49 protein-coding genes, 1 tRNA gene and 1 pseudogene (2 of these 51 only partly in view) are annotated in these 57,671 nt (G+C 62.9%); 15 read left to right on the top strand and 36 right to left on the bottom strand.

All coding sequences use genetic code 11. The annotated features are described in order from the left end of the window. Positions 1-205, bottom strand: partial view of a CvpA family protein gene (locus tag Q4G24_RS06665; RefSeq protein ID WP_303365729.1) — the 5' end (the start) only. 380 nt of this gene lie to the left of the window's left edge; the window shows 205 of its 585 coding nt (coding positions 1-205); the start codon lies at positions 203-205; the stop codon falls past the left edge of the window. A gap of 45 nt (positions 206-250) precedes the next feature. After that, a complete protein-coding gene (gene radA, locus Q4G24_RS06660; protein WP_303365728.1) occupies positions 251-1,618 on the bottom strand; it encodes a DNA repair protein RadA in 1,368 nt (455 codons plus the stop codon). A 110-nt stretch (positions 1,619-1,728) separates the two neighbouring features. Here radA and Q4G24_RS06655 point away from each other — a divergent pair, with 110 nt between their 5' ends. The 3 genes from Q4G24_RS06655 to Q4G24_RS06645 are packed head-to-tail and all read left to right on the top strand — an operon-like array spanning position 1,729 to position 4,123. After that, a complete protein-coding gene (locus tag Q4G24_RS06655) occupies positions 1,729-3,015 on the top strand; it encodes a lipoprotein-releasing ABC transporter permease subunit (protein WP_303365727.1) in 1,287 nt (428 codons plus the stop codon). After that, positions 3,008-3,667, top strand: coding sequence for an ABC transporter ATP-binding protein (locus Q4G24_RS06650; protein ID WP_303365726.1), 660 nt, complete (start codon positions 3,008-3,010; stop codon positions 3,665-3,667). Before Q4G24_RS06655 ends, Q4G24_RS06650 begins: the two co-directional genes overlap by 8 nt. 57 nt (positions 3,668-3,724) lie before the next feature. Next, positions 3,725-4,123 carry a cytochrome c gene (locus tag Q4G24_RS06645; RefSeq protein WP_303365725.1) on the top strand — a complete coding sequence of 133 codons (399 nt, stop codon included), beginning with the start codon at positions 3,725-3,727 and terminating at the stop codon, positions 4,121-4,123. 129 nt (positions 4,124-4,252) lie between these two features. Here Q4G24_RS06645 and parE read toward each other — a convergent pair whose 3' ends face one another. The 3 genes from parE to Q4G24_RS06630 all read right to left on the bottom strand — a co-directional run bounded on the left by parE (position 4,253) and on the right by Q4G24_RS06630 (position 7,259). Beyond that, complete coding sequence (gene parE, locus Q4G24_RS06640) at positions 4,253-6,211, bottom strand: DNA topoisomerase IV subunit B (RefSeq protein ID WP_303365724.1); 1,959 nt, start codon at positions 6,209-6,211, stop codon at positions 4,253-4,255. Positions 6,212-6,279: 68 nt separating this feature from the next. Then, positions 6,280-6,603, bottom strand: a complete 324-nt coding sequence (locus Q4G24_RS06635) for a type II toxin-antitoxin system death-on-curing family toxin (protein WP_303365723.1) — start codon at positions 6,601-6,603, stop codon at positions 6,280-6,282. Further along, complete coding sequence (locus Q4G24_RS06630; protein ID WP_303365722.1) at positions 6,600-7,259, bottom strand: glutathione S-transferase family protein; 660 nt, start codon at positions 7,257-7,259, stop codon at positions 6,600-6,602. Before Q4G24_RS06630 ends, Q4G24_RS06635 begins: the two co-directional genes overlap by 4 nt. A 139-nt stretch (positions 7,260-7,398) precedes the next feature. Here Q4G24_RS06630 and ppk2 point away from each other — a divergent pair, with 139 nt between their 5' ends. Further along, positions 7,399-8,400, top strand: a complete 1,002-nt coding sequence (gene ppk2 / locus Q4G24_RS06625; RefSeq protein WP_303365743.1) for a polyphosphate kinase 2 — start codon at positions 7,399-7,401, stop codon at positions 8,398-8,400. A 26-nt stretch (positions 8,401-8,426) separates the two neighbouring features. Here ppk2 and Q4G24_RS06620 read toward each other — a convergent pair whose 3' ends face one another. The 3 genes from Q4G24_RS06620 to gltX form a co-directional block, all read right to left on the bottom strand. Further along, a complete protein-coding gene (locus Q4G24_RS06620) occupies positions 8,427-9,089 on the bottom strand; it encodes an SDR family oxidoreductase (RefSeq protein WP_303365721.1) in 663 nt (220 codons plus the stop codon). A 99-nt stretch (positions 9,090-9,188) separates the two neighbouring features. Next, a complete protein-coding gene (gltA, locus tag Q4G24_RS06615) occupies positions 9,189-10,484 on the bottom strand; it encodes a citrate synthase (protein ID WP_303365742.1) in 1,296 nt (431 codons plus the stop codon). A 52-nt stretch (positions 10,485-10,536) separates the two neighbouring features. Further along, positions 10,537-11,922 carry a glutamate--tRNA ligase gene (gene gltX / locus Q4G24_RS06610; protein ID WP_303365720.1) on the bottom strand — a complete coding sequence of 462 codons (1,386 nt, stop codon included), beginning with the start codon at positions 11,920-11,922 and terminating at the stop codon, positions 10,537-10,539. A 116-nt stretch (positions 11,923-12,038) separates the two neighbouring features. Here gltX and Q4G24_RS06605 point away from each other — a divergent pair, with 116 nt between their 5' ends. Then, positions 12,039-14,156: a ComEC/Rec2 family competence protein gene (locus Q4G24_RS06605; protein WP_303365719.1), complete on the top strand. Its 2,118-nt coding sequence runs from the start codon at positions 12,039-12,041 to the stop codon at positions 14,154-14,156. An 11-nt stretch (positions 14,157-14,167) separates the two neighbouring features. Here the strand turns inward: Q4G24_RS06605 and wecB are convergent, their stop codons facing one another. The 5 genes from wecB to Q4G24_RS06580 form a co-directional block, all read right to left on the bottom strand. After that, on the bottom strand, positions 14,168-15,271 hold the full coding sequence (gene wecB / locus Q4G24_RS06600; protein ID WP_303365718.1) for a non-hydrolyzing UDP-N-acetylglucosamine 2-epimerase: 1,104 nt from the start codon (positions 15,269-15,271) through the stop codon (positions 14,168-14,170). Further along, entirely contained in the window at positions 15,268-16,047 is a 780-nt protein-coding gene (locus tag Q4G24_RS06595) for a sulfotransferase family 2 domain-containing protein (RefSeq protein ID WP_303365717.1), read from the bottom strand. The genes wecB and Q4G24_RS06595 overlap by 4 nt, the downstream gene beginning before the upstream one ends. An 8-nt stretch (positions 16,048-16,055) precedes the next feature. Beyond that, entirely contained in the window at positions 16,056-19,493 is a 3,438-nt protein-coding gene (locus Q4G24_RS06590) for a glycosyltransferase (RefSeq protein ID WP_303365716.1), read from the bottom strand. Between the two features lie 78 nt (positions 19,494-19,571). Further along, positions 19,572-20,933 (bottom strand): aminotransferase, encoded by a 1,362-nt coding sequence (locus Q4G24_RS06585; RefSeq protein WP_303365715.1) that lies wholly within the window; start codon positions 20,931-20,933, stop codon positions 19,572-19,574. Between the two features lie 51 nt (positions 20,934-20,984). Further along, positions 20,985-21,320 carry a TfoX/Sxy family protein gene (locus tag Q4G24_RS06580; protein ID WP_303365714.1) on the bottom strand — a complete coding sequence of 112 codons (336 nt, stop codon included), beginning with the start codon at positions 21,318-21,320 and terminating at the stop codon, positions 20,985-20,987. 64 nt (positions 21,321-21,384) lie between these two features. On the opposite strand from Q4G24_RS06580, the gene miaB reads away from it, so the two are divergent. Next, positions 21,385-22,692 carry a tRNA (N6-isopentenyl adenosine(37)-C2)-methylthiotransferase MiaB gene (gene miaB, locus Q4G24_RS06575; RefSeq protein WP_303365713.1) on the top strand — a complete coding sequence of 436 codons (1,308 nt, stop codon included), beginning with the start codon at positions 21,385-21,387 and terminating at the stop codon, positions 22,690-22,692. A 55-nt stretch (positions 22,693-22,747) separates the two neighbouring features. On the opposite strand, the gene Q4G24_RS06570 is transcribed toward miaB, so the two are convergent. The 3 genes from Q4G24_RS06570 to Q4G24_RS06560 all read right to left on the bottom strand — a co-directional run bounded on the left by Q4G24_RS06570 (position 22,748) and on the right by Q4G24_RS06560 (position 25,815). Beyond that, entirely contained in the window at positions 22,748-23,926 is a 1,179-nt protein-coding gene (locus Q4G24_RS06570) for a peptidoglycan -binding protein (RefSeq protein ID WP_303365712.1), read from the bottom strand. Next, on the bottom strand, positions 23,916-25,205 hold the full coding sequence (locus tag Q4G24_RS06565; protein WP_303365711.1) for a biopolymer transporter ExbB: 1,290 nt from the start codon (positions 25,203-25,205) through the stop codon (positions 23,916-23,918). Before Q4G24_RS06565 ends, Q4G24_RS06570 begins: the two co-directional genes overlap by 11 nt. Positions 25,206-25,266: 61 nt before the next feature. Then, on the bottom strand, positions 25,267-25,815 hold the full coding sequence (locus Q4G24_RS06560) for a gamma-glutamylcyclotransferase (protein WP_303365710.1): 549 nt from the start codon (positions 25,813-25,815) through the stop codon (positions 25,267-25,269). 81 nt (positions 25,816-25,896) lie between these two features. On the opposite strand from Q4G24_RS06560, the gene Q4G24_RS06555 reads away from it, so the two are divergent. Beyond that, positions 25,897-26,910 carry a DUF2125 domain-containing protein gene (locus Q4G24_RS06555; protein WP_303365709.1) on the top strand — a complete coding sequence of 338 codons (1,014 nt, stop codon included), beginning with the start codon at positions 25,897-25,899 and terminating at the stop codon, positions 26,908-26,910. Here Q4G24_RS06555 and Q4G24_RS06550 read toward each other — a convergent pair. From Q4G24_RS06550 to Q4G24_RS06505, 10 genes and pseudogenes are all read right to left on the bottom strand, one after another. Continuing rightward, on the bottom strand, positions 26,907-27,836 hold the full coding sequence (locus Q4G24_RS06550) for a prephenate/arogenate dehydrogenase family protein (protein ID WP_303365708.1): 930 nt from the start codon (positions 27,834-27,836) through the stop codon (positions 26,907-26,909). The two genes, Q4G24_RS06555 and Q4G24_RS06550, sit on opposite strands and share 4 nt — an antisense overlap. Then, positions 27,833-28,930 carry a histidinol-phosphate transaminase gene (gene hisC, locus Q4G24_RS06545; RefSeq protein WP_303365707.1) on the bottom strand — a complete coding sequence of 366 codons (1,098 nt, stop codon included), beginning with the start codon at positions 28,928-28,930 and terminating at the stop codon, positions 27,833-27,835. The genes Q4G24_RS06550 and hisC overlap by 4 nt, the downstream gene beginning before the upstream one ends. Before the next feature lie 173 nt (positions 28,931-29,103). After that, positions 29,104-29,724, bottom strand: coding sequence for a 30S ribosomal protein S4 (gene rpsD / locus Q4G24_RS06540; protein WP_303365706.1), 621 nt, complete (start codon positions 29,722-29,724; stop codon positions 29,104-29,106). 397 nt (positions 29,725-30,121) lie between these two features. Then, on the bottom strand, positions 30,122-31,384 hold the full coding sequence (locus Q4G24_RS06535; RefSeq protein WP_303365705.1) for a multidrug effflux MFS transporter: 1,263 nt from the start codon (positions 31,382-31,384) through the stop codon (positions 30,122-30,124). 95 nt (positions 31,385-31,479) lie between these two features. Continuing rightward, the gene (locus Q4G24_RS06530; protein WP_303365704.1) at positions 31,480-32,121 is read right to left on the bottom strand and encodes a DsbA family oxidoreductase; all 642 of its coding nucleotides are present in this window, start codon (positions 32,119-32,121) and stop codon (positions 31,480-31,482) included. Positions 32,122-32,125: 4 nt separating this feature from the next. Next, entirely contained in the window at positions 32,126-33,601 is a 1,476-nt protein-coding gene (locus Q4G24_RS06525; protein WP_303365703.1) for a class I adenylate-forming enzyme family protein, read from the bottom strand. A 117-nt stretch (positions 33,602-33,718) separates the two neighbouring features. Continuing rightward, on the bottom strand, positions 33,719-33,925 hold the full coding sequence (locus Q4G24_RS06520) for a cold-shock protein (protein WP_303365702.1): 207 nt from the start codon (positions 33,923-33,925) through the stop codon (positions 33,719-33,721). A 215-nt stretch (positions 33,926-34,140) separates the two neighbouring features. Further along, positions 34,141-36,090 carry a threonine--tRNA ligase gene (thrS, locus tag Q4G24_RS06515; RefSeq protein ID WP_303365701.1) on the bottom strand — a complete coding sequence of 650 codons (1,950 nt, stop codon included), beginning with the start codon at positions 36,088-36,090 and terminating at the stop codon, positions 34,141-34,143. 141 nt (positions 36,091-36,231) lie between these two features. Next, positions 36,232-37,728 carry an apolipoprotein N-acyltransferase gene (lnt, locus tag Q4G24_RS06510; RefSeq protein ID WP_303365700.1) on the bottom strand — a complete coding sequence of 499 codons (1,497 nt, stop codon included), beginning with the start codon at positions 37,726-37,728 and terminating at the stop codon, positions 36,232-36,234. Between the two features lie 631 nt (positions 37,729-38,359). After that, positions 38,360-39,847 (bottom strand): annotated as a pseudogene (locus Q4G24_RS06505) (DEAD/DEAH box helicase); the annotation flags it as partial. 236 nt (positions 39,848-40,083) lie between these two features. On the opposite strand from Q4G24_RS06505, the gene Q4G24_RS06500 reads away from it, so the two are divergent. The 8 genes from Q4G24_RS06500 to Q4G24_RS06465 all read left to right on the top strand — a co-directional run bounded on the left by Q4G24_RS06500 (position 40,084) and on the right by Q4G24_RS06465 (position 47,905). Then, a complete protein-coding gene (locus Q4G24_RS06500; RefSeq protein ID WP_303365699.1) occupies positions 40,084-41,985 on the top strand; it encodes a sodium:proton antiporter in 1,902 nt (633 codons plus the stop codon). A 79-nt stretch (positions 41,986-42,064) separates the two neighbouring features. Beyond that, positions 42,065-43,804 carry an arginine--tRNA ligase gene (gene argS, locus Q4G24_RS06495; protein WP_303365698.1) on the top strand — a complete coding sequence of 580 codons (1,740 nt, stop codon included), beginning with the start codon at positions 42,065-42,067 and terminating at the stop codon, positions 43,802-43,804. 67 nt (positions 43,805-43,871) lie between these two features. Beyond that, on the top strand, positions 43,872-44,948 hold the full coding sequence (locus Q4G24_RS06490; RefSeq protein ID WP_303365697.1) for an SPOR domain-containing protein: 1,077 nt from the start codon (positions 43,872-43,874) through the stop codon (positions 44,946-44,948). Next, complete coding sequence (locus tag Q4G24_RS06485; protein ID WP_303365696.1) at positions 44,948-45,928, top strand: glycoside hydrolase family 3 N-terminal domain-containing protein; 981 nt, start codon at positions 44,948-44,950, stop codon at positions 45,926-45,928. Before Q4G24_RS06490 ends, Q4G24_RS06485 begins: the two co-directional genes overlap by 1 nt. Next, positions 45,928-46,209: a hypothetical protein gene (locus tag Q4G24_RS06480; protein WP_303365695.1), complete on the top strand. Its 282-nt coding sequence runs from the start codon at positions 45,928-45,930 to the stop codon at positions 46,207-46,209. Before Q4G24_RS06485 ends, Q4G24_RS06480 begins: the two co-directional genes overlap by 1 nt. A 41-nt stretch (positions 46,210-46,250) precedes the next feature. After that, the gene (locus tag Q4G24_RS06475; RefSeq protein WP_303365694.1) at positions 46,251-47,033 is read left to right on the top strand and encodes a ScpA family protein; all 783 of its coding nucleotides are present in this window, start codon (positions 46,251-46,253) and stop codon (positions 47,031-47,033) included. After that, complete coding sequence (scpB, locus tag Q4G24_RS06470) at positions 47,030-47,665, top strand: SMC-Scp complex subunit ScpB (RefSeq protein WP_303365693.1); 636 nt, start codon at positions 47,030-47,032, stop codon at positions 47,663-47,665. The genes Q4G24_RS06475 and scpB overlap by 4 nt, the downstream gene beginning before the upstream one ends. A gap of 9 nt (positions 47,666-47,674) precedes the next feature. After that, positions 47,675-47,905 (top strand): hypothetical protein, encoded by a 231-nt coding sequence (locus Q4G24_RS06465; protein WP_303365692.1) that lies wholly within the window; start codon positions 47,675-47,677, stop codon positions 47,903-47,905. Here the strand turns inward: Q4G24_RS06465 and Q4G24_RS06460 are convergent. From Q4G24_RS06460 to Q4G24_RS06415, 10 genes are all read right to left on the bottom strand, one after another. Beyond that, on the bottom strand, positions 47,902-48,972 hold the full coding sequence (locus Q4G24_RS06460) for a 2'-deoxycytidine 5'-triphosphate deaminase (RefSeq protein WP_303365691.1): 1,071 nt from the start codon (positions 48,970-48,972) through the stop codon (positions 47,902-47,904). The two genes, Q4G24_RS06465 and Q4G24_RS06460, sit on opposite strands and share 4 nt — an antisense overlap. Positions 48,973-49,029: 57 nt before the next feature. Then, positions 49,030-49,107: transfer RNA gene (locus tag Q4G24_RS06455), tRNA-Pro, on the bottom strand. A gap of 117 nt (positions 49,108-49,224) precedes the next feature. Beyond that, positions 49,225-49,794, bottom strand: a complete 570-nt coding sequence (locus tag Q4G24_RS06450) for a MerR family transcriptional regulator (RefSeq protein WP_303365690.1) — start codon at positions 49,792-49,794, stop codon at positions 49,225-49,227. Between the two features lie 6 nt (positions 49,795-49,800). Further along, positions 49,801-50,106 carry an integration host factor subunit alpha gene (gene ihfA, locus Q4G24_RS06445; RefSeq protein ID WP_303365689.1) on the bottom strand — a complete coding sequence of 102 codons (306 nt, stop codon included), beginning with the start codon at positions 50,104-50,106 and terminating at the stop codon, positions 49,801-49,803. Positions 50,107-50,342: 236 nt separating this feature from the next. Beyond that, the gene (locus Q4G24_RS06440; protein ID WP_303365688.1) at positions 50,343-51,278 is read right to left on the bottom strand and encodes a carbohydrate kinase; all 936 of its coding nucleotides are present in this window, start codon (positions 51,276-51,278) and stop codon (positions 50,343-50,345) included. A gap of 47 nt (positions 51,279-51,325) precedes the next feature. Further along, positions 51,326-52,603: a zinc ribbon domain-containing protein gene (locus Q4G24_RS06435; RefSeq protein ID WP_303365687.1), complete on the bottom strand. Its 1,278-nt coding sequence runs from the start codon at positions 52,601-52,603 to the stop codon at positions 51,326-51,328. A 9-nt stretch (positions 52,604-52,612) separates the two neighbouring features. Continuing rightward, on the bottom strand, positions 52,613-53,764 hold the full coding sequence (locus tag Q4G24_RS06430) for an SPFH domain-containing protein (RefSeq protein ID WP_303365686.1): 1,152 nt from the start codon (positions 53,762-53,764) through the stop codon (positions 52,613-52,615). A gap of 24 nt (positions 53,765-53,788) precedes the next feature. Then, the gene (locus Q4G24_RS06425) at positions 53,789-54,838 is read right to left on the bottom strand and encodes a DUF2927 domain-containing protein (protein WP_303365685.1); all 1,050 of its coding nucleotides are present in this window, start codon (positions 54,836-54,838) and stop codon (positions 53,789-53,791) included. Positions 54,839-54,840: 2 nt separating this feature from the next. Further along, a complete protein-coding gene (locus tag Q4G24_RS06420) occupies positions 54,841-56,016 on the bottom strand; it encodes a toxic anion resistance protein (protein ID WP_303365684.1) in 1,176 nt (391 codons plus the stop codon). A gap of 172 nt (positions 56,017-56,188) precedes the next feature. Then, positions 56,189-57,671 carry the 3' portion of a 3-hydroxyacyl-CoA dehydrogenase NAD-binding domain-containing protein gene (locus Q4G24_RS06415; protein ID WP_303365683.1) on the bottom strand. Its footprint extends 713 nt past the window's final position, so only the last 1,483 of its 2,196 coding nucleotides appear in the window; its start codon lies off the right edge, out of view — the gene reads right to left on this strand; its stop codon occupies positions 56,189-56,191.

The following is a 57,671-nucleotide window of genomic DNA, read 5'->3' as shown; positions in this document are numbered from 1 at the left end:
AATTGTCGTTCAGAAAACGATCCAGCATTGGCAGTTGCGCGACCATCGGTCGGACCGTGGGGGCGAAAAGAAAGGCGATAACCGCCGCGCCGATCCAGCCGAGAATCGCCAGTGATTCGCGCACGAAGCCCCGCGCATAGGCCAAGATGGCTGACAGGATGATAACAGCGGCAACAACGCCGTCGATAATGGTAAATCCGTCCATAGAACTGTCCCGTATGTCCCTGTTTCTACGCGCTTCTGGGGTGCTTTACCCGGCGCCGAATGTCTCGCCCACGAAACGCGTCAGATCGCCCATTCGATCCAGCCGCATCCCTTCGTTGCCCTCGACTTTCTGCGCGTCAGGCATGATTGCGCGTGAAAAACCAAGTTTTTGCGCCTCTTTCAACCTGTTTTCCGCCTGAGCGACCGGGCGCAATGCCGCCGAGAGCGAGATTTCACCGAAAAGCACCGCTTCGGCGGGCAGGGCGGTGTCCTCGCGGGCGGATAACAGCGCCCCGGCGATGGCCAGATCAGCGGCGGGTTCGCTGACCCGCATCCCGCCAGCGACGTTCAGGAACACGTCCAGCCCGGCAAAGGGGATGCCGCAGCGGCTTTCCAGCACTGCCAGAATGGTGCTGACCCGGCCCGAATCAAGGCCGACCACGGTGCGCCGGGGGCTTGCCAGTGTCGAAGGCGCGACCAGCGCCTGAATCTCGGTCAGGACCGGGCGGGTGCCTTCGATGCCCGCGAAAACCGCCGATCCGGGGACGGGCTGGCCGCGTTCGGACAGGAACAGCGCCGAGGGGTTGGCGACTTCGGCCAGACCGGCGCCGGTCATCTCGAACACGCCGATCTCATCTGCGGGGCCAAAGCGGTTCTTGACGCTGCGCAGCAGGCGGAACTGATGGCCGCGCTCGCCCTCGAAATACAGGACGGTATCGACCATATGTTCCACAACGCGCGGCCCGGCGATCTGCCCGTCCTTGGTGACATGGCCGACCAGCACCACGGCCACGCCGCTGCGCTTGGCAAAGGTCGTCAGCTCATGTGCGGCCGAGCGCACCTGCGCGACGCTGCCCGGCGCAGCCTCGACCGTATCGGCCCAAAGCGTCTGGATCGAATCAATAATGGCGATGTCAGGGCGCTCACGCTCCAGCGTGGTCAGGATGTCACGCAGGGCGGTGGCCGCGCCAAGCTGCACGGGGGCATCCGACAGCCCCAACCGCTGCGCCCGCATCTTGACCTGTGCCGTGGCCTCCTCGCCGCTGATATAGATGGCGGACATGCCGCGGCGGGCAAAAGCGGCGGCACCTTGCAGCAGCAGCGTGGATTTGCCGATGCCCGGATCGCCGCCGACCAGAATCGCGCTGCCCGGCACCAGCCCGCCGCCAAGCACGCGGTCCAGCTCGTCCATGCCCGAGCGGCTGCGCGGTGGTGGTGGCTCGCTGGTCGAAAGCCCCGACAGTGGCACGGCCTTGCCCTTGGCTGCCCCCAGCGTTTTGCCCGCCGGGCCGTGGGACAGGGGGGCTTCTTCGATGATGGTATTCCATTCACCGCAGGCATCGCAGCGCCCCGCCCATTTGCGATGGCTGGCACCGCAGGCGGTGCAGGTAAAGGCGGTAACGGGCTTGGCCATGGTATCCTTTCACGTTTTGCCCCTGATAACAGGCCCGTCAGAGCGGTGCCAGCGGGCTTGCGCTTTTGTCCCGCAGCGGTCAGTTTGCCGCGACCGCAAGAGGCCCCCAAATGTCCACACCCGCGCCCTTTTCCCGATATGAGTTCCTGATCGCATGGCGATACCTGCGCGCCCGCCGGGCCGAAGGGGGTGTCAGCGTGATGACATGGATCAGCCTGATTGGCATTGCGCTTGGCGTCATGGCGCTGATCGCCACGCTGGCGGTGCGGGCAGGGTTTCGGGCCGAGTTCGTGGATACGATCCTTGGCGCCAACGCTCATGCGACCGTCTATCTGCCGCCGCAAGAGATCGCGCCCGGCGTCGTCGTGCCTGGGCGGATCAGCGATTATGACCAGATGGCCGCGCGGCTGGCCGCCGTTCCGGGCGTGACCCATGCCACGCCGGTGGTGCGCGGGCAGGTAATGGCAACGAACGGTGATGCTTCTGGTGTGGCCGAGATTTTCGGCCTGACGCGGGAATCGTTGTCGGATCTGCCGCGTATCGTTGATCCGGCGACCGGGCAGGGCAGTCTTGACGATTTCGACAGCGGCATTGCCATGGGGGCCGGTCTGGCCCGCACGCTTGGGGTGGGCGTGGGCGACCCGGTGCGGTTGATCTCGCCCAATGGGGCGCGCACGCCGATGGGAGTGACACCGCGGGTCAATGCCTATCCGGTGACTTATATTTTCAGCGCCGGGCGTTACGATATTGACCAGACAAGGGTTTATATGCCGCTGGCCGAGGCGCAATCCTATCTGAACCGCGAAGGTGTCGCGGATGAGGTGCAGGTTTTTGTCACCGACCCCGAGAATGTCCAGCGCCTGATCCTGCCCCTGATGCAGACGGCGGGGGAAGGTGCGATGGTCTGGACATGGCGCGACGGTGCCGGGTCGTTCCTTGCTGCGCTGGATATGGAGGATGACGTGATGTTCGTGATCCTGTCGGTGCTGGTGCTGATCGCCTCGATGAATATCGTCTCGGGGCTGGTGATGCTGGTCAAGAACAAGGGGCGCGACATTGGCATTTTGCGGACCATGGGCCTGACCGAAGGCGCGGTCATGCGGGTATTTTTCCTGTGCGGCGCCTTTACCGGGGTGATCGGAACCATCGCCGGGGTGGTGCTTGGCGTGGCGCTGGCGCTGAATGTCGATAATATCATGGCGGCGCTGAATGCGCTGACCAACGGCGGCGCGTGGCAACCTGAGGTGCGCGGCATCTATCGCCTGTCGGCCGAGTTGCGGGCGTGGGATATTTTCCGCGCTGTCAGTCTGTCGCTGGGGCTGGCCTTTATTATCACCCTGTTTCCGGCCCGTCGCGCGGCGCGGATGAACCCGGTTGAGGCCCTGCGCTATGAGTGACACGCTGATCCTTGAGGCCATCTCAAAGACCTATGGCCGCGATACGGCTGCCCCGGTCGAGGTGCTGCGCGATTTGTCCCTGACTGTCGCGCGGGGTGAAGTGGTGGCGCTGGTCGCGCCTTCGGGGGCCGGAAAATCGACGCTGCTGCATATCGCCGGGCTGCTGGACACGCCGGATTCGGGCCGGATCGTGGTAAATGGCCGCGACATGACCGGGCAGAGCGACCGCGCCCGGACTGAGGCGCGGCGGCAGGATTTGGGCTTTATATATCAGTTCCACCACCTGTTGCCCGAGTTCTCGGCGGCCGAGAACATTATCCTGCCGCAGCTTGCGAATGGCGTGGCGCAAACTGCTGCCCGTGACCGGGCCTTGATGCTGCTGGACCGGGTGGGGCTGTCGGCCCGCGCCGATCATCGCCCCGCCGCGCTGTCGGGGGGCGAGCAACAGCGGGTGGCTTTCTGCCGGGCTTTGGCGAACCAGCCCGCGCTGTTGCTGGCGGATGAGCCGACCGGCAATCTGGACCCCGAGACATCCGACCGGGTGTTCGCGGTGCTGATGGATCTGGTACGTGAAACCGGGCTTTCGGCGCTGATTGCCACCCACAACCACGACCTTGCTGCCCGGATGGACCGGGTGATCGGGCTTGGCTGACTTGCCTGTTGGGCGGATCGCAGGCAGAAACAGACAAACGCAATGGAGGGATTTGCGATGAAACCGACGATCTGGCTGGGCGCTGCTGCCGCGGCAAGTCTTCTGGCCGCCTGCACGCCCGAGCCACAGCCTTCGGCGCGGAACGATTTTCTGCAATATTGCGCAAGCTGTCACGGCGATAGCGGCAAGGGCAACGGCCCTGCGGCGGCTGCCATGAACCCGCAACCCAGCGACCTGACCCGGATCGCCGCGCGGCATCAGGGCCATTTCCCGAAATTGCAGATGTTCGAGCGCGTGAACGGCTATACCATGGGCGCGACGGACAGCCATATGCCGGCCTTCGGCGACCTGCTGGACGGTCCCACGATCAGCTATGATCCGGGTGACGGCAATCCGACCCCAATGCCCGCCCGCATGGTGGCGCTGGTGGAATATCTGCAAACGATCCAGCAGTAAGCGCAACAGGTGCAGCACGGCCCAAAGCCGTGCTGTCATTGCACCTGTATCCAGCCATCGAATCATCGCAACCCCGCGTCTTTCCAGCAGGGTAGCGCGAAGGATTTAAGATCCGGTTAAGAGCGTTGCCTAAACATCCAGCTCCTCAACGAATTGGGCGTTTTCGCTGATATACTGAAAGCGCAGCTCGGGCTTTTTGCCCATCAGGCGTTCGACCAGATCGGCGGTTTCTCCGCCTGAATCCTCGTCGATGCCAATGCGGATCAGCTTGCGGCTGGCAGGGTCCATGGTGGTATCTTTCAGGTCTTTTGCGTCCATTTCGCCCAAGCCCTTGAACCGTTGCACGTCGATTTTACCGCGCCCGCCGAGACCTTTTTCCAGCATCAGGTCTTTTTCGGCGTCATCGGCAACGTAAATCCGATGCGCACCCTGCGTCAGCCGGTAAAGCGGCGGGCAGGCCAGATACAGGTGGCCCTTGTCGATCAGCGGGCGCATCTGGGTAAAGAAAAACGTCATCAGCAGGCTGGCGATATGGGCGCCGTCTACATCGGCGTCGGTCATAATGATCACTTTGTCATAGCGCAGGTCGTCGATGTTGAAACGTGTCCCCATGCTGACGCCAAGAGCCTGACAAAGATCGTTGATTTCCTGATTCTGTCCCATTTTCGAGCTGGCCGCGCCAAGCACGTTCAGGATTTTCCCTTTCAGCGGCAAGAGCGCCTGTGTCCGGCGGTCGCGGGCCTGTTTGGCGCTGCCACCGGCCGAGTCGCCCTCGACAATGAACAGCTCCGTGCCGTCGCGGTTGGTCGCGCTGCAATCGACCAGCTTGCCGGGCAGGCGCAGTTTCTTGGTTGCGGTTTTGCGGGCGGTTTCCTTTTCCTGACGGCGGCGCAGGCGTTCCTCGGCGCGCAGCACCAGAAAGTCCAGAATGGCCCCGGCCGATTTCGTATCCGCCGCCAGCCAGTTGTCGAAATGATCGCGCACGGCGCCTTCGACCAGCCGTTGCGCCTCGACCGTGGCCAGCCGGTCCTTGGTCTGGCCGACGAACTCGGGTTCGCGGATAAAGCAGGACACCAAGGCGCAACCGCCGGTCAGCAGGTCGTCGCGGGTGATATTGGCGGCTTTTTTGTTGTTCACCAGTTCGCCATAGGCGCGAATGCCTTTCAGGATTGCCGACCAGAAGCCCGCCTCATGGGTTCCGCCTTCGGGGGTCGGCACGGTATTGCAATAGGACTGGATGAAGCCGTCACGCGAAGGCGTCCAGTTGATCGCCCATTCGACCTTGCCGGGGCGGTCAAACTTTTCCTGAAAGCTGACCAGACCGGCAAAGGGGCGGTCAGCATAGGTGCTGGCGCCTTCCAGTGTCTCGGTCAGGTAATCCGACAGGCCGCCGGGGAAATGGAAGGTCGCCTCTTGCGGGGTGTCGCCGTCCTCCAGCGCAGATTTCCAGCGAATTTCCACGCCGCTGAACAGGTAAGCCTTGGATTTCACCATTTTCAGCAGCCGCGAGGGGCGGAAACGGTGATGGCCGAAGATTTGCTCATCGGCGTGAAAAAATACACTTGTGCCGCGCCGGTTCGGGGCCGGGCCGACCTTTTCTACCGGACCAAGCGGCACGCCACGGCTAAAGGACTGACGCCACAATTCGCGGTTCCGCGCCACCTCGACCACCATCGAATCGGACAGCGCGTTCACCACTGAAGCCCCCACGCCATGCAGCCCGCCCGAGGTCTCATAGGCATCGCCCGAGAACTTGCCCCCCGCGTGCAGGGTGCAGAGGATAACCTCCAGCGCGGATTTGCCAGGAAACTTGGGATGCGGGTCGATGGGAATACCACGGCCGTTGTCGCGGATGGTCACGGACTGGCCGTCGTGCAATTCGACCTCGATCCGTGTGGCGTGACCGGCGACGGCCTCGTCCATGGCGTTGTCGAGGATTTCCGCTACCATATGATGCAACGCCCGTTCGTCGGTGCCGCCGATATACATGCCGGGGCGCTTGCGGACAGGCTCCAGCCCCTCCAGCACCTCGATGGAAGCGGCGGAATAATCGCCCGACTCGGCGGCGGAAAGAAGGTCGTCGGCCATGAAACTGCTCTCTGTTTGGTTGGGGGCTTATCGCATGAGCGGGCAGGGGCGGGCAAGCGCCCGAGCGTTCAGGCGCGATCCCGCAGCCAGTCAGACAGGACGCCGTCGTCGATCACGCCTTGCGCGAGAGCGATGATTTTCTGGCCGGTTTCTTCAACGGGCCATGAAAGTTCTACGCCATTCAGGGCCAACACCATATCCATGGACTGATGTGCAGTGCGCTTGTTGGTATCATCAAGGCAATGTCCGCGTGCAATCGCCATCGCATATAATGCGGCAAGGTCGAAAACATCGTTTACCATGCCATAGGCGATATGGTTGCCCACTCGGGCCAAGGACGGGACATGGCGGCATCCTTTCTTGGTGCCACCATGTTGTGTGTTCAATGTCATTCTGGCTCGACCAGCCGTGCGACCCACATCTTCTGAAACGCCGGGCGGGCCTGACAATCGGCCAGCCAGCTTTGCAGGGCCGGGAATTGCGCCATCAGCGGGCCATAGCCCTGCGCATAGCGGATCACCTCGGCCATGTTGATGTCGGCCACGGTAAAGCGGCCGCCGACCAGATGGCCGTGGCGGGACAGGTGATCTTCGACCACCTGCAAGGGGCGGATCAGCCGCTCGGCGGCATTGGCGACCAGTGCCTGATCCTCGCCCTTTTGCACCTGTCCGTGCTTGTGCAGAAACAGGATGGTCAGGGCATCGGGTTCAATCGCGGTGACGGCATAGAAGGACCACTGATCCATCAGCGCTTGTTCGGCCATATCGGCGGGGCCAAAGGGCAGCCCGTGTTTGCGGGCCAGATGCAGGGTGCAGGCCATGCTTTCCGACAGCACCAGCCCGTCATCCTCGATAACCGGCACCGCACCGGCAGGCGATAGCCGCAGGAATGAGGCAGAGCGCGTGTTCAGTGCTGCCCCCGGCGCATCGGGGTCAGCCAGCCGGTAAGCCTGAATCACCGGGATCTGCTCGAACGGCAGGCCGATTTCGTGACACAGCCAGATAATGCGCGAGGCGCGGGATCGGGTGACACCATGAATTTTCAGCATGAGGGGCCTTTCTGCCGGTTTCTTCAGCAGGTTACGCGCGGATTTTGGAAAGGAAAAGTGCCGGGTTTGATCCTGCGCAATGCGGATCATGCAGGCATTTGATACATTTAACCATATTCAGATGAAAGGAACGCGCATGATGAATGAACTGCCCTCTGCCGCTTCGGAAACGCCGGTTGATGACACGGTCGCGGCTGAAACCTCTGCTGTGCCGGTAACGGATGCCGCACCTGCTCCGGCCAAGGCCGTTTCGGATACAGCAGCCGTCGGGCCGCGTGTTTTCCCGACGCCGACCCCGGATCAGGTCCGGGCGGCCTTTGAATCCGGGAAATATCCCTATCCGCGTAAAATGGCGCGTCGTCCCTATGAGGTTGAAAAGGCGCAGCTTCAGGCCGAGTTGCTGAAGGTCCAGAAATGGGCGCAGGACACCGGCCAGCGGTTCGTGATTCTGTTCGAAGGCCGCGATGCGGCGGGCAAGGGCGGCACGATCAAGCGTTATACAGAACACCTGAACCCGCGTTTCGCCCGTGTCGTGGCGCTGAACAAGCCCACCGACGAGGAACGTGGCCAGTGGTATTTTCAACGCTATATCAACCACCTGCCGACCAGCGGCGAGATGACCTTTTTCGACCGCTCATGGTATAACCGTGCCGGGGTCGAGCGGGTGATGAACTTCTGCACGCCGTCGGAATATATGGAGTTCATGCGTCAGACCCCCGAACTGGAACGGATGTTGGTCCGCAGCGGTATCCGCATGTATAAATACTGGTTCAGCGTGACCCGCGAAGAACAGCGCCGCCGCTTCAAAGAGCGCGAAACCGACCCGCTGAAACGCTGGAAGCTGTCGCCGATCGACCTCGCCAGCCTTGATAAGTGGGACGACTATACCGAGGCGAAAGAGGCGATGTTCTTTTACACCGACACCGCCGATTCACCTTGGGTCATCGTGAAATCCAACGATAAAAAGCGGGCGCGGCTGAACTGCATGAAGCACTTCCTGAACTCGCTGGATTACCCGGATAAAGACCCGCTGATCGCAACCGCGCCTGATCCGCTGATCGTCGGTCATGCCAGCCATGTGATCCATAATTCCGATCATATCCTTGGCGCATCGCTGCATCCGGTGATGCGGGCGAAATAAGGAAAGGGGCGCAATCGCGCCCCTTTTCAGTAACCCATGTCGTGCAGGATACGCGCTGCCTCATCCTTGCAGGGGGCCAGTGGGGTGCGGGCTTCGCCGGGGAAAAACCGGCCCCGGATGGCGGTTGGCATCGGCTGAGGTTCCGCAATCACCACGCGCGGGCCAAGTTTGGCGGATTCTGCCTGCCAGGATCGTGCCAGCGCCATCTGCCCGGCTTTGGTTGCGCCATAAGCGCCGAAATAGGGCTGGCCACCGCGCGGATCATCAAAGAACAGGGCCGTGCCCTGCCGCGCCTGTAACAGCGGTCCGATCATCCCGATCAACCCGCGCGTGGCGTCCATATTGACGGCAAAGCATTTGCCCCAATCCTTGTCGTCGATATGTCCGGCGGGGGTCAGCGGCGCGGCATGAATGGCGGCGTGAACCCACAGGTCCAGCCCGCCCCAGCGCTGGCGCACGGCCTGCGCCAATTGTCCCATGGCCTCGGGGATGGAGACATCCATCGGGGCCAGCGTCGCGCCTTCGCCACCGGCTGCACGGATGCGGTCGTCCAGCTCCTCCAATGCGCCGGTGGTGCGTGCCACGGCCAGCACATGCCAGCCCTTTGCGCCAAGGGCCTCGGCAATCGCTGCGCCAAGCCCGCGAGATGCCCCGGTTACAAGGGCGATTTTTTGCGTGTTCTGTTCCATCTGGCTTCCTTGCCACCCGGTCTGCGCCCCCGCAAGAGGAAAGGCTGTCGCACATAGGAAAGGCCCCCGAAAGGGGGCCTTGATCCGGTTCGCGCTGGCTTATCGCTTGGCGACATCCACATAGTCGCGCAGACCAGCGCCGATATAAAGCTGACGCGGGCGGCCGATTTTCGATTGCGGATCGCCCAGCATTTCCTTCCATTGCGAAATCCAGCCCACAGTGCGCGACAGCGCAAAGATCGGGGTGAACATCGAGGTCGGGAAGCCCATCGCCTCAAGGATGATACCAGAGTAGAAATCGACGTTCGGATACAGCTTTTTGCTGACGAAATATTCGTCCTCCAGCGCGATCCGCTCCAGCTCTTTGGCGACTTGCAGGGTCGGGTTGTTGTGAACGCCCAGCAGGTCCAGCACCTCGTCGGCGGATTCCTTCATCACCTTGGCGCGCGGGTCGAAGTTTTTATAGACCCGGTGGCCAAAGCCCATCAGGCGGAACGGATCGTCCTTGTCCTTGGCCTTGGCGATATACTCCGGGATGCGGTCCACGGTCCCGATCTCGCGCAGCATTTCCAGACAGGCCTGGTTCGCGCCGCCATGGGCCGGACCCCACAGACAGGCGATACCGGCGGCGATACAGGCGAACGGGTTTGCCCCGGACGAGCCAGCCAGACGCACGGTCGAGGTCGAGGCGTTCTGTTCGTGATCGGCGTGCAGGGTAAAGATGCGGTCCATCGCGCGGGCCAGCGCCGGATCGACGTTATAGGGTTCCGCCGGCACGCTGAAGCACATGTGCAGGAAGTTCGACGCGTAATCCAGATCGTTGCGCGGATACACGAAAGGCTGGCCGATGTGGTATTTATAGGCCATGGCCGCAATCGTCGGCAGCTTGGCGATCAGCCGGATCGAGGCAACCTCACGCTGATAGGGGTCGTTGATGTCAACCGAGTCGTGATAGAAGGCCGACATCGCACCAACAACGCCCACCATGGTTGCCATCGGATGCGCGTCGCGGCGGAAGCCGCTGAAAAACTTGTGCATCTGCTCGTGAACCATAGTGTGACGGGTCACACGGGTTTCAAAGTCGATCATCTGCGCTTCGGTCGGCAGTTCACCGTAAAGCAGCAGATAGCAGACCTCAAGGTAATGCGATTTATCGGCCAGTTGCTCGATCGGATAGCCACGATACCACAGCTCCCCCTTGTCGCCGTCAATATAGGTGATGGCGGATTCGCAGGCAGCGGTCGAGGTGAAGCCGGGGTCAAAGGTGAACACATCCGCCTGACCATACAGCTTGCGAATGTCCAGAACGTCAGGCCCGGCGGTCGGGGACAGGATCGGCAGATCGTATTCCTGCCCTTTGACGGAAAGTTTTGCGGTTTTATCGGTCACGTCGATGTCCTTTCACCTGTCATCCGGGCCAGGCCGGGAAATGGGTTGAGGGCAGGGCTTAGCCTGCCTGATCGCCAAGCCGCGCGAGGGTCTCATCGCGGCCAAGCGCCGTCATAATGTCGAATACACTAGGGGTCGAACTCGTCCCGGCCAAAGCGGCCCGCAGAGGTGCCGCAATCTTGCCAAGACCAAGCCCATGCGCCTCTGCCACGGCTTTGGCGGCCTCCTCCAGCGTGTCTCTGGTCCAGCTATCATGCTGCAATGCGGCAGTCAATTCCGACAGCATACCACGGGATACCGAATCCAGAGATTTCGCCGCTTTTTCGTCTGGCTGAATGGGGCGGTCGATCAGCGCGAACCGGGCCTGATCCAGCAGCGCGGGCAGGGTTTTCGCCTTTTCTTTCAGCACCGCCATGGCGGGCATCAGTCGCGCTTTCTGGATTTCGGTCAGGGCGGACTGGCCGGTTTCGGTCAGGAAATCCTCCAGCGCGGCCAACAGCTTGGCGTCATCCATTTGCCCGATATGCCAGCCGCTGACATGCTCCAGTTTCTTGAAATCCAGCCGGGCAGGGGCGCGGCCAATGCCCGACAGATCAAACCACTCCCGCGCTTGTGCGTCAGTGAACAGTTCATCATCGCCATGGCTCCAGCCAAGCCGCGCCAGATAGTTGCGCATCGCTTCGGCCGGATAGCCAAGAGCCGCATATTCGTGCAGGCCGACAGCGCCGTGACGTTTGGACAGTTTCTTGCCATCCTCGCCGTGAATCAGCGGGATATGGGCGAAAACCGGCACTGGCCAGCCCATCGCCACATAGATCTGGATCTGGCGCGCGGCATTGGTCAGGTGATCGTCGCCGCGGATGATATGGGTCACGCCCATGTCGTGATCGTCCACCACCACCGCCAGCATATAGGTCGGTGTGCCGTCGCTGCGCAGCAGAATCATGTCGTCAAGCTGTGCATTGGCGATGGTCACATCACCCTGCACCGCATCGCGGATCACCGTTTCCCCATCCCGAGGGGCCTTTAGCCGGATTGCATAGGGCGTGTCCGGCAGGTCGGTTGCCTCGCGCCAGGGGCTTTGGAACGGCTGGCGCGGATTGGCCTCGCGCCAGGCGGCGATTTCCTCTGGCGTCGAGAAGCATTTGTAAGCATTGCCGGTTTCCAGCATGTGCCGGGCGACCTCGGCATGACGTGCCATGCCTTCGAACTGGCTGACGGGTTCGTCGTCCCAGTCGAGGCCAAGCCATTCCAGCCCTGTCAGGATTGCCTCGGTTGCCTCGGGGGTGGAGCGCGCCCGGTCCGTATCCTCGATCCTCAACAGGAACTTGCCGCCGCGTCCGCGTGCGTAAAGCCAATTGAACAGTGCTGTTCGTGCGCCCCCGATGTGCAAATAGCCGGTGGGTGAGGGGGCAAAGCGGGTCACAACGGGCGTATCATTCATCGGGACAGTCCATTTTTCGACGAATCGTCGGGAAAATCAGGGCGCGTTAACCCTTTGGAAAGGGATTATGCGCTATTCGTGGTCAGAGATACGCAAGCCGGGGACGAAGAACAAGCATGGCCACGCAAACCGCCAGTGCCGCCTTTGCGGCTGCTCCGCCCGCGCGGCAGGGGGTGGTGACGCGCGCCGGGCTGTTTCCCTGGGTGCCGGTCTGGTTCGGCTTGGGAATCGGGCTGTGGCTGATCTGGCCGACGGACCCCGGCTGGCCTGTGCTGGCCGCCGTGGTGGCGCTGTTGCTGGCACCCGGCCTGTGGTGGGCGGGCCAAGGGCGGCTGCCCGCATGGCTTGGCGGTGACGCCGCGCTGGTTGGCAGCCTTGCGCTTGCGCTGCTGGCGGCGGGTTTTCTGGGGATGGCGGCACGTTCCGCCAGCGTGGCGGCGCCAGTGCTGGATTTCCGCTATTACGGCCCGGTTGAGGGGCGGGTTCTCAAGATCGACCGTTCGGGCCGCGACCGGATTCGTATTCTGCTGGACCAAGTGGTGCTGGCCAATATGCCCACCGAACGCACACCCGCGCGGGTGCGCGTCGGGTTGATGGAGGTGCCTGCCGCGCTGCCGCCACCGGGCCGCCGGGTGATGCTGACGGCGAATCTCTCTGCGCCGCCGGGCCCGGCCGAGCCGGGGAGCTTTGATTTCCGCCGCTATGCGTGGTTCGAACGGCTGGGCGCCGTCGGCTATACCCGCACCGCGATCTTGACGGTCGAGCCTGAACCGGCTGGCGGCCTGATTGCTGCTGACCAGCTGCGGATGCGGGCCTCGGCGGCCATTCAGCAGGCGATTCCGGGGCAGTCCGGTGCGGTTACGGCGGCGCTGTTCACCGGCGACCGCAGTGCGATTCTGGAACGCACGAATGACATCATGCGGGCCTCGAACCTCTATCATGTGGTGTCGATCTCGGGGCTGCATATGGCGCTGGTGGTGGGGTTCACCTATCAGGCGCTGCGCTGGGTTTTCCTGCTGGCCGGGATGGGGCTGCGGGCGGGCGGCTGGCACCTGAACCGCGCCCCGCCGGGCTATAAGGTGGCCGCCCTGCTGGCGATTTTGGCGGGTGGGGCCTATCTCTGGATCTCGGGCATGGATGTTGCCACGCAGCGGTCGTTTATCATGGCGGCGGTCATGCTGGGGGCGATTGTGGCGGATCGGCGGGCAATTTCCCTGCGCACGCTGGCGGTCTCGGCGCTGCTGATCCTGATGCTGACGCCCGAGGCGCTGACCTCTGCGGGTTTCCAGATGAGCTTTGCCGCGACCATCGGGCTGGTGTTGACCGGCGGCGCATGGGGGTGGTTCAAGCCGTGGCTCCCGGCGATTTCGCGTGGCTTCGTGATGTTGGTCATCAGCTCGCTGGTGGCAGGGCTGGCGACATCGCCCATTGCCGCGGCGCATTTTGGGCGGATTCCGCATTACGGGCTGATTGCCAACCTGCTGGCGGTGCCGGTGGTCGGGGTGATGGTGATGCCCTTTGGGGTGATTGCGACGGTGCTGGCCCCGCTTGGGCTGGCATGGCCGGCGCTGTGGGTCGCGGGGATCGGCACGTCTTGGATGCTGTGGGTTGCCGATTACGTTGCCGGGCTGGACGGCGCGACCTCTGCCGTGGCGCTGCCGCCCGGTTGGGTGTTGCCGCTGATGTCTGGCGCCGGGCTGCTTGTGGTGCTGACCTTGCCGCGCTTGCGTGTGGTGCCTCTGGCGGGGGGGCTGGCGTTGCTGGTCAGCTTCGTGGCCTGGATGCAGGCGGCGCGACCGGACATCCTGATCTCGTGGGATGGCTCGGCGGTGGCGGTGATGGGGCCGCAAGGCCGGGTGCCGTCCAAACCATCGGGTGGGGCTTTTGCCATCTCAAGCTGGCTGGAGGCGGATGGTGATATGGCCCCGCAGGCTGCAGCAGCAGCCCGTCCGGGCTGGTCCGGTCCCGCCAATGCGCGTCGCTATGATCTGCCGGAGGGCGTGTTATGGCATATGTCAGGCAAAGGCGCGGCGGACCGGGCCGCAGCGGCCTGTCAGCCCGGCGCGATGGTCGTCAGTTCTGAGGCGCTGGCCCGCGATTATCGCCCCGCCTGCCGATTGTTCGACCAAACGCGTCTGCGACGCAGTGGTGCGGTGGCGCTGTGGCGGGACGGTGCGGAATGGCGGGCCGAAACTTCGGCCCAGCGTGATGGGGGCCGGGCATGGTCGCGGTGATCTTGCTGTGGTCAGCCGTTCAGATCGCGGCGCAAGCGTTCCACGATGCGACCCGCCGCCAAGCCATCGCCATAAGGCGATTCGCGTCGTGCCATGCTGGCATAGGCCGCAGGGTCATGCAGCAATTCCTGTGCCGCATCATAAATCGCCTGTGTTTGCGTGCCGACAAGCCGGGTGACGCCAGCCTCGACCGCCTCGGGGCGTTCCGTGGTTTCGCGCAGGACCAGAACCGGCTTGCCAAGCGCCGGGGCTTCCTCTTGCACCCCGCCGGAATCCGACAGGATCAGATGGGCGCGGCTCATGGTGCCGACAAAGGTCGTATAATCCAGCGGATCGCAGAGGATCACCCGATCCAGCCCGCCGAAACGGTCCTGCACCACCTGGCGGACGTTGGGATTATGATGGACCGGCAGCACAAGCTGCGTGTCGGGGTTATCCTGCAAGATCCGCAACAATGCATCGCAGATGCGGGCCAGCGGTTCGCCAAAGTTTTCACGCCGGTGCAGCGTCACCAGAAGCAGGCGCTTGTCCGGGTCCAGCGGCAGGCCGGTTTCGGGTTCGCTGGCGGCAACATGATGCAGGGCGTCGATCACCGTATTGCCGGTCACGACCACATCCGCCGCCGGATAACCCTCGGCCAGCAGCCGGTCGGCGGCCAGTTGTGTGGGGGCAAAATGCCAACGCGTCAGGTGGCTGGCAACGACACGATTCATTTCCTCGGGGAAGGGGTTGCGGATATTGCCGGTGCGCAGGCCAGCCTCGACATGACCAAAGGGAATGTCCGCATAAAAGCTGGCCAGTGCGGTGGCCAGCACGGTGGTGGTGTCACCCTGCGCCAGAATCGCATCGGGTTTTTCCGCCGTCAGAACCTCATCCAGCCGGATCAGCAGTCGCCCGGTCAGTCCGGTCAGGCCCTGATTGGGTTGCATAATGTCCAGATCAATATCCGGGGTGATCCCGAAGACCCGCAACACCTGATCCAACATTTGCCGGTGCTGCGCAGTGGCCAGAACGCGGCAGTTGAAATCCGGTGCATCTTGCAGGGCGCGGATGACCGGAGCCATCTTGATCGCCTCGGGACGGGTGCCGACGGTGCAAAGAATGGTGCGGGTCATTCCGGTTGTCCTTTCTCGATCAGCGCGCCAGCCAGATCGAACAGCGCCTGATCCTGCGCGTTTACTTGGATAAGCCGCGCGGCCAGATTGCCGGGCAGTTGCGCCAGCAGGGCGGCAACCCGTTCCTCCAGCGGTGCCTCGGCCCGGTGGGTGGCGTTCATATGCAGATCGTCGGGCAGGGTCAGGGTCAGCCCGTGCTGTGCGGCGATGGCGGGGAAGCGGGCAACATCCTGTTCAAAGAACTCGGTCCGGGCCAGAAACTCGACCTGTCGCAGATTACGGCGGGCGGTTTCAAGATCATATTCGATGCCGATGGCGGTGCGGCGCCGCAGCGGCAGCCGCCCATACACTGCCGCCAGAAACCGGGTTTGCGCGTTAGAAATATGGCTGATTTCCTGCGGATCGGCAAAGCACCACTCGATCCATTCAGCAAAGCTCATCTGCTGTGCTGCGTCCGACGTCGTGGTGCCATCCTCGCTTTCCCGCTTGAAGCGCCAGATCGAGCCGATGCGCAGGATCGGATGGCGCAGAAACAGCACCGCCAGCGCCCGGTATTCCAGCGAAGTCGGCTGCGGCAGCATGATCTGATGTGAGCTGAACGCGACGGCCGAGGGGCGGCGGGTGATGATGCGGTCCAGTTCGTCCTGATTGATGGAAAAGAACGGAAACGGGCCGTCAAACAATTCATGCTGCGCGCCGAAACTTTGCGTCAGCACATGATCGAAAGACGTGCCTGAGTTCTTATAGATATGATAATGAAGGATAACTTTTCTCATGGTGGCCCCTATGCCCGATCAGGCAATGTGCCTTCGGGGCGGCTGTCGCGATAGACATGCGGCACCCATTTGCCCCAGCGGGATTCGAAAATCGCTTTGTTTTTGTCGAACAACGCCTGCTTTTCAGCCGAGGGCAGGGCGTTGAAGGTCGCGGACAGGTGGTGGTGAACAAAGGCGTCCTCGGCCAACGCGATTTCAAGCCCTGCAGCGCGGAATTGGGTGCAATGGTCGTCATCCTCGAACATGCCGCGCCCGTAAACCGTCGGCAAATCACCGATCCGTTCAAGATCAGCGCGGCGGAACAGGGCGCAGAAATAAGCGGCGACCTTCATCGGCGTGTGCTGGTCGCGGTGGCCGGTGGCCAGATCGCGGGCGATGCGGGCCATCTCGGTCATATCGGCATAGGCGACCTCGACGCGGGCTTCGTTGCCGATGTTGTTGGTCATTGGGCCGACGATCCCCAGTTCCGGGTTGCGGGCCAGATGTCCGACCAGCGCGTGCAGCGCGTCAGGCGCAACAAAAGTGTCATTGTTCAGCAGCAGCACATATTCGCCGCGTGCTGCCTTGATGCCGACGTTGTTGCCCGCAGCAAAACCCAGGTTTTCGCCGTTCTCGATCAGGCGGATGCGGCTGTCAGCACGGGCAACGGCGCGAAGTTGCTCAAGCGCATTTTCGGGTGAGCCGTTGTCCGAGACGATGATTTCCAGATTCGGGTAAATCTCGCCCAAGCCGGTCATGGAATAAAGCGTTGCCAGCGTCAGTTCCGGGTCGCCATAGGCCAGCACCACCACCGACAGCAGCGGCATCCGTTCCATCTCTGCCAGCATGTCGGCCGCGCGGAAAGACCAGGCGTTATCAAGTGCATATTGGCGCAACGCCGGGCCAAAATCCGGGTTGCGTCCGCGTTCTGCCGCCTGCCGGATGCCGGCGGCAAAATCGGTCGCATCATGCGCCGTGATGACAAGATCGCACGCGCGTTCCAGTTCGGGCAGGGCGGTGGCGACGGTGGGGCGCATGACGGCGGAATATTCGTAGAACTTGACCGGATCGCAGGCTTTGATGATCGGCAAAAGCTGGAATGGGATGATCAGCACGTCCATCGCCTTCAGAAAGGCTGGCACATCCTTATAGGGGATTTCGCCGTGCATGGTGATGTTGGGCAGGGCCTCCAGCCGCAGGGGGGCCTCGGCCGTCACGGCACCGCAAAGGTGGATGTCGAAATCCGGGTTGTCACGGGCGACAGCTTCCAGCATGTCCACATCGAACCATTCGGCAATCGCACCAACATAGCCAACGTGGATCTTGCCATCGGCCAGCTTGCCTTGCAGAAAGTCGGGGATTGGTTCGATCTCGGGTTCACGGATGAAATGGCTGACATCCGTGCCGTTGCGCACCATCACAACGTCGCGGATTTGCGAAAACCTATCAAAGAGATATTGCGAGCTGACGAACATCTTGTCGGCTTTGGCGATCATCTCCATCTCGGCATCCAGAACATGCTGTTCGGTGTTCGAGAAGCCGCCGATGTCATCCATGCAATCAAAGGTGATGCGGAAGCGTGGCGCCAGATGTTTGACGAAATGCCACCAGAACGGATGCTCGACCACCACATGCGCGGTTGGCGAGATGTGGATCTGGTCGCAAAGTGCATGGAAATTGTCGATCCAGCCGCGTGCCTGCCGGGGTGTCGGCACGCCGGTATAGGGCTGGATATGGCGCACGCCCTGTTGCGACAGCCGGATCACATGGACATTCGAGGCGACCTCTCGGGCTGATCCGGGGCCATGATCCTGTTCCATCTCGACGAAGAACACCCGATGACCGGCGCGGGCCATTTCTGTTGCCAAATACTGCGGGCGCTGGGTGCGAAAGTCCCAGTTGATGATCGAAAAGACGAATACATCTGGCTTGTCGCCGCTGCGGGGGGGGGGGATGTCGAAAGCTTGTGCGGGGGCGGTGGTTTCAGGCAGCGGGGTAAAAGCCAGCCTGCCGGGGATGCCACCGGGCTGCGGTAAGCGGCGGCGCAGGGCTTCGACCAGCGCGGGTGGCGCGATCCGGCGCAGGGCGCGACCGCCGAAACCATAGATGCGGCGGTAAATCGGCTTCAGGATGGTCATGCGTTCGATCCGAAGTCGCTCGGCCAGAAAATCATTCTGCGCCTGAGCGTTATGGAGGTGAGTTAAGGCGGTTTCCAGCTCAGCCTGACGGCGGTCCAGATGTGCCACAGCGGTTTCCCATTCGGCATAATGGCGATCCGAGGCAGCTTCGGTTTGGGACAGCCGGTCGCGGGTATCGTGCAGGATTGCCGTTACCTCGTCGCGCTGAGTTTCGGTTGCGGTCAGCAGGTTGCGGGTATCGCTCAGGACTGCCGTTACCTCATCGCGCTGGGTTTCGGTCGCGGTCAGGTCGTGCTGTAATGCCTGAAAATCGTGCAGACGATCAGCAAGCTGGCTTTGCAGAAAGTCGCGTTGGGCCTCGGTGTCCAGCAGCGTGGAATGAACCTCGTTAAAATCCTTGGCGGTCTGCCCCGCACGCGCCAATGCGTCATCGCGCAGGGTGGTAAGCCGGCGGTTTTGTTCCTGCGCGGCGGTCAGGGCGCGGGTATGGCTACGCTCTGCGCCCAAAACCGGCGCGGCCAGCGTGTCAAAGCGGGCCTGCCAAGCGGCCAGTGCCTTGGCGTCGGGCAGGGTGCCATCCGCAGCCAGCGGGCGCAGGGTCTCGAAAATCTCAACGGCCAGAGTCTCGATGGGCGAAGGCGCTGCTGCGGGTTCCGGGCGGGCGTGGACCTGATCGGCGGCAAAGCGGGCGGCGATTTCCGCGACGGCATCTTTGGGCAGGTCAATGCCGGTCAGTGTGGCAATGCGATGCAGGACCGGGGTCGGGTCAGCCACCCAATCGGGGAACAACACCGTCATTCGGGGCAGCTCAGAGCTGCCCGCAAAGGCCCGCAGCGTATAGGCCAGCCACAAGAGCATGGCGAAATCGCGCTGTATGTCGTCGCGGCTGGCCAGCGAATCCGCCACCTCGCGCGGGTCGCGCAATGCGATCAGCGCCACCATATCCGCGCCTTGCGCCGCGAAATGCGTCCGCCACAGCGGCAGGGTCAGCGACAAGCGCGGATCTTTCATCACCACTCGCGCAGCATCGCCATAGGACGCATCCAGTGCCTGATCGAGTCGTGCAGCCAGCCGGGGATCCAGCGCAGGTGGCGTCCATTGGCCGACCCGCTCCCATCCGGTCGAGGAGAGGAGGTCATCGTTCAGATGCACCATTGCCTGCGGTTCAAAATGGCCGCGGGCATTGTCGGCGGCAGGCCCGCCCCGGTCCAGCGGCAGCGTAAAACCAAGCGCCCCCGCGCAATCGGCCAGAAATGAGGTGCCGCTGCGGTGCATCCCTAAAATCAACAGGATAGCGCGGCGGCTGGCGGGGGCGGGGCTGTCGGTCACGGGTTAACCTTGCGATCGGATATAAGGCACGGCACGCAGGTAAACCCTGCGTGCCAGATGGTCAACAGACGCGCGGGTTCAGCCGACCTCGGCAAAGACCTTGTTGAGCGCGGTTTCCAGCTTATCGAACATTTCGTCCATCTGCGCCTCGGTCAGCGTGAAGGGCGGGCATAGCACGATGGACTGGCCCAGCGGGCGGCAGATCAGGCCCATGTCGGTGCAGGTGTTGGCGATGCGCTCGCTGACCGACAGCGAGCCGTCAAAGGGCTGCTTGGTTGCCTTGTCCTTGACCGCCTCCAGCGCCCACATATAGCCGACGCCGCGCAATTCCCCGATATGGTCGCTGCGCTCCATGATCGCCCGCAGCCCCGCTTCCAGCCGGGGGGCAAGGCGCCTGACGTTATCGGCCAGCCCCTCGTTCATCACCACGTCGATGGCCTTCAGCGCGATGGCGCAGCCGACCGGATGGCCGGATGCGGTGAAACCGTGGGGGAACTCCTCGATCTTTTCGACGGCGGCATCCATGCGGTCCGAGAGATCAGGCCCAAGCATGACCGCACCCATCGGGAAGAACCCGGCGGTCAGTGCCTTGGAGCTGATAATCGCATCGGGGACGAACCCATAGGTTTCACAGCCCCAGGTCGAGCCGGTGCGGCCGAAACCGCAGATTACCTCATCCGAGATCAGCGGGATACCGTGTTTTTGCAAGATCGGCTGGATCGCCTGAAAATAACCTTTCGACGGCGGGATCACACCGCCCGCGCCCATCACCGGCTCGGCAAAGAACCCGGCAATAGTGTCGGCGCCTTCGCGGGCAATGGTGGCCTCCAGCTCGTCTGCAAGGCGTTGGGTGAATTGTGCCTCGGTCTCGCCATCCTTGCCAAAGCGCCAGTAATGCGGGCAGGTCAGGTGGATGAACCCGTCCAGCGGCAGGCCGAAAACTTCGTTATAGGGTTTGCCGGTCATGCTGGCGGAAATCGCGGTGACGCCGTGATAGGCGTTCCAGCGGGTCAGGATCTTGCGGCGTTTCGGGTTGCCTTCGCTGGCGTGCAGAAACCACAGCATCTTGACCATGGTATCATTCGCCTCGGACCCCGAGTTGGTGTAGAACACCTTGCCGCGATCCCAGGGGGATACCTCGATCAGCTTTTCCGACAGCAGGACGGTCTGATCCGACATGCGCCCGAAAAAGGCGTGATAGCCGGGAAAGCGGTCATATTGCGCCTTGGCGGCGTCACGCAGGCCGGGGTGGTCGAAACCGGCGACCATGTTCCAAAGGCCCGAATTGGCATCCAGATAGCGGCGGCCCTCGGTGTCCACGATATAGGGGCCTTCGCCATGGGTCAGGACAATCGTGCCGCGCTCATGGATGCTTGGCAGGTCGGTAAAACCATACATCGAATGTTCGTCGGCGCGGGCCGACCAGCTTGTGTTTTTCATCGCAATGCCTCCAAAGCGTTTGGGGCAGGCTATCCGGGCAGCGTCAGGGCTTCAATGGTCGTCTTTGCGGGGCGCGGGCAGGCCAATTTCGGACAGGGCCGCCTCGATGGCGCTGTCATGGCTGCGCATTTCTGTGACCAGAGCATCGAAACGCTGGCGCAGCGCGTCTTTTTCTGCGCCCTTGCAATCGTTCCACGGACGGCCTTGCAGGGCCATATGCAGCACATAATAGCCAATGAAATGCGGCCTTTCGCCATGCGCCAGCAGCGCCCGATAGGCTGCGTCCGCACCCATGTCCAGCAGATGGGCTGCATCCCTGATCCCCGCTGCGATCAGCGATTGTGCAGTGGCCGGGCCGATATTGGGAATCGCCGTCAGGTCAGACATGAGGGGGCCTTTGCAAATGTGGCGATTGTGATGTATCAGCCGCGCTTAGCCAAGGACCAGCCCCATGACCGATAGCGCCCCGAAAAAGCTGTTCATCAAGACCTATGGTTGCCAGATGAACGTCTATGACAGTTCCCGCATGGCCGAGGCCATGGGGACTGAGGGCTATGTGCTGACCGAGGATCAGGCGCAGGCGGATATGGTGCTGCTGAACACCTGTCACATCCGTGAAAAGGCGGCGGAAAAGCTGTATTCCGACCTTGGCCGCCTGAAACCGCTGAAAGCCGAACGCCCGGATCTGAAAATCGCTGTCGCCGGTTGCGTCGCGCAGGCCGAGGGCGAGGAAATCGTGAACCGGATGCCGCTGGTGGATCTGGTGGTCGGGCCGCAAAGTTATCACCACCTGCCGGCGATGGCGCGTGGTGACGGCCCGCGCGTGCTGACCGAGTTCCCGACCGAAGACAAATTCGACCACCTGCCCAAGAACCGCGCCACCCGTCGCGCACCTGCGGCTTTTCTGACCGTGCAGGAAGGTTGCGACAAGTTTTGCGCCTTTTGCGTCGTTCCCTATACCCGTGGGGCCGAGGTCAGCCGCCCGGCTGCCCGGATTCTGGATGAAGCCCGCGATCTGGTCGCCCGTGGCGTGCGCGAGATCACTCTGCTGGGGCAGAACGTCAACGGCTGGCATGGCGAGGGCGCGGCTGGTTTTGGTGATCTGATCCGCCGGATTGCCGAAATCGACGGGTTGGACCGTATCCGTTACACGACCAGCCACCCCAACGATATGGGCGATGACCTGATTGCGGCGCATCGGGATGTGCCGCAGTTGATGCCTTATCTGCATTTGCCGGTGCAGTCGGGCAGTGACCGGATTTTGAAGGCGATGAACCGCAAGCATACGGCGGACAGCTATTTGCGGCTGATCGACCGCATCCGCGCGGCCCGGCCCGACATCATGCTGACCAGCGATTTTATCGTCGGGTTTCCCGGCGAAACCGATCAGGACCATGCCGATACGCTGCGGCTGATTGAGCAGGTCGGTTTTGGCACCGCCTTCAGCTTCAAATACTCGCCGCGTCCCGGCACTCCGGCGGCGGACCGTGCGCCGGTTGACGATGCGGTGGCCGATGCGCGGCTGCATGAGTTGCAGGCGCAACTGGACCGCCAGCAAAAGGCGGCACAGCAAAGCATGGTCGGGCGCACCCTTGGTGTGCTGTTTGAAAAGCCGGGCCGCCTGCCGGGACAAATGGTCGGCAAATCGGATTATCTTCATTCGGTGTTCGTGGCAGCGCCGGAAGCACAGATCGGGGATCTGGTGCAGGTGCGGATCGTGGAAAGCGCGCCGAACTCGCTGCGGGGCGAGCTGGTTTAAGGCCCGCGCCGCGTCTGTTGCGGGCGCAGGGTTTGGATATTTATGGACAAAAGATTCACCGCTCGGTCAGCTTCAGCTCAATCCGGCGGTTTTGGGCGCGGGCCTCGGGACTGTCACCTGCGGCCAACGGGCGGGTTTCGCCAAAGCCGGTGGCGGCAAGGCGGGCGGCGGGAAAGCCAAGGTCGTTCACCATATAGCGCACCACCGCCAGCGCACGGGCCTGCGACAGCTCCCAGTTGTCGCGGAACCGCCCGCTGCCCGATAGCGGCACGTTATCGGTGTGACCATCCACGCGGATGATCCAGTCGATGCCTTCGGGAATATCGCCTGCGATGCCGCGCAGCATATCCGCAACCTGCCGGATTTGGGCGCGGCCCGTATCTGACAGCGTGGCCTCACCCGAGGCGAACAGCACTTCGCTGTCGAACACAAAGCGGTCGCCCACCACCTGAACCCCCTGCCGTCCGGCGAGAATTTCTGACAGGCGGCCAAAGAACTCGCTGCGGTAACGGGCCAGATCCTGTGCCTCGGTTTCGGCGCGGGTGCGGGCTTCGCGCTCCAGATCGGATCGGGCCTTTTCAGCCTCGGCGGCGCGCAGCAGGGCGGCGTTCAGCCGGGTGCCAAGGTCGGTGATTTCGGCTTGTGCTTCGGTTTGCGCTTGATCGCTGGCGGCCAGAACTGCGTTCAGCCGCCCAAGATTGGCCCGCAGGTCCGCCAGTTGCGCGTTCAGCGCCGCCGTGCGGCGGGCGTCCTCGGCGCTTTGGCTGTCCTGTTGGTTCAGGCGTTCCTGCGCCAAGGCCAGAAGGGCGGCCTGACGCTGCGCTTCGGTCAGTTGTGCGGCGGCCTCTGTCCGGGCCTGATCGCGGGCGGCTTCGGCAGCGGCCAGCAGGGTCAGGGTTTCTTCGGCAGCCTTGCGTTGGGCTTCAAGGTCCAGCGTCGTGGTGTCCAACCGGTCTTGCAGGGCGGCTCCGGCGTCACGCGCAGCGGTCAGATCGGCCTCCAGCCCGGCGGCCCGGTCCTGCGCCGTGCCAAGGGTTGTGGTCAGCCCGGCGATTTCGCGGCCAAGACGGGTCAGCTCGTCGTCCTGCGTGGTGATGCGGTCGCGCAGCACCGATTGCACCACCATGAAAATCGTCAGCACGAACATCAGCACCATCAACAGCGCGGTCATCGCATCGACGAAACCGGGCCAGATATTTGTGGAAAAGCGGTTGCCGCGCCGGTCAAGCGCCATGCTCGCCCCCTGTCGCCAGCGCCCGCAGATCGCGGCGCAGCGCGGCCAGTTCGGCGCGCAATCCGGTCAGCATCTCGGCTTGTGTGCTGGCGGATTCTTCGGCCAGACGGCCAAGGGCAAGGTCGATATTGCGCAGGTGCATCCGCGCTTCGGGATCATCTGACGGCCCGGCCTCGGCAACTTCGATCAGCCGCTTTTGCCCCTGCGCCAGATCGTTCAAGGCGCGGGTCAGGTTCGCCGCGCGGGCCACGGTCGCCTCGGTTTCGGCGGTAGAATGTTTGACCATGCGTTCAATGCCTTGCACCAGCAGCAGGATGCGCTGGTCGGCCTCCAGCGCCTCTTGGTCGCGCAATTCGTCGCGTTCGGCGTAAAAGTTTTGCAGCGTGACCATTTGCGTGGCCATCTGGTCCAGAAAACCCGCCACCGCCGCGCTGTCCACTCCATCCCCATCGGTCGCGGCAAGGCTGATGCGGGTAAAGCCCGACATCCATTCCTCAAGCTCGCGGAAAAAGCGGTTCTGGCCATGGGTCACGAACAACTCCAGCAGCCCCACCACCAGCGAGCCAGCCAGCCCCAGAAGCGAACTGGAAAAGGCCGTCCCCATACCGCCAAGCTGCGCCTCCAGCCCGGTCATCAGCTTGTCGAATACCTCCAGCCCGGTCTGGCCGTCCTCAGGCGCAAGGGCGCGGATGGTTTCGACGACGGCAGGAACGGTCGTGGCAAGCCCGTAGAACGTCCCAAGAAGACCAAGGAAAATCAGCAGGTTGGCAAGGTATTTGGTGATGTCCCGCGCCTCGTCTATGCGGGTGGCGACGGAATCCAGAATGGATCGCGCCGATCCGGTCGAGATCACCCCCGAGGTCGGCCCACGCGCGCCAAGCAGCGCCGCCAGCGGGGCCAGCAGGCGTGGTGCCTGATCCGGGTCGGCCTGATCCTGCGGCGCCACCCCGGCCTGCAAAGCGTTCTGACGGCGGGCAGCGAAACGCTCGATCCAGCTGACCGAGGTGACAAGCTGCGCGACCTGCCAGAAACAGGCCAGCACGCCAAGCACGAATACTGCCAGAATGATGCCGTTCAGAAAGACGTTGGCGGAAAAGATTGGCAGGATGCGGGTAAGGGCCAGCGTGACGCCCGCACCTACGGCGCCCAGCACCAGCAGCATCAGCAGCACTTGCCGCACCGGCTGGGTGAACTTTGGCGTGCTGATCTGGTTGCGCGGGGTGGTGGTTGCGCCCGAGAGGCGACGGCGCGGTGTGGGTGTATCGGCGGTTTCGGTCACGGTATCGGCCTTTTGTCGCGATTCGCCGCGATGTTAGGCCCCATGCCCTGATCTGCCAAGCCTAACCGGCGGCTGGGGGCGCGATCAGGTCGCGCACCATCTGCGACAGTTCTTCCAGCGCCGGATCAGGCAGGCCAAGCTCGGCCAGATGCAGGGCGGTGTTGAACAGATAGTCGCGGTTCGGGCCACGCTGGCCGTGGGCCGCTGCGATGATCCGGGCCTGCTCAGACAGGGACAGATCGCCGGTATATTGGTGGTGATCGTGGCGGATCACATAGGTGATTGCCGTTACCTGCCGCCGGTCGGCCAGCGTAATGAGCAGTTCCGCCTCGGCATAGGCGTTCGTCACCAGCTCACGCGCACGCAGCCCGGCGATGGCCTGGGGCCAGTCGGCGGGATCAATCCGAAAGGCGACGCCCGCGCAAGAGGCCGCCTCGGCCCGGTCCAGCGCCAGCACCAGACCAGGGCGTTCCGGGGTGCCGCGATATTCGACCGAATGCATACAGAACCGCCGGGCATAGCCGTCCAGTCGCGCGTTAACCTGTTCTGCCACCGGGAACTCGGGGTGCCAGATCAGCGAGCCATAGCCGAAAACCCAATGTTCACTCACGCTTTTATTCCCTTTTGCTTTCGTGACAGATACCCCCATGCCAAAGCGGATGTAAGCCATTCCGCAGGAATGAGGATACAGATGCGCAGGTTTTTGATCGCTCTGCTGGTGATTGTGCTGTTGCTGGTCGCGGTGGCGTGGCTGGGGATAGAGACCTTGGCGGCGCGTCAGTTGCGGCAGATGGTGGCTGAGGGTGGGGAAGATGTGCAGGCAGCGGCAGTTGTGCCGTTGCGGCGGCTGACGCGCATCGGCGTGGGGCTGGATCAGTTGCATTTGCAGGGTGACGGGGCCGAAATCGACCTCCCCCGGCTGGAGCTTTGGGCGCCGCCTTATGCGCCGACTGCCTTTCGCGCCAGTCTGCCAGACAGCGCGGTTGCGAACCTTGCCGGGCAGCCGGTTCAGGCACAGATGCAGGATGGTCGTCTGGATATAGAGTTCGGCCCGCTGCGAGATCTGGCGATGACCCGCGCTGCGGTCCGGCTGCGGAATCTGGTGCTGAATGGCCAGCCGGTGCTTGCGCGACTGATTGCGCAGGCGTGGTTGGGGGATATGCCCGCCGACCTGCCGCCCGAGGTGGGTGCGACTTATGATCTGGAGCTTGATCTTTCCGGGCTGGATTTGCCGGGGCTGGCGGTTGTCGGTGTGGTTTCGCCTTTGCCGGGGGTTGCCTCGGTTCAAGGGCGGGCGCAGCTTTGGTTAACGGCTGCCCCGGCTGAGGGGGTGCTGAGCGGCCATGTGGCCGAGCCGGAACTGGTCGGGTTGCAAAGCCGCGATGGGGTCACGCTGCGGCTGGACGATCTGACCGCGACCCTGCGGGGCCGTGTGCAGGCCGATGCGCAGGGACAGGCCGAGGGGGTTTTGCTGATTTACAGTCGCGATCTTCGGGCGATTTTACTGCAAGCTCAGTCACTTGGTCTGATTCCCGAGCGTTCGGCGCATCTGGCGGCGACGATATTGCAAGGGCTTGGTGCGGCCCCGGTCACGGGGGACTGGCCCGAGCCGACGGATGGCGAGGCCCGCCTGCCGATCACCTTTGCCAATGGCGAGGCGCGGCTGGCCGGGCTGCCGCTTGGGGCGGCACCGTTCTTGCGTTAATCTTTGGTTTTCGGTGTCGCGACCCGGCCGAAATCCGGCGCGTCAGTGTCCTGTCCGGCCTCGACAATGCCGCGGCGGATGGCACGGGTGCGGGTGAAATAGTCGAACAATTGCTGTCCATCGCCCATGCGGATGGCGCGTTGCAGCATGAACAGCTCCTCGGTAAAGCGGCCCAGAATGTCCAGCGTCGCGTCCTTGTTGGTCAGGAACACATCGCGCCACATGGTCGGGTCGCTGGCCGCGATCCGGGTGAAATCACGAAAACCGGCAGCGGAATATTTAACCACTTCGGATTCTGTTACCCGCTTGAGGTGATCTGCCACCCCCACCATCGTATAGGCGATCAGGTGCGGCGTGTGGCTGGTGACGGCCAAAACCAGATCGTGATGCGGAGCTTCCATCGTCTCGACATTCGCGCCCATGCCTTCGATCAGTTGGGTTAGTCGCGACAACGCCTCGGGCGGGGTGTCGGGCAGGGGGGTCAGCAGCCACCAGCGGTTGCGATACAGCGAGGCAAACCCGGCCGAAGGCCCGGATTGCTCGGTCCCGGCCAAGGGGTGTCCGGGAATAAAGATCACATTATCAGGGAGATGTGGCGAAACCGCATCAATCACGGCTTGTTTGACTGAACCCACATCGGTCAGCATCGCGCCGGGTTTCAGATGGTCGCGGATCTGCTCCATCACTTGCGCCATGGCGCCAACCGGCACCGCCAGCACCACCAGATCAGCACCGGCAACCGTCTCTGCTGCGCTGTCCATGACCTCGCATAAATCCAGTGCGCGGGCCTCATCACGGGTTTTCTGGCTGCGTGCATAGCCGGTGATGCGCTTGGCCAGTCCGGCTTCGCGCATCGCCAGCGCCATTGAGCCGGCAATCAGCCCAAGCCCGATCAGCGCAACATGGTTAAAAACAGGTATGCTCATGCGCCGCCCCGGTTTGCCATGAATTGCCCGATGACATGCGCGACACGGCGGCAGGACGGCTCATCGCCCACGGTAATCCGCAGGCAGTTCGGCAGGCCATAGCCCCCAACCCGACGCACGATCAACCCTTCAGCCTGCAAAGCCAGGTCGCAGGCTTCGGCGGTGGCTGCATCGGCAAAGCGGGCGAGGATGAAATTGGCGCAAGAGGTATCCGAAGGCACGCCCTTTTCCGCCAGCGCCTCGGCCAGCCACGCCCGCATCCGGGTGTTTTCGGCCCGGCATTTTTCCACATGAGCGCGGTCACGCACGGCGGCTTCAGCCGCATCCAGAGCCACTTGCGACAGATTGAACGGCCCGCGAATCCGGTTCAGCACGTCGATAATCGCCTGTGGTCCATAGCCCCAGCCGATCCGCAACCCGCCAAGCCCGTAAATCTTGGAAAACGTCCGGGTCATCACCACATTCGGTAGCCGCGTTGCCAGTTCCGCACCACCATCATAACCTTCGACATATTCGGAATAAGCGGCGTCAATCACCAGAATGGCCTGTGGCACGGCGCGGGCCAGCCGCTCCAGATCGGGAAGGCCGATCATGGTGCCGGTGGGATTGTTCGGATTGGCAAGGAAAATCAGTCTTGTGCGCTCGGTCGCACCGGCGATCAGCGCATCAATATCGGTCACGCGATCACGTTCGGCCACTTGAACCGGGGTCGCACCCGCCGCATGGGCGCTGATACGATACATCAGGAAACCATGTTCGGTGAACAGAACCTCGGTCCCCGGCCCGGCATAGGCTTGGCAAAGAAAGTGAATGATCTCGTCGCTGCCGACGCCGCAGATAATGCGCTGCGGGTCCAGCCCGTGAACCTCGCCAATCGCTTGGCGCAAGCTGGCGTGGTCGGTGTTGGGATAGCGGTGCAGGCTATGGGCGGCGCGGGTGACGGTTTCGCGGGCCTTGTCCGACGGCCCAAACGGGTTTTCGTTCGAGCTGAGCTTGACCACGTTATCCACCCCGGCAACCTTGGCCGCACCGCCCTGATACAGCGCGATCTCCATAATGCCGGGCTGAGGCTGGATAGTGCTGTCCTGAGTCATGGCTGGCCTCTATTGCGCGATTAGCTTCCTTTAGGCCGCCACCCGCCCTTGCGGCAAGCCCTGCTGTTTCCTGCCGGGTAAATGGTGCAGAAATGTCGCGCTTATCGAAAATCTGCCAGACAAAATAAAAAGCCGCCCCGAGAGGCGGCTTTCCAAAGTGATCTGCGAAACGATCAGTTTTTCGCGTAGTATTCCACGACCAAATTCGGCTCCATCACGACGGCATAGGGGACGTCGCCGAGTGCCGGGGTGCGGACAAAGGTCGCGGTCATCTTGTTGTGGTCAACGTCCAGATAATCCGGCACGTCACGCTCGGCCAGCCCGACGGCTTCCAGAACGATGGTCAGTTGACGCGAACGGTCACGAACGGCGATCACATCGCCTTCCTTGACGCGATAAGACGGGATGTTCACGCGCTTGCCGTTCACTTCCACATGGCCGTGGTTCACAAACTGGCGGGCAGCAAAGATGGTCGGAACGAACTTGGCGCGGTAAACGACCGCATCCAGACGGCGCTCCAGCAGACCGACCAGGTTTTCGCCGGTGTCGCCCTTCAGGCGCTCGGCCTCGGCATAGATGCGACGGAACTGCTTTTCGGTCAGGTCGCCATAGTAGCCCTTGAGCTTTTGCTTGGCGCGCAGCTGGGTGCCGAAATCCGACAGCTTGCCTTTACGGCGCTGGCCATGCTGGCCGGGGCCGTATTCACGACGGTTCACCGGCGATTTCGCGCGGCCCCAGATGTTTTCGCCCATGCGGCGGTCAATTTTGTATTTGGCAGCGGTGCGTTTGGTCATCGCTGATCTCCTTTTGTCAGTTTCAAAAGGGCGTTGTCCTTTGGCCAAAGGCCCGACAGGCAAAACCCCTTGCGGGGGCCACCAACACCAATGAAGTTTGCACTTATAGACGTGTTTTCCCCGCTGTCAACCGATCACATCCGCTTGCCTATCGTCGTTTTCGCACCCCGGCCACAGGGGCTGTATAGCTGATGATTCCTTACGAAAGCGTTAAAATGCAAAGGAAAAGAAGATAAAATTTTAGGTATTTTTCAGGGCGCCGTTGGCGAAATCTTAGGCATTATCCCTCAGCTTGAGGACATGGATGTGCGATTCGGAACCCTGTATGCTCTACCTTGTGGCCTTCTTTATATGTCTCTGGACCGCTCTGCGGCGGCGGGAGGCGTATCGGGGTCGCTTAATCGCGCAGCAGCCCCATCATCGCCCAGGCAAGACTGGAACAAATCAGGGTTGCGACGGCCATTGGGATGGGGGTGCCGTTATACGCCAGTCCGATCGGTGCGGCGATCAAAACTGCGAGCAACGTCGAGACCGAAGCGGTAATGCTGGCCGTCATGCCTGCAATATGCCCCATGCGCTGCAAGGCCAGCGCATTCAGGTTGCCGAAGGTGATCCCGGCCATAAAAAACACGCTGACCGACCAGATGAAAAACATCGGGAAGCGCAGCGCGTCGGGCAGAACATCGCTGAGCAAAAGCAATGTAAAGATGGTCGAGGAGACGATCTGCATCACATAGGCCGCCCGTGCGATTCTGCGCATCCCCAGACGCACGACCAATTGGGCGTTGATGATCGAGCCTGTCCCGGCCAACAAGGCCATCAGAGCAAACCATTTGGGAAAATCATCACGGATTCCATAGGTGTCGCTGAACAGTTGCTGTGCGCTGGACAGCAGGGCAAACATCTGTGCGAAGCCAAGTGTCAAAACCAAAGTGCAGATCACAACCTGACGATCTGTCAGCACCTCGCGGGCCGCAAACCACAGGGCAGTCAGGCTCAGCTTGCGGCGGCGTTCGGAGGGGAGGGTTTCAGGCTGCCGCAGATTCAGCCAAATGGCACCGATCAGGGCGAATACAACAAAGCTCAGGAAACTGTGACGCCAGCCAACCGCAGAGATGATGGCATCCCCGAGCAAGGGGGCAAAGGCCGGAATCATGATAAAGACCATCATCACGAAACTGGAAATCCGTGCCATCTCGCGCCCGGCATACAGATCACGCACCAAGGCCAGCCCGGCGATCCGCGGTCCCGCGGCCCCGATCCCCTGTGCCATGCGGCACAACAGCAAGACCTCAAGCGAGGGGGCGTAGATCGCGGCCAAGGCGGCCAGAATATAGATCGCAAACCCCAGCGTAATCGTGGCTTTGCGGCCAATCGCATCCGACAAAGGGCCGGAAATCAATGTGCCGATCCCCATGCCAGCCATAAAAGCCGTCAGGATCAGTTGGGCGCGGTTGGGGTCTTGCGGGGTCAGGTCATGCGCAATCTCCGGCAGGGCTGGCAGCATCGCGTCAATGGAAAAGGCCACGGTTGCGAACAAAAAAGCCAACAGGGTGATGAACTCTGCCATGCCCAGTCGCCGGATATCGGCGGCGGGTGCCATCGTGTGATTGGGGTGCGTAGATCCGGTGGCTTCCTGAGACGGCGGAGAGGCGCTCATGTCGTGACCCTTTCTGACAAGCTATCCCCCCTAGACGCGCAGTGGGGACATCACAAGCTGCGCCACTGGCAAGCCGTTATGCGCGCAGCGAAAGACTACTGCATCGCCAATTCGTCAATCACGCTTTGCCAAAGGCTTGCGGGCTGTGCGCCGGTGACGACATGGCGATCCCCGATAACGAAGGTCGGAACCGAGCGCACCCCCCGATCACGGGCATGGGCCTCGGCCAGCAGAACCGTGTCGATATCGGATTCGGTTTTCAAAAGCCGGGTAATCATCGCCCCATCCATTCCCGCGTTGGTGCCGATTTTCGCAAGCACATCCGCTTTGCCAATATTGCGGCCCTCGCGCCAATGCGCCCGCATCAGACCGGACATGACACGGCTTTGCGCCCCTTCCGACCCTGCCCAATGCATCAGCCGGTGGGCGTCGGTTGTGTCCGGCACGCGCTCGATCAGCGAAGGGTTGATCCATAGTCCAAGGCGTTCAGATGCTTCCATAACGGGGGCCATGGCATCCAGAATACCTTTTTCGGTGCCGAACTTGGCTTTCATATATAGGACGAAATCCATCCCTGACGGCGGCATTTGCGGTTCCAGCCGGAATGGGTGCCAGATCAGGGTGAAAGGATGGTCTGGACGAGATTCCAGCGCCCTGTCCAATTCGGCCTTGCCGATCAGGCACCACGGACAGATCGGATCAGCGAAAATATCAAGACGAACAGGGCTGGCGGCCATAGGATCAGCGGTCCTTTCGATAGGTTTCACGCAACGCGCGGCGGTTCAGCTTGCCGGTTGGCGTGCGAGGCATCTTGTCAATGTGAATGTAATCGCGGGGCTGTTTATAGCGGGCCAGTGTCGTCTCTGCCAGCTTGCGCAGATCGTCTGTCGTGGCGGTCCCGGTCCAAAAGGCTACGATAATGCTTGTATCAGGCGCAACGGGCAGTTCAACGGCGGCAACATCACCTGCTTCGGTCGAAGCACCCAAAGCGTCTTCGATTTCGGCGGGCGAGACGCGATAGCCGCCCGCATTCAGCATATCATCCGTGCGGCTTTCCAGACGGATCGCACCATCAGGCAGGCGTCGCGCCAAGTCGCCGGTCAGGAACCAGTCACCGGAAAACATCGTCGCAGTGGCCTCGGGCTGGTCCAGATAACCCAGAAACAGCCCCGGATCGCTGCGATGAATGGCCAGATGACCCGGTTGATCAGGGGGGCAGGGTTGCCCCTGAGCGTTCAGAACCTGAACCTGCCGCCCGGTTTGCGGATAGCCTGCGGTGCCGTCAGGGGCAGGGTGGTCGGGGCTGCCGGACAAAAAGGTGGAACATTCCGACAGCCCCATCGCTTCGTGCAGATCCGTGCCGGTGCGCGTTTGCCAAGCCTTGCGCAAGTTTGGGGCCAGCCGTTCGCCCGCGGCAAGCCCATGGCGAAGGCTGGGTATGGCGGGCCAGTCCGCCCGCAGCATCCGCCGGAAAACCCCTGGTGCGGCAGCCAGCAGGCTTGCCCCATGACGCGCGGCCAGTAGGGGAATTTGTTCGATTCCGGTTCCTTCGGCGGGGATCAGGGCAGTGGCCCCCATCGTCCAGGGGTCCATTAGTCCGGTGCCAAGGGTGAAGGTCCAGTTGAAAGCCCCGGCATGCAACAGCCGGTCGGATGGCGTCAGCCCATACCAGCCCTGAAACATTGTGCGCCGCGCCAGAATAGCACGATGTGCGTGCATCACCGCACGCGGCTGCCCGGACGACCCGGAGGTATAGACGATATAGGCCAGCCGTTCGGGGGCGCCCCTGTCGAAATCGGCAGGCGGCAGATTGGCCATGGCCTGCAAGGCGGCTTCAGGGATAACCGGGGCGGGATATTCTGGCAAGGGAATGTTGTCGCCCGCAATGATTGCTTTGGGCCGCAGTCCCGCGCTCAGGCGGGTAACCTCAGGCGTGGTCAGCATCGCGCTGGTCGGCACCGGAACAATGCCCGCTGTGATCGCGCCAAGATAGGCCGCCGGAAAACTTGGGCGATTGCCCAAGCGGATCAGCAGCCGATCACCCGGCACAAGACCGGCCTGCAACAGCCCGGTCGCGGTTCCGCGCACGGCGGCAATCAGCCGGGCATAGGACCACCGTTCAGCCCGCGCCACCCCGATCACCGACATTGCCAGCTTGTCCGGCACAGCCGATCCCGCCCGCAAGACATATTCAGCAAGGTTGAAGGGGGCGGACATCTGGCCTCATCTCGTGTCGGGACATATCCCCACCAGAGGCATAGAATCTTCGCGCGCATAAAAGCAAGACGGCCCCGTGAGGGGCCGCCCGTATCATATCTGAAACCGTCGATGCGATTACAGCAGAACCAGATCGCTGGCCGATGCACGGCCATCGCGGCCAGTCTGCATCTCGAAGCTGATTTTCTGGTTGTCCTTCAGACCTTTCAGCCCTGCACGCTCAACCGCTGAGATGTGGACAAAGATATCTTTGCCGCCATCATCGGGCGCGATGAAGCCGTAGCCTTTTTCGGTGTTGAACCACTTTACCGTTCCGGTCGCCATGACCTTCTCTCCTTCAAATCTCCCGTCGGCACGATTGCCGGGCCGGGCCGTGCAGCCTGTCTTTCGGTCGTCCGGCTGCCCCGTCAGAGGGAGGCGGTAGAAAGGTGCTCACGCGCGGACAGCATGAAGCAACCTGCGCGGAAAGCAAGCGAGAAAAGCGCCCGATCTGTAACAGGGCGATGAAATCTTGCACAAACGGCGTTCCCTTGCCGGTTTCAGCGCTGATCTGGCGGGGTGGCCTCGTCTTTCAGTCGGGCGATAACCGCATCCAGAGTCAGCGATTCGCTGCCCTGCTGATCCAGCCGCCGCATCGAGACGCTGCGTTCCTCGACCTCTTTCATGCCAATGGCGAGGATCGCAGGCACCTTGGCGACCGAATGTTCGCGCACCTTATAGTTGATCTTTTCATTGCGGGTATCAGCCTCGGCCCGGATGCCGGCAGCGCGCAGCGCCGTGACGATTTCCTGCACATAGTCATCCGCCCCCGACACGATCGAAGCAACAACCACCTGACGCGGCGCGATCCAGAACGGCATCTTGCCGCCATAGTTTTCGATCAGGATGCCGATGAACCGTTCAAACGACCCCAGAATTGCGCGGTGTAACATCACCGGGCGGTGCTTGTCGCCGTCTTCGGCCACATATTCCGCGCCAAGGCGGTCGGGCAGGTTGAAATCGCACTGGAACGTGCCGCATTGCCATTCCCGGCCAATCGCATCGGTCAGTTTGAAATCCAGCTTTGGCCCATAAAAGGCACCATCGCCGGGGTTGACCTCATAAGGCAGGCCAAGATGTTCGATCGCGCCAGACAGTGCGGCCTCGGCCTTGTCCCAAATCTCGTCCGAGCCGACCCGCACATCCGGTCGCGTGGACAGTTTGATGTCGAATTTCTCGAACCCCAAATCGCAGTAAACGCTGCTCAGCAGGCTGATGAAACCGGCACATTCCTGTTCGATCTGATCCTCGGTGCAGAAGATATGCGCATCATCCTGCACAAAGCCGCGCACGCGCATCAGCCCGTGCATCGACCCCGAGGATTCATAGCGGTGGCATGACCCGAACTCGGCCAGCCGCAGCGGCAGATCACGATAGGATTTCAGCCCGTGGTTATAGACCTGAACGTGACAGGGGCAGTTCATCGGTTTCAGCGCGTTGATGCGCTTTTCCTTTGCGCCTTCCTCGTCCACCTCGACGATGAACATATTTTCACGATAGGCTTCCCAATGGCCTGATTTTTCCCACAAAATCCGATCTACGACCTGCGGCGTGCGGATTTCCTTATAGCCAGCCGCGATTTGGCGGCGGCGCATATAGGCCTCCAGTTCGCGGTAAACCGTCCAGCCGTTCGGGTGCCAGAAGACCATGCCGGGCGCTTCTTCCTGCATGTGGAACAGGTCCATCTCGCGGCCCAGCTTGCGGTGATCGCGCTTGGCGGCCTCCTCCAGCATGGTCAGATGCGCTTTCAGATCGTCGCGGTTGCGGAAGGCGACGCCATAGATGCGCTGCAACATCGGGCGGCTGGCATCACCCAGCCAATAGGCCCCGGCCACATGGGTCAGCTTGAAGGCATCGGCGGGAAGCTGGCCCGTCGATTGCAGATGCGGGCCACGGCAAAGATCCTGCCAGTCGCCATGCCAATACATCCGCAGGTCTTCGCCCTCGGGGATACGGTTCACCAGCTCCACCTTGAACGGCTCGCCTGCGGCCTCATAATGGGCGATGGCACGGGCGCGATCCCAGGTTTCGGTGCGCACCGGCTCACGCGCGGCGATGATCTGCTTCATCCGGGCCTCGATTGCGCCAAGGTCTTCGGGCGTGAACGGCTCGGTGCGGTCAAAGTCGTAGAACCAGCCGAAGTCGCGCACCGGGCCGATGGTCACTTTCACATCCGGCCACAGTTCCTGAACCGCCCGAGCCATGACATGCGCCAGATCGTGCCGGATCAGCTCCAGCGCGGGGGTCTCGTCCTTCATCGTGTTGATGGCGATGTGTCCGCCCTCATGCAGGGGCCATTGCAGATCGACATGGCGCCCGTCCACGGTCGCGGAAATCGCCCGTTTCGCAAGGCTCGGCGCAATGGATTCCGCGACCTGCGCAGGGGTGACGCCCTGCGGATAATCACGGCTGCTGCCATCGGGAAAAATCAGGGAAATCTGGTCGGCCATGTCTGGCTCCTCGTCGGTCTGGCGCCCACGGAACGCCCGGTTGCGGGTCTGTATGATCGCGCTGATTTGGGCCGCAAAAGACCAAAAGTCAACGCATCTTTTGTCGGTAAATATCCCCGCCGGAGGCTCCCGCCTACGCCATCAGTCTCGGCGGCGCAGCAAAATCCCTAACAGTGCAACCAGTCCCAGCAATACCGGCCAGTCGCCCCAGCGCATCCAGAGCGTCGCGGGCAAAGCGCCGGGCAGGGCGGTGTCGATAAAGCCCTGCTGGCCAAGGCCCAACTGCCCGCGCAGATTGCCGTGTGCGTTAATCACCGCGCTGATGCCGGTGTTCGCTGCCCTCAGCAGCGGCAGTCCGGTTTCGATCGCGCGTAGCCGGGCTTGGGCAAGGTGCTGATAAGGTCCGGAAATCGTGCCGAACCAACTGTCGTTGGTGACTTGCAGCAGCCAGCCGGGACGTGCCGCGCCACGCAGCAGATGGCGCGGGAAAATCGCCTCATAGCAGATCAGCGGTTGCATGTCCGGCCCGCCCGGCACCGACATCAGCGCCGCACCGGGGCCGGGGGAATAGCCGTTGCCGGTCTGCGCAGCAAAAGCACGAATGCCGATGCGGGCCAGTTCATCCCCCCAGGGGATATATTCCCCGAACGGCACCAGATGGAACTTGTCATAAAGCGCCGTTACCTGATCGCCTTCGACCAGCACAAGGCTGTTATACCAGCGGCTGCCCTCGGCCCGCTGGATGCCGGTCAGCACTGGCGCACCGGCTGCGGTGGTGAATTGCGACAGCACCGGCCCGGCGTCGTTCAGCAAAAAGCTGACGGCGGTTTCGGGCCAGATCACCAGATCAGGACGCGGCCCGGATTGGGGCGCGGCGGCTGACAGGTCCAGCAGGCGCTGATAGAACACGCCTGACCAATAGCTGTCCCATTTCAGCGCCTGCACCGCATCTGGCTGAACAAGGCGGATGTGGTAATTCTGGTCCGGGGGCAGGGGCTGTTGCAGCCTGTTGTCACCGGCCACCCAGACGGTCGCCAGCAGCAGCCCCGACAGCACCCCGCCTTTCACCCATCCAAAGACCACCGGAAAACCGGCCAGCACGCCGGTCAGTGCCACCAGCCCCAAAGCGCCAAACGTAGCGGCCAGTTGCGCAGGCGGTTGGCCGATCCAGATATGGCCGATTTCAGCCCAGGGCAGGCCGGTGAAAATCCAGCCGCGCAGCCATTCAGACAGCACCAGCAGCGCAGCCATCCCTGCTGCCCGCCGCACACCCGTCTGCCAGATCGCCCCGGCAAGGGCTGCGGGAACAGCCCAGAATATTCCGCCGCCTGCGGCCATGAAAAACAGCGCAAATGGGGCCATCCAGCCGTAAATCTCGGGCTGGACAAAGAACGGCTCGGTGATCCAGCTCATCGCCAGCCCGAAATAGCCAAGCCCAAGCGCGAACCCATGCCACGCCGTCGCGCGCCAGCCGGGTGCGCGACCGATACGATAAAAACCCAGCGCCAGCGCGATCAGCGTCGCCGGCCACAGTCCCCAAGGCGCTTGGCCCAAGGCCGCGACCACGCCAAGCGCCAGATCGGCAGCCAGCGCAATCAGGGCCGGGCGGCGGTTGGGGTTATTCGACCGCCGGGCCATTATCCGGGCTTGCCGGGGGGGCCGCAGGGGTGTCCGCCGCCGGAGCCTCGGCAGCATCGGCCTTTTTACGGGTTCGGCTGGTGGTGGTTTTCCTGACGGTCGTTTTCGATGCTGTGGTTTTGGCGGCTGTCTTTGGGGTGGTCGTCTTTTTCGCCTTAGCCGGTGCTGCGGCCTCATCCGAAGATGTGTCGCCCGGAGCGGCTTCATCAGTCGCGCTTGCCGCCGTTTTGCGTGTCGAGGGCTTGCGGGTTTTTTTGACCGGCGCAGCCTCGGGTTCCGCTTCGGCGTAGAGGTCAGCCGCCGGCGCAGCCTCTGCGGGTTTGGCTGCGGTTTTGCGGGTCGAGGTCCGGCGCGTCTTTGGCGCAGGCTTCGCCTCGGTTTCAGTTGCCGCTGCGGTCTCTGCGGTTTCTGGCACCGCAGCCGTTTCCATCACAGCTTCCGCCGTTGCAGGCTCCGCAGGCTGGTCCGCGCTGACCTCGGGTTTGCGCGAGCGACTGCGCGAGCGGCTGCCGGTCTTTTTCGGGGCTTCTGTCGTATCCGCGGGTTTGTCCGACACGGCTTTAGACACGGGCGCTTCAACCTCTGCCGGGTTGTCACTGACGCCCCAATTGGGGTTCAGGTCTTCGGGCAGGAAGCTGCGGGTCAGAAACTCGGGCATATGGTCGCCCATACCGACTGTCTGATCGCGGTCGCGCCCGCCACGGTCGCGGGAATAGCGGCCGTTGTCGCGGTTATAGCCGTTGCCGTTACGCTCGGCCCCATTGCGGCGGTCGTCACGACGATCATCACGGCGCTCGCTGCGGTCGTCCTTGCGCGGGGCTTCGGTCTGCACTTCGGGCTGTTCGGCGGGTTTGTCCTCGCGCCGGTCGTCTTTGCCCTCATCGCGGCGCGAACGCGAGCGGGACCGTGACGAACCCGACCGGGATGCCCCCGAACGCGGTGCGGCATTGGCTGCCTCGGACAGCGAGAACCCTTCGGGTTGAGGGGCGCGGGGCAGGGTCTTTTTGACCAGATTTTCGATTGCGGTCAGGTATTTTTCATCCATCGGCGTGGACAGGCTGACAGCGGTGCCAAGACGCCCGGCGCGGCCCGTGCGGCCGATGCGGTGAACGTAATCCTCGGCATGAGAGGGCAGGTCATAGTTGAACACATGGCTGACCGCCGGAATATCCAGCCCCCGTGCCGCCACGTCTGACGCGATCAGCAGCGTCAGCCCGCCATCGCGGAAACTGTCCAGCGTCCGCATCCGCTGGCTCTGGTCCAGGTCGCCGTGGATCGGCGCAGCATTGAAGCCGTGCTTTTGCAAGGACTTGGCAACGATGTCCACGTCAGTCTTGCGGTTGCAGAACACAATGGCATTGGTCAGCTTGTCGCCCTCGGCGGCGATCAGGGCGCGCAGCAGTTCGCGCTTTTGCTTGGCGGTCTGATCCTTGCGGGTGGGCGTCAGTTCGACCAGCCGCTGCTCGATGGTCTCGCTGGTGGTGGCCTGACGGGCGACCTCGATCCGTTCGGGATTGTGCAGGAAGGTAGAGGTGATGCGCTCGATCTCGGGGGCCATGGTGGCGCTGAAAAACAGCGTCTGGCGGGTAAAGGGCGTCAGTTGGAAGATGCGTTCGATATCGGGGATGAAGCCCATGTCGAGCATCCGGTCGGCCTCGTCCACGACCATGATCTGAACGCCGGTCAGGAGCAGCTTGCCGCGCTCGAAATGGTCCAGCAAACGGCCCGGTGTGGCGATCAGCACGTCCACGCCCCGGTCGATCAGCTTGTCCTGTTCGCCAAAGCTGACGCCGCCGATCAGCAGCGCCTTGGTCAGTCGGGTGTTTTTCGCATAAATGTCAAAATTTTCCGCCACCTGCGCCGCAAGTTCGCGGGTCGGACACAGCACCAGCGAACGCGGCATCCGCGCCCGCGCCCGGCCACGGCCCAGCAGGGTAATCATTGGCAGGGTAAAGCTGGCGGTCTTGCCAGTGCCGGTCTGCGCGATCCCCAGCACGTCCCGGCCTTCCAGCGCCGGAGGGATCGCTCCGGCCTGAATCGGCGTGGGCGATTCGTAGCCGGCATCGGTGATGGCAGCCAGAACCTTGGGGTCGAGTTTCAGATCGGAAAACTTGGTCATTCGGGGCTTTCAACTATGCGCGCCGCATTTTTGCGGAACCGCGTCCATGTGAACCGGGCTTGGCCGGGTGAATGGGACGCTTTAGGATCGCACGCCCCTCGGGAGCCCGCCGGATGCAGGCCGTAGCCGCCTAGCGGAAATCCGCGCATGAGTCAATCGTGAAGCCGCTTCCACCGGCGCGGGAACGAAATCGCCCGCGCATGGTTATCTGGCGTTATCCGCGAATTGGAGGCCCCATGGCCGTCGAAACAGCAGCCGGCCTGAGTGCCGTGGAAGCCATCGCCCTTGTCGGGGTTGCCGGGGTTGGCGCGCAGTGGCTTGCCTGGTGGTTCCGCCTGCCGGGAATCGTGCTGATGCTGTTAGCGGGGCTGATCCTTGGCCCGGTCACGGGGATATTCGTGCCTGCGCGTGATCTTGGGGCGCTGGTGCAGCCGATGATCTCGCTGGCGGTGGCGGTGATCCTGTTTGAAGGTGGGCTGACGCTGAACTTTCACCGCCTTGCCGATGCCCGGCCTGCGGTGCGGCGGCTGATTTTTCCGGGGGCGCTGCTCGGCTGGCTGTTTTCGTCCCTTGCGCTGGCATGGGGCGCGGGCCTTGGCTGGGAGGCCGCGATCACTTTTGGCGGCATTATGATCGTGACCGGCCCGACCGTCATCGCGCCTTTGCTGCGGCAGGCCCGGCTGACCAGCCGTCCGGCGCAGGTCTTGCAATGGGAAGCCATCGTCAACGACCCGATCGGCGCGCTTGCCGCTGTTCTGGCGCTGGAGATCGTTCTGGTTCGCCATTCCGCCCTGCCTGTGGGTGAGGCCGCGCTGACCCTGATCCTGGGCATCGGCTTTGCGCTGTTGTTGGGGTTTGCTGCCGGGCGAGCCACTGTGGCGCTGTTCCGCCGGGGCTGGGTGCCGGAATATATGAAGGTGCCGGTGTTGTTCGTGGCGGTGCTTGGCACCTTTGCACTGGCCGATATGGGGTTGCATGAATCGGGCCTGCTGGCGGTGACGGTCATGGGGCTGGTGATCGCCAATGCCGACCTGCCGTCCTATACCGAACTGCACCGTTTCAAGGAACATGCGACCATTCTGCTGGTGTCTGGTGTGTTTATCCTGTTGGCGGCGGGGATCAGCTTTGACGTGCTGTCGCAACTGACATGGCGGGCGGTGCTGTTCCTAGCGTTGGTCATTCTGGTGGCGCGGCCGTTGACGGTGATGCTGTCGCTGATCGGGACAAACCTGCCGATGAAGGAACGCTGGCTGATCGCGCTGACCGGGCCGCGCGGCGTGGTGCTGGTCGCCGTGGCCGGTATTTTTGGCGAGCGTCTGGCGCAGGAGGGAATCGCGGATGGCGCTCTGATCGCGCCGCTGGCCTTTGTGCTGGTTCTGGCCAGCGTGATCTTGCACGGCTTTACGCTGGCACCGCTGGCACGGCTTCTTGGGCTGACCTCGGGCGATAAGCCGGGGCTGCTGATCGTGGGGGGCTCGCGCTTTGCGGCGGAGCTGGCGAAGGCGCTGGAAAAAGCGGATGTGAATGTTTTGGTCACGGACCCCAACCTTGGCCACTTGCGATCTGCGCGGGTCAAGGGCGTGCCGGTCTATTACGGTGATATTCTGTCTGAAAATGCCGAAACCAATGTCGAGTTCATTGCTTATGATGCGATTTTGGCGGCCTCTGATAATGATGCCTATAACACGCTGGTTGCGACTGACCTTGCGCCAGAGTTCGGCCGCGATTCGGTCTGGCAGCTTGCCCGCTATAAAGAGGACCGGCCGCGTCACAGCCTGCCGTCGCAGCTTGGCGGGCAGGCGATTGCGGGCGGGCGGACGCTGGCGGACTATCTGGACCTGTTGGGGGGCGGCTATATTTTCCGCGTCACCCCTCTGACCGAAGAATACGGCCTGTCTGACTGGCGCGAGGCCCGTCCCGGTGCGATGCCGATGGTGGTGGTCGATGACAACGGGCTGCGCTTTGTCGCGGATGCCGACAGCTTTACCGCCCGTGCCGGCGCGCGTCTGGTTTCGCTGATTCCGCCCGAGTTGGCTGTGCAACTGCGTCAGGACAGCGAAGCTGCGCATGAGGCCAAGGCCGAAGCCCGCGCCGCGCGCCGTGGCGAAGGTGAGGGCGCGATACCGGACGGTGCCTGATGCTGTCTTGACGGCCAAACTTGACCTTCCCTGTCCGCTGGCGCTATCGGGCAGGGGTAATTCCCCTCAAGGTGCCGTTATGAATCTGTTCGCTGAAATCCACACCCTTGTCATTGACGCGCTGAACCGGCTGGCCGGGCAGGGCGACCTGCCGCAAGGGCTGGACCTGCGAAACGTCACGGTTGAGCCGCCGCGTGATCCGGCCCATGGCGATATGGCCACCAATGCCGCGATGGTGCTGGCCAAGCCCGCCGCGATGAAGCCGCGCGATATTGCCGACAAGCTGGCTGCCCTGCTGGCCGAGGACGCCCGCATCAGCGCCGCCGAGGTCGCCGGGCCGGGGTTCCTGAACCTGCGCCTTGCGCCGGGCCAGTGGCAGCGGGCGGTGACGGCGGCGATTGCGGCAGGGGCAGATTACGGGCGCTCGGATATGGGCGTGGGGCAAAAGGTCAATGTCGAATTCGTCAGCGCCAACCCGACCGGCCCGATGCACGTCGGCCATACCCGTGGCGCGATCTTTGGCGACGCGCTGTCCAGCCTGCTGGCCTATTCCGGCCATGAGGTGACGCGTGAATATTACATCAACGACGGCGGCGCACAGGTCGATGTGCTGGCCCGTTCTGCCTATGAGCGTTACCGTGAGGCCAACGGGCTGGAACCGAATATTGCCGAAGGGCTGTATCCCGGCGATTATCTGATCCCCGTCGGGCAGGCGTTGAAGGAAAAATACGGCACCAGCCTGATCGACAAGCCGGAATCAGACTGGCTGGCTGATATCCGCGAATTCGCAACCGCCGCGATGATGGAGATGATCCGCGAGGATCTGGCCCTGCTGAACGTGCGGATGGATGTGTATTCCAGCGAAAAGGCCCTGTATCCCCGGATCGAACAGGCTTTGCAGCGGCTGGACGCTGCCGGGCTGATCTATCGCGGCACGCTGGAGCCGCCAAAGGGCAAGCTGCCCGAGGATTGGGAGGAGCGCGAACAGACGTTGTTCCGCTCGACCGATTACGGCGACGATCAGGACCGCCCGGTGCGAAAGGCCGATGGGAGCTGGACCTATTTCGCGCCTGATATTGCCTATCACTTCGACAAGGTAGAGCGCGGCTTTGACCAGTTGATCGACATTTTCGGTGCCGATCACGGCGGCTATGTCAAGCGGATGAAGGCGGCGGTCGGGGCACTGACCAACAACGGGGTGCCGCTGGACATCAAGCTGGTTCAGCTTGTCCGCCTGTTCAAGAATGGCGAACCGTTCAAGATGTCCAAACGGGCAGGCACGTTCGTCACCCTGCGCGATGTGGTCGAGCAGGCGGGGGCGGATGTCACCCGTTTTCACATGCTGACCCGCAAGAACGACGCTGATCTGGATTTTGACTTCGACAAGGTTCTGGAGCAGTCGAAGGATAATCCTGTTTGGTATGTTCAGTACGCAAATGCCCGGATTCATTCAGCTTTGCGCCGTGCGTCGGATGCGGGCGTGGATGTGTCTGACGCTGCGCTGGCGCAGGCTGATCTGTCCGGGCTGACCCATCCGGCAGAGCTTGCTCTGATCGGTAAGGTTGCGGAGTGGCCGCGTCTGGTCGAGACCGCCGCTCGCGCACATGAGCCGCATCGGGTGGCATTTTACCTGTATGATCTGGCGCAAGAGCTTCATTCGCTTTGGAATCGTGGTAACGAAGACCTGTCGCTGCGTTTTGTCCAAGATGGCGCAAAGGACACAACCGCGTCGAAAATTGCGATGTTGCGTGCAGTTGGCGTTGTCATTTCCAACGGTCTTGGTATTTTGGGCGTCGAACCGGCAAAAGAAATGCGCTGACAAAGGCGCCTGCCGGATCATTGAGCAGTGATTGTAAACGTCCGGGAAACCCGGCAGGCAGGCAAGAATGGCAGTTCTCGACTTCCGCGGTGGCGGGTTTCATGGCGTGCGCCCGCGTCAGGTGCGCGATTTCGTCTTTGGTGAGCAGGATCGCGGATACGATCCCGTCCACGAGGAGCAGCTTGCCACCAATGTGGGTTTGGCAGGCCGTGTTGCCCGTGCGCTGAACTATTTTGGCGCAGTTGTCTCGGTCATGCTGCTGATTGGCATGGTCGTCTGGGGCTATCAGCTTGTGACTCGTGACGTTTCGGGTATCCCGGTCGTCCGCGCGATGCAGGGGGAGGCCCGCACCGCGCCAGAAAACCCCGGTGGCGAGCTGGCCGCGAATGAGGGGCTGGCGGTGAACACCGTCGCCGCAGGGGCCGCGCCGCAGCGGATCGAACAGGTTGCCATCGCTCCGGCGGCCACCAGCCTGACCGATGAGGACTTGCCGATGGGCGCGCTTGGCGTGACTGCGCAGCCGATGGTTGCCGCGCCTGAGGATGATGTCGTCGGCCCGGAAAACCCTGCCTTTGCCGAGGAGGCCGCCACCCGGATGGCCGCTGCCAGCGATGCGGGCGTCGAAGAAGGCACCGTTTCCGCAGCCGTCACCGATGAAACCGGCACCCCCGCTGCACCCGAGGACATCAACGCCGCGCTGACGCAGACGGCTTCGGTGACGCAATCGGTCCGGCCCGTGCGCCGCCCGGCCCGTGCAACCCCGGCTCCGGTGCAGACCGCTGCCGTGACCGAGGCCCCCGCCGCAGCCCCGGCCCGCGCCGAAACCCGGCCCAAAACCCAGCCCGCGCCGACTCCGGCTCCGGCTGAAGCGCGGGTGGAAACCGTGACGCCTGCTTCGGGGTCTGCCCTTGCGCAGATCGGTGCTTTCGACAGCGAGGCCATCGCCCGCAGCGAATGGCAGCGCCTGTCGGGCCGCAACGGCAGCTTGTTCGCGGGTAAATCGCCGGTGATCCAGAAAACCGAACGCAATGGCCGCACGTTCTGGCGGCTGCGTGTGGCGGGCTTTGACGGGACTTCAGCGGCGCGGAACTTCTGCGGCCAATTGAAATCCTCTGGCACCGACTGCATCGCGCTGAACAACTGATGTCAACGGCCGCGATTTTCGGCCTGTCCGGCCTGACCCTGACCGAAGCCGAGCGGGATTTCTTTCGCTCGGCTGATCCTTGGGGCTTTATTCTGTTCGCTCATAATGTCGAAAGCCCTGACCAGTTGCGCCGCCTGACGGGCGACCTGCGCGATGCCGTGGGGCGTGACGCGGTGATTACCGTCGATCAGGAAGGCGGGCGCGTCCAGCGGCTTCGCGCCCCGCACTGGACCGATTGGGATGCGCCACTGAACGAAGGCCGCCGTGGCCCGCGTGCGATCTGGCTGCGCTATCGGCTGATCGGGGCGGAGCTGCGGGCCTGCGGGATCGACAGCAATTGCGCCCCCACGCTGGACGTGGCGCAGGCGGATACGCACCCGTTTTTGCGCGACCGCTGCCTTGGTGACGACGCGTCCGAAGTCTCGATGCTGGGGCGGGCCGCTGCGGATGGGATGCTGGCGGCGGGTGTCCTGCCGGTGGTCAAGCATATGCCCGGTCACGGCCGCGCCCGCGCCGACAGCCACAAGGATCTGCCGGTGGTGGATGCCCCCGAAACCGCGCTGAACGACAGCGATTTCGTGCCATTCCGGGCGTTGAAGGACGCGCCGTTGGGGATGACCGCGCATATACGTTACGCCGCGCTGGATGATGCGCCGGCAACGATTTCGGCCCCGATGATCGAGCTGATCCGCAAGCGTATCGGCTTTCAGGGGTTGCTGATGACCGATGACCTGGGGATGGAGGCACTGCCCGGCAATCAGGTGCAGCGCACCGCCGCCGCCATCGCCGCCGGTTGTGATCTGGCGCTGGCCTGCCATGGTGATCTGCCCGAGAAAGAGGCCATTACCGCTGCCGCTGGGCAGATGAGCGTGGCCGCGTTGGCACGATCTGCACGGGCGCTGAAGCTGCGCGAGGATGCGCAGGATGATGACATTGCCGCGCTGCGGGCCGAATATATGGGCCTTCGGGGCATGGTCTGATGCGGGCGTTGGCGCTTTGTGCGATGCTGCTGGCTTGTGGGCCACAGGACGCAGCTGCGCCGCCGCTGAACCTGATCGTCTATCGTGAGGCCGGGGCGGCGCAAGCGGTTCAGGACGCTGCCGCGGGTCTCGATGGGCGGGTGATCTACGACCTGTCGAATGTCGGGGCGACCGTGGTCGCCTTTCCGTCAGAAGCCGCTTTGAAACGCGCCCAATCCGCACTGGCGCGACTGCCCGGCGTGTTCGGCGTCAACCGCGACAGCGTGGTGCAACTGGATTAACCCAAGGTTGACAGGCTGGCTTAAAGCGCCGATTTAACGCCATGACCAGCGATCAGGACAATCTTTTCACGGCGGAAATCCGCCAGCGACAGGCGGATGAGGCGCTGATCGTCGATGTGGATGGTTTCGAAGGCCCGCTGGACCTGTTGTTGACGCTTTCCCGCACGCAAAAGGTTGATCTGCTGAAGATTTCGGTTCTGGAACTGGCGGAACAATATCTGGCTTTCATCGACCGTGCCCGCGCTTTGCGGATTGAACTGGCGGCGGATTATCTGGTGATGGCGTCCTGGCTGGCGTTCCTGAAATCGCGCCTGTTGCTGCCCCCCGATCCGCAGGCCGAAGGGCTTTCCGCGCAGGAGCTGGCCGCGCATCTGGCGTTTCAGTTGGAGCGTCTGGATGCGATGCGACAGGCGGCGGCGCGGCTGATGGGGCGCGACCGGCTGGGGATGCAGCGTTTTGTGCGGGGGGCACCAGAAACCGTGTCGCGGCTGCGCCAGACCGAATATCAGGTCGGGCTGATCGACCTGATGCGCGCCTATGCCCGGCTGAAAACGCGGGATGAGTTTCGCCCCTATGCCTTTGATCGTCGGGATATTTTCACCATGGAACAGGCGCTGGAGCGGATGCGCGACCTGATCGGATACAGCGGCGACTGGACCGATCTGGCGCGGTTTTTGCCCGAAGGCTGGGGCAGCGGCCCGCGCAAACGCTCGGCTACGGCGGCGACCTTTGCGGCCTCGCTGGAGCTTGCCAAACAGGGCCGGGTCGAGATCAGCCAGACCGAAGTTTTTGCCCCAATCTCGATCCGTGCGAGGCAGCGATGAGTGATTTCACCCCCATCCCGATGGACCAGCAGGAACGTATGGTCGAGGCGATCCTGTTCGCCGCTGCCGAACCTTTGTCGGTGCGCGAACTGGCGACGCGCCTGCCCGCCGGTTGCGATGCGCCCGAGGCGGTGGCGGCGCTGCGGGTGCGCTATCACGGGCGCGGTGTGGAACTGGTCCGGGTGGGCGACGCATGGGCGTTCCGCACGGCGGGCGATCTTGGCTTTCTGATGCAGCAGCAGATTGCCGAGACCCGCCGCCTGTCGCGGGCGGCGACGGAAACGCTGGCGATCATTGCCTATCACCAGCCTGTCACCCGTGCCGAGATCGAGGAAATCCGTGGCGTGGCGGTTGGGCGCGGCACATTGGATCAGTTGATGGAATTGGGCTGGGTCCGCATGGGGCGTCGCCGTCAGACACCGGGCCGCCCCGCAACCTTTGTCGTGACCGAGGGGTTTCTGGATCATTTCGGCCTTGAAACTGCCCGTGACCTGCCCGGATTGTCAGAATTGCGGGCCGCAGGGCTGCTCGATTCCCGCCCGGTCGAAGGGCTGCCCCTTGCAACCCCGGCGCAAGATGACGACATTGGGGATGCGGCCGTTCCGGCCGATGATCTGTTCGAGGACGAATAGGAACCGCCGATGAATATGAACCAGATTCTGAACATGCTGCAACGGATGCTGCTGCGCCGGGCGATGAACTGGGGCATCAACAAGGGCATCGGGATGTTGGGCAAACGCACGGCGCAGAATGGGGCGCAGACCGATCAGCCCGAGGCGCCGATGACGCCCGAAGAACGCAAACGCGTCCAGCAATCGCGTGACATGGCGAAGCGCGCCCGGCAGGCGGCGCGGATCACCCGCAGGCTTTAATCGCGGAACTGCTTGGCCAGTTTCAGGCCCTGTCCCTGATAATTGGACGCAATTCCCGCGCCATAGAGGCGGGCGGGGCGTTCGGCCATGCGCTCATAGATCAGGCGACCGACGACTTGCCCATGCTCCAGCGCAAAGGGGGCTTCGTGGCAGCGCACTTCCAGCACGCCACGCGCACCTTGTCCGGCGCTGCCATGACCAAAGCCGGGGTCAAAGAAACCTGCGTAATGCACACGAAACTCGCCCACCATGGCCAGATAGGGGGCCATTTCGGCGGCATAATCGGGGGGAATCGTGACGGCTTCGCGGCTGACAAGGATGTAAAACGCGCCGGGGTCCAGAATCAGCCGCCCCTGATCGGAATAGAGCGGATCCCAGAAATCCCGCGCGGCATAGGCGCCGATACGGTCAAGGTCGATCACGCCGCTGTGCGGGCGTGCGCGCCAGCCGACCAGATCCCCCTGCGCGGGCCGCAGATCAACGGAAAAGCCCAAACCCTCATCAATCAGCGCGGGACCATCCACCAGCGGCGTTTCCGCGTGCAAGAGCCGCAGGGCAGCATCATCCAGCGCCGCTTGTCCCTGCCGAAGCCGTAACTGGTTCAGTCGCATTCCCGGACGCACCAGAACCGAAAAGCTACGCGGGCATATTTCTGCATAAAGCGGGCCGTCATAGCCATCGGGCAGGCGGTCGAACTCGGTCCCGTCATCGGTAATCAGCCGGGTCAGCAGGTCCAGCCGCCCGGTCGAACTTTTCGCATTGGCCACCGCGGAAATGCCGTCGGGCAGGGTCACACGCTCGGCCAGCGGCACCAGATAGACGCAGCCACGCTCCAGCACCGCGCCGCCGGTCAGATCCATGCGATGCATCTGAAAATCAGCCAGTCGCTCGGCCACGCGCCGTCCCTTGCCGGGCAGAAACGATGCCCGCAGCCGAAAGGCGGTGTCGCCAAGGCGCAGGTCAAGACTGGCGGGCTGGATCTGTTCGGGGATGATCGGGACGGATGCTGCAATGGCACCGGATTCGATCAGGGCTTTCAAGGCAGTATCAGACAGAACGCCGGTCATCGGACCCCCTTTACAGATACCAAAACGCCCACCCGCAAGGGGTGGGCGTTTTCGGAATGGTCGGGCCGGCGAGATTCGAACTCGCGGCCTTCCGCCCCCCAGACGGACGCGCTAACCAGGCTGCGCCACGGCCCGACACGTCGGCCATATAGGGCGAAGCAGCGGGGGGACACAAGGCCCGAAAGGCGAAATATTGGCCTGATTGGGCGAAAATATTGCAGTGACATGACGGCAGGGCAAGGCGGCATGGGGTTACTGCATTTCGCGCAGCAGGCGGTGAATCTGTATCAGATCCTTGGGCAGTGCGCGGGCCTCGGGCCAGTCGCGCAGCCGTGCGGCCACATCGGCCAAAAGCGGCAGAAGATCGGTGTGGGTCGGGGCGGCCGGGGCTGGCTCCAACTCGGGGAACAGGGGCAGGGTTTCAGATTCGACGGTCTTGCGCAGGGGTTTGCGCGGCTTGGCTGCTGCAGGCCCGGCCGGGGGTTTGCTGACTTTGACGGCGGGCTGGGGTGTTGCGGGCGATTCTGTTGCGGGTTCCGCCAGCCCAAGCCGCACAAGCCCGCGCTGGCGCACCGCCGCACCGCGATCCTTGGCCAACAGCTTTTTCGCACCGCGGATGGTCAGCCCTTCTTCGCGCAGCACCTCGACCAGACCGGCGACCAGCGCCACATCTTCGGGGCGGTAATAACGCCGACCATCGCGGCGTTTTACAGGGGAAAGCTGGGTGAATTGTTCTTCCCAATAGCGCAACACATGCGGCGCGACCCCGACGGCCTGAGAGACCTCTCCGATAGAGCGGAATGCGTCGGGGGCCTTGTTCATACGGGGTTAGCGCCCCTTGTTGCCCGCCGCCACACGGTCTTTCATCAGGTTCGAGGGGCGGAAGGACAGCACCCGGCGCGGGGTGATCGGGACTTCTTCCCCGGTTTTGGGGTTGCGCCCGATGCGCTCGTTCTTGTCGCGGATCGAGAAGGTGCCAAAGGACGAAATCTTGACCTGTTCGCCACGCACCAGCGCGTCCGAGATATGGCCAAGGACGCTTTCCACAAGCTGCGCCGATTCGTGACGCGACAGGCCAACGTCACGAAAGACGGCTTCGGCCAAATCCATACGGGTCAGGGTCTTGTCACTCATACGGTTCACCTTGTTTGGCTTGGGACTAAGATTGCTGCTTCAATCGTTCCGAGTCAACGACGACGCTGCGGCTTTGTTCCAGAAAAATGCTTAAAATTATATATATACCGGATTTGCATACCAAGGCGGGCAGGGGCGTCTGTTATTAACCCGTTGGTTTTTCAATGAATGATTGCGGGCTGGCCGGATGGGGCGGATCGTCGCGCAACATGCTGAAATACAGGCCAGTTCTGCCATCAAGGGCTGTTTGTGCCTGATTCGTCAAGCGTGATCTCATGCGCCCAGGGGGGATTCGCGCCCGCGCGTGAGACCGTGACCGAGGCGGCCTTTGCCCCCAGCATCAGCGCCCGCAGCAGGGCCTCGGGCGGCAGCGTCGCAAGGGCGGCTTTGGTCAGCAACCCGTCGCGGTGCAGGCTGGTCAGGAAACCGGCGTTGAACGTGTCGCCCGCGCCGATCGTGTCGGCAACCTCGACCTGAAAGGCAGGGGCCGAAACCGGGTCGTGGGACCAGATGGCGGTGGCACCTTTATCGCCGCCGGTCAGCAGCACGATCTGCGGACCGCGCGCAAGAACCTTGGCTGCGGCAGCCTCGGGCGACAGGTCGGGGAACAGCCAGTCCAGATCGTCGGTGGACAGCTTGACCACATCCGCCAGCGCAAACAGCCGGTCCAGCCGGGCGCGATAGGCGGGTTCATCCTGCACGAAAAACGGCCGGATGTTGGGGTCCAGCATGACCGGCAGGTTGGCAGCCTCGCGGGTCAGCAATGCCTCGACGGCGGCACCGCAGGGATCTGGCACAAGGCTGATCCCGCCCGCGAACAGCGCCTGAACCCCGTCCAGACGTTGGGGCAGGTCTCTGGCCGCCAGCATCCGTCCGGCGGAACCTTCGTCATAAAAGCTGTAACGCGCCTCGCCCCCAATCAGGCTGACGAAGGCCAGCGTGGTCAGCCGGTCGCTGCGCGGGCAGAAATCCGTGTTCACCCCGGCCTCGGCCAGCGAGCGCAGCAGCGCCTCGCCAAAGGGATCCCGTGAAATCGGCCAGAGATAGGCTGTCGGTGCGCCAAGCCGCGCCAGCGCAATGGCGGTGTTCATGACCGCGCCACCGGGCAGGGGCGTGAAATGACCATCCTGCGGCACCATGTCGATCAGCGATTCGCCTGCGCAAAGGATCATGTGGACCTCGTGATTCTGGCGGTCTTGTTAGCGATAAACCAAGCCCGCTAATAGCCCCGAATCACATATCCGCCGCTGGAATAGCCGCCCGAGAGGCCGCCGCCCGTGTCGAACTGGACATAGCCGGTCTCATTCGCAGCAAACAGCAGCGCCGCCACCACGATCAGCGCCAGCAGCACCGCCAGCGCGATTTTCCATGCGGAATAGGGGCGTTCGCCCTGAACCCGCCCGGTCTGGCCGTTGACGGTAAAGCGATAGCTTTTGCCGTTGTATTTATAGGCGGCAGTCCAGATCGGCAGCAGGATGTGTTTGAAACTTTCGTCGCTGTGGCGGGTGTTGATGGCGCTGACCTGTTGGGCATCACCGCCGATGGCGCGGCGCACATCCATGGCGATCACTCCGGCCATTTCCTGCCGGGCAATGCCATGGCCGTCGGCCAGCGGGATCGTGTAGCCCTCGGCCTCGAACCCGACCAGATATTCGGGACGGTAATCCACCAGATGCGACAAGTCCCAAGGGGTCAGCCCGTCCGAGAACTTGCGCGGCAGCGAGCCAGAGGCCAGCACCAGCACATCGTTGAAATGCCGCGAAACCTGGCCTGAAACCGGGGTCCAGCGGATCTTGCGGACCTGTTGCTGAACCCTTTGGGTGCGGCCGTTGACGGTTTGCGTGACCCAGACCGTTTCATAATAGGCATCGCCGCGCATCCCGCTGTATTGGCTGGCGGTTTGTGCATCAAAGGTCCAGAAAGGCGAATAGACCCCGGTCATCCGCCGCCCGCGCCGGGCATAGGCCGTCAGGCCCGAAGGGGCGAACCAAAGACTGCCCAGCCAGTCCTCCATCGCGGCGCGGGCCTGTTCCTCGGCCAGCACAAAGGGCAGCACACCCTGCGGTTTGATCTGACGGGTCTGGCCGGTATCCGTAACCACCGGCGTGGCGCAGAATGGGCAGTCGGTGGCGTGGCGGTCGCTGTCCACCTCGATCTTGGCGCCGCAATTCGGGCAGGACAGGGTGCGGATAACCTGCGTCAGATCGGAATTGGCATCCAGCTTTAGCCCTTGCGCCAGCGGGATTTCCCGCAATTCCGGCGATTTATGCTGTGCGTCCCATTGCAGGGCGCGGCCCGTGCTGGGGTCGCGCAGCAGCACATCCGCGCCTTCGGCCCCGCCGGTCTGTTGCCGGGCGGGGGCGCGATGCGCGCCTTGCGGAATGTGCTGTTCATGCCCGCAATAGGGGCAGATCAGCACATTCTGACCCGGCGCGAATTGCAGGCTGCCCCCGCAGCTTTCGCAGGGATAGCGATATTCGCTTGGCGGCGTCGGCATCGGCGCGGCTTATGCCTTGGGCAGCGGCGGTGGCGGGGGCGCGATGGTGAACAGTTGCGCCAGTTCCGCAACTTCGTCAGCCTCGTGCCAGCCGTCCTGACCGGGTGCCCAAACCAGCGTTTCGCGGGCAAAACCGCCGTCGCGGACCATGCGGCCAAGATCGGCGCGGCTATAGGGGCCTTCGGCCTGACCGTCACGGGCGATATGCCAGACGGTTTCCGCCTTGGCTTGCGGCAGCGGTGGCGGCGTGGTCTGTGCGGCTTGCGCAGGCGCGGTTCCCCATGGCCCGGAATAGCCGGTCTGCGGCTGCATCTGCCGGGCCATATTCATGCCCATGGCCGCGCCCATTCCGGCACCCATGCCGCTGGCCAGCCCACCGCCGCCGGGCTGGTTGGCGCTGTTCAGCATCGCCTCGCCCATGGCATATTGATTGAAACGGTCCAGATCCCCGACGATGCCAATGCTGGTGCGCTTGTCCAGCATCTTCTCGACCTCATCGGGCAGGCTGATGTTTTCGATGTAAAACTCGGGGATGGTCAGACCATAGGCCGAGACCGTGGGCGCAATCGCCTTGGCCACCATCTTGCCAAGCTGGTCGGTATTGGCGGCCATATCCAGCACCGGGATGCCGGAACCGGCGATCATGCGCGAGAACTCCTGCACGATCACGTTGCGCAGTTGAAAGCTGATCTCGTCGCTGGTGAACTCACCATCCGTTCCGACGATTTCGCGCATGAACAGGCCGGGGTCGGTGACGCGCATGGAATAGGTGCCAAAGGCGCGCAGGCGGACCGGGCCGAACTCGGGGTCGCGGGCGATGATCGGATTGCGCGTCCCCCATTTCTGGTTGTTGAAGCGCGTGGTGTTGACGAAATAAATCTCGGATTTGAACGGGCTGCGGAAGCCGTGGTCCCAGTGCTGCAAGCGGGTCAGCACCGGCAGGTTGTTGGTTTCCAGCATATAGAGGCCCGGTCCGAACACATCGGCCAGTTGCCCTTCATGCACGAAAACCGCCGCCTGACCTTCACGCACGGTCAGCTTGGCGCCGTATTTGATCGCCCGGCCGACGGTTTCATAGCGCCAGACCATCGTGTCGCGGGTGTTGTCCACCCATTCGATCACGTCGATGAATTCGCCGCCAAGGATGTTGAAAAGGGCCATCTGCGCCTCCGTTGATGTCGTTCTTTAATTCGCGGCGCGGGGGATAAGTTCCCCGGCGATCTGGCGAATGATGGGGGTGGCCTGTGCCTCGGTCATGCCGGGGCGCAGGCGGGGATCATAGAGCATTTTCAGCAACAATTCGTCATGCCGGGTCAGCAGGGCGAATTCTTCGTCATCGTTGAAGATCGAGGGCCGGGCGGCAGGGCTGTCATTGGCCAGCCCCATACCCTGCGCCAGCTCCTCATGGATACAGGACAGCCGCAGCCGGTCGGGAAGCTCAGCCCGGATCACCGCCACCGCCTTGGCATAGGCGGCACTGCCGTCTCGCGAATAGGCGAAAACGGTGCAGTAATTTTGTGCCGAAAGATCCTGAATCGCGGCAATATCCGCGGGCGGAATGTCGGGAACGAGCTGGCGCAGGCGCGGGCCGATGGCACGGCGTTCGTCCTCGGACAAGATCAGGGTCACGAAATTGGCGCCCGATTGGCCCATGCGGATTGGATGCCCCGAAACCGAGGACAGCCGCGCCGCGAAGCCGGCAATATCGGCGCCGTCGCGGTTGCGCTGTGCGTCCGGCACACTGTTGCCAAAGACCACTTGCATGGTAATCGGGTCTTGCCAGCGGCGCAGCGGCGCGGCGCGGGTTTGGGCGACCAGCCTGCCATTCTGGCGGGTGTATTCATCATGCAGGGCAATCTGGACAAAATTGCGGGCCAGATCATCGGCGGTGAAGGGCGCGTCCTTTGGCTCGCGGTCCTGCCGCATCAGCCCGCGCGCCAGAAAGCTGGCCTGCGCACCCGCAAACAGCCGCGCCATCTGACGGCTGGTTTCAGATTGCGGCGCGGCATTGCGGGTGGTGGCTGTCGTGGCTCGGGCCTGCCGCATGGCCGCCAGATCCGGGGTCGGATCAGGGGCCGGGGCGGAGAGATCCGGGCGTGCCTCGGGGCGGGCGGATTGCGGCGGTTCGGGGGCAGGGGGCGGTTCTGACGCGGTGCAGGCCACCAAAGCCGCCAGCGGCGCGGCAAGCAAAGCCTGCCGCGCACACAAGTTCAGCGCGGATAAACGCGCAGCCAAGATCAGGCCTGCGGCTGGTTCGGACCCGCCGAACGCGCACGGGCGGCGGCCAGCGTGTCGCGCAGTTCGACTTCCATCTTTTGCAGGTCTTCCTCGGCAGCGGCGCGACGGGCCTTGCCCTCATCCGCGATGCGCAGGGAATCCTCGATGGTGGCGATCAGTTCGGCGTTCGCGGTGCGCACGGCCTCGATGTCGAAAATGCCGCGCTCCATTTCCGTGCGGATCTGCTGGTTCGCAGTGCGCAGGTTCTTGGCATTGGCGGTCAGCAGGTCGTTGGTCAGGTCGGTTGCCCCCTTGACCGCGCGGGCAGCCTCGGCGCTGCGCTGGATGGTGACGGCCTGTGCCAGTTGGGTTTCCCACAGCGGCACCGTGTTCACCAGCGTGCTGTTGATTTTCGTCACCAGCGATTTGTCGTTTTCCTGCACCAGCCGGATCGAGGGCAGCGATTGCATCGTGACCTGACGGGTCAGTTTCAGGTCATGGACGCGGCGTTCCAGATCGTCGCGGATGCTGCGCAGGTCGCGCAATTCCTGCGCCTCCATCACCTGCTGATCCTGACCAGCGGCCTGAACCTCGGCCTCTTTGGCGGGGATGTCCTTGCTGTCCATCTCGGCCAGCTTGGCCTCACCGGCGGCGATATAAAGGGCAAGCTCATCGTAGAACTCAAGCGTGCGCTGATACAGCACGTCCAGCGATTTGATGTCTTTCAGCAGCACCGACTCATGGCGCTCCAGATCCATGGTGATCTTGTCGATCTGGCCCTGCACCTGTTCGTAATTCGCCACGAAACGGGCGAAAGGCGCGGCGCGGCCCAGCAGTTTTTCCCACCATGAGCGTTCGCGGCGCACGTCTAGTTCGCTGACCGAAAAGCCGCGGATGGTGGTGACGATATTGCGCAGCGATTCACCCGCCGGACCAACGTCCTTGTTCTTGACATCGGCCAGCATCGACTGGCTGATCTCTTGCAGCTTGGCCTGAGCGCCTGAACCAAAGCGGACGATGGAACCGGAATCGCGCAGGTTGATCTCATCCATGCGGCGGCGGATCGCTTCGGCTTGCTGTGGTTCGGCCTGTTGCAGCGGCACGATGTCGCCCACGGGTTCGGGCAGAACCACGGCGGTCACGTCTTCGATGTCCTGAAGCGCGGCTTCGGCGCGGCGTTGGGTTTCGGTGGTCATGGGTATCCCCTGAATATGCAGGCTTGATGATATGGGCCAATTCGGCGCAGAGCATAGGCCGATTTCACGATCATTCAACGGGATAGATGGCGGAAAGTTCCGTCTTGCGGAACGGAAAGGACCGGGGGCGCTGCCCCCGGACCCCCGGGATATTTTGATGAAGAAGAAAGGCTTATGCTGCCTTTTGTCCCTGACCATAGCGGCCATAGAAGGTTTCGCCGGTTTTGGCGAGGTCGCGCAGCAGGTCCGGCGTGGCAAAGCGCGGGCCAAAACGGGCCGTCAGGTCTTCGGTGATGGACACGGCCTTATCCGCGCCGATAATGTCCAGCCAACTGAACGGGCCGCCCGACCAGGGTGCGAAGCCCCAGCCGAGGATCGCTCCCACGTCGCCTTCGCGGATGTCCTCCAGCACGCCTTGTTCAAAGGCGCGGACGGCCTCCAGCACCTGCGCGAAATAGAGGCGGTTCTGGACCTCCTCCAGCGAGGGCTGTTCAGCGGTCAGCGGATATTGCGCCGCCAGCCCGTCCCAGAGGCCCTGACGTTTGCCCTTGTCGTCATAGGCATAGAAGCCCGCGTTTGCCTTGCGGCCCATGCGGCCCTGATCCGCCATCCAGAACACGACCTGATCCACGGCCTCATCGGGATAGGCGTCGCCCATGGCCGCGCGGGTCGCCTTGGCGATTTTCACACCAAGGTCGATCGAGGTTTCGTCGATCAGTTGCAGCGGGCCAAGCGGCATCCCCATCATCTTGGCGGCCTGCTCGATCAGCGTGGGGTTCACGCCTTCGGCCACCATGCGGACACCTTCGTTGATATAGGGAATGATGCAGCGGTTGGCATAGAAGAACCGGGCGTCATTGACCACGATGGGCGTCTTGCGGATCTGGCGCACGAAATCGAGCGCCTTGGCCACCGCGCGGGGGCCGGTCTGCTGGCCCTTGATGATCTCGACCAGCAGCATCTTGTCGACGGGCGAAAAGAAGTGGATGCCGATGAACTGTTCCGGTCGGGCGCTGGCGCGGGCCAACTCGGTGATCGGCAGGGTCGATGTGTTGGTGGCGAAGATCGCGGTGGGCGGGATCACCGCCTCGGCCTTTTTCGTGACCTCGGCTTTCACGCCCATGTCCTCGAACACGGCCTCAACGATCAGATCACAGCCATCCAGCGCCGCGTAATCGGTGGTGGCGGTGATGCGGGCCAGCACTTCGGTTTTCTTCTCGGCCGTGACCTTGCCCTTGGACATGCCCTTGTCCAGCAGGCTTTCAGTATGGGCCTTGCCGCGGTCGGCGGCTTCCTGGGTGTTGTCGATCAGAACGACCTCGATCCCGGCCTGTGCGCTGACATAGGCGATGCCCGCGCCCATCATGCCGGCCCCGAGAACGCCCACCTTCTGCACCTTTTCATCCGGCACATCAGGACGGTTCGCACCTTTTTCCAGCGCCTCCTTGTTGATGAACAGCGAACGGATCATGGCCGTGGACGAAGGGTTCATCAGCACATTGGTGAACCAGCGGGCTTCGATCTTGATGGCATTGTCGAAATTGACCAGCGCACCTTCGTAAATGGCCGAGAGCATCGCCTTGGCCGCCGGATAGACGCCCATGGTCTGCCCGTTCACCATCGCTGAAGCGCCAACGAAGGTCATAAAGCCCGCC

It is taken from the genome of Paracoccus sp. (in: a-proteobacteria) (assembly GCF_030538695.1).
In the GTDB taxonomy this organism is placed as follows: domain Bacteria; phylum Pseudomonadota; class Alphaproteobacteria; order Rhodobacterales; family Rhodobacteraceae; genus Paracoccus.
This window is presented reverse-complemented; position numbering and strand designations above follow the sequence as displayed.

Coding starts and splice junctions, on each gene's coding strand:
- miaB (WP_303365713.1), top strand. CDS start 21,385: ATGACCGATAGCGCCCCGAAAAAGCTGTTCATCAAGACCTATGGTTGC.
- rpsD (WP_303365706.1), bottom strand. CDS start 29,724: ATGACCAAACGCACCGCTGCCAAATACAAAATTGACCGCCGCATGGGC.
- Q4G24_RS06650 (WP_303365726.1), top strand. CDS start 3,008: ATGAGTGACACGCTGATCCTTGAGGCCATCTCAAAGACCTATGGCCGC.
- Q4G24_RS06630 (WP_303365722.1), bottom strand. CDS start 7,259: ATGCTGAAAATTCATGGTGTCACCCGATCCCGCGCCTCGCGCATTATC.
- thrS (WP_303365701.1), bottom strand. CDS start 36,090: ATGGCCGACCAGATTTCCCTGATTTTTCCCGATGGCAGCAGCCGTGAT.
- Q4G24_RS06555 (WP_303365709.1), top strand. CDS start 25,897: ATGCGCAGGTTTTTGATCGCTCTGCTGGTGATTGTGCTGTTGCTGGTC.
- argS (WP_303365698.1), top strand. CDS start 42,065: ATGAATCTGTTCGCTGAAATCCACACCCTTGTCATTGACGCGCTGAAC.
- ppk2 (WP_303365743.1), top strand. CDS start 7,399: ATGAATGAACTGCCCTCTGCCGCTTCGGAAACGCCGGTTGATGACACG.
- Q4G24_RS06635 (WP_303365723.1), bottom strand. CDS start 6,603: ATGACATTGAACACACAACATGGTGGCACCAAGAAAGGATGCCGCCAT.
- Q4G24_RS06585 (WP_303365715.1), bottom strand. CDS start 20,933: ATGAAAAACACAAGCTGGTCGGCCCGCGCCGACGAACATTCGATGTAT.
- Q4G24_RS06475 (WP_303365694.1), top strand. CDS start 46,251: ATGACCAGCGATCAGGACAATCTTTTCACGGCGGAAATCCGCCAGCGA.
- radA (WP_303365728.1), bottom strand. CDS start 1,618: ATGGCCAAGCCCGTTACCGCCTTTACCTGCACCGCCTGCGGTGCCAGC.
- Q4G24_RS06450 (WP_303365690.1), bottom strand. CDS start 49,794: ATGAACAAGGCCCCCGACGCATTCCGCTCTATCGGAGAGGTCTCTCAG.
- Q4G24_RS06550 (WP_303365708.1), bottom strand. CDS start 27,836: ATGAGCATACCTGTTTTTAACCATGTTGCGCTGATCGGGCTTGGGCTG.
- Q4G24_RS06520 (WP_303365702.1), bottom strand. CDS start 33,925: ATGGCGACCGGAACGGTAAAGTGGTTCAACACCGAAAAAGGCTACGGC.
- Q4G24_RS06580 (WP_303365714.1), bottom strand. CDS start 21,320: ATGTCTGACCTGACGGCGATTCCCAATATCGGCCCGGCCACTGCACAA.
- Q4G24_RS06605 (WP_303365719.1), top strand. CDS start 12,039: ATGGCCACGCAAACCGCCAGTGCCGCCTTTGCGGCTGCTCCGCCCGCG.
- scpB (WP_303365693.1), top strand. CDS start 47,030: ATGAGTGATTTCACCCCCATCCCGATGGACCAGCAGGAACGTATGGTC.
- gltX (WP_303365720.1), bottom strand. CDS start 11,922: ATGAATGATACGCCCGTTGTGACCCGCTTTGCCCCCTCACCCACCGGC.
- Q4G24_RS06535 (WP_303365705.1), bottom strand. CDS start 31,384: ATGAGCGCCTCTCCGCCGTCTCAGGAAGCCACCGGATCTACGCACCCC.
- Q4G24_RS06570 (WP_303365712.1), bottom strand. CDS start 23,926: ATGGCGCTTGACCGGCGCGGCAACCGCTTTTCCACAAATATCTGGCCC.
- parE (WP_303365724.1), bottom strand. CDS start 6,211: ATGGCCGACGACCTTCTTTCCGCCGCCGAGTCGGGCGATTATTCCGCC.
- Q4G24_RS06620 (WP_303365721.1), bottom strand. CDS start 9,089: ATGGAACAGAACACGCAAAAAATCGCCCTTGTAACCGGGGCATCTCGC.
- lnt (WP_303365700.1), bottom strand. CDS start 37,728: ATGGCCCGGCGGTCGAATAACCCCAACCGCCGCCCGGCCCTGATTGCG.
- ihfA (WP_303365689.1), bottom strand. CDS start 50,106: ATGAGTGACAAGACCCTGACCCGTATGGATTTGGCCGAAGCCGTCTTT.
- Q4G24_RS06420 (WP_303365684.1), bottom strand. CDS start 56,016: ATGACCACCGAAACCCAACGCCGCGCCGAAGCCGCGCTTCAGGACATC.
- Q4G24_RS06645 (WP_303365725.1), top strand. CDS start 3,725: ATGAAACCGACGATCTGGCTGGGCGCTGCTGCCGCGGCAAGTCTTCTG.
- Q4G24_RS06530 (WP_303365704.1), bottom strand. CDS start 32,121: ATGGCCGCCAGCCCTGTTCGTCTTGATATTTTCGCTGATCCGATCTGT.
- Q4G24_RS06490 (WP_303365697.1), top strand. CDS start 43,872: ATGGCAGTTCTCGACTTCCGCGGTGGCGGGTTTCATGGCGTGCGCCCG.
- Q4G24_RS06525 (WP_303365703.1), bottom strand. CDS start 33,601: ATGTCCGCCCCCTTCAACCTTGCTGAATATGTCTTGCGGGCGGGATCG.
- Q4G24_RS06430 (WP_303365686.1), bottom strand. CDS start 53,764: ATGGCCCTTTTCAACATCCTTGGCGGCGAATTCATCGACGTGATCGAA.
- Q4G24_RS06480 (WP_303365695.1), top strand. CDS start 45,928: ATGCGGGCGTTGGCGCTTTGTGCGATGCTGCTGGCTTGTGGGCCACAG.
- hisC (WP_303365707.1), bottom strand. CDS start 28,930: ATGACTCAGGACAGCACTATCCAGCCTCAGCCCGGCATTATGGAGATC.
- Q4G24_RS06460 (WP_303365691.1), bottom strand. CDS start 48,972: ATGACCGGCGTTCTGTCTGATACTGCCTTGAAAGCCCTGATCGAATCC.
- Q4G24_RS06465 (WP_303365692.1), top strand. CDS start 47,675: ATGAATATGAACCAGATTCTGAACATGCTGCAACGGATGCTGCTGCGC.
- Q4G24_RS06655 (WP_303365727.1), top strand. CDS start 1,729: ATGTCCACACCCGCGCCCTTTTCCCGATATGAGTTCCTGATCGCATGG.
- Q4G24_RS06485 (WP_303365696.1), top strand. CDS start 44,948: ATGTCAACGGCCGCGATTTTCGGCCTGTCCGGCCTGACCCTGACCGAA.
- Q4G24_RS06440 (WP_303365688.1), bottom strand. CDS start 51,278: ATGATCCTTTGCGCAGGCGAATCGCTGATCGACATGGTGCCGCAGGAT.
- Q4G24_RS06500 (WP_303365699.1), top strand. CDS start 40,084: ATGGCCGTCGAAACAGCAGCCGGCCTGAGTGCCGTGGAAGCCATCGCC.
- Q4G24_RS06595 (WP_303365717.1), bottom strand. CDS start 16,047: ATGAGAAAAGTTATCCTTCATTATCATATCTATAAGAACTCAGGCACG.
- Q4G24_RS06435 (WP_303365687.1), bottom strand. CDS start 52,603: ATGCCGACGCCGCCAAGCGAATATCGCTATCCCTGCGAAAGCTGCGGG.
- wecB (WP_303365718.1), bottom strand. CDS start 15,271: ATGACCCGCACCATTCTTTGCACCGTCGGCACCCGTCCCGAGGCGATC.